The organism is Pseudoalteromonas rubra (genome assembly GCF_001482385.1).
In the GTDB taxonomy this organism is placed as follows: domain Bacteria; phylum Pseudomonadota; class Gammaproteobacteria; order Enterobacterales; family Alteromonadaceae; genus Pseudoalteromonas; species Pseudoalteromonas ardens.
Window position 1 is genome coordinate 3,510,669 of sequence record NZ_CP013611.1, and the last position, 57,671, is coordinate 3,568,339.

The following is a 57,671-nucleotide window of genomic DNA, read 5'->3' on the forward strand; positions in this document are numbered from 1 at the left end:
ACATCACATTGTTGAACAATCTTTACTGCACAGCTGCAAAGTCATCCATGCCTACAGTGGCGAAGAAGGGCTGGAAATGGCAGCACAGCAGCGCCCGGATATTATTTTACTCGATATTGAAATGCCAGGCCCTTCTGGGTTTGAGGTGTGTGAGCGACTCAAAGCCAACCCTCAGTTGTGCGATATCCCGGTGATGTTCTTATCTTCAAAAAGTGCCACCTCTGAGCGCATGCGTGGCTACAACGCCGGTGGCGCCGACTACATTGTCAAACCCTTCGACAGCGATGAAATGCTGGCCCGTATTAAAGTACTCGATGAGTATCGCCGTCAATCACTCAAGTTGAAGCAGGATGTTCAGAAAGCGCAAATCACCGCCGAGATTGCCATGTCGGATTCGGGTGATATGGGCCGCATTATGCGTTACGTAGGCCAGTCCTATCATGCCCATGACCTGAATACGCTGTCTGAGTATTTCTTTGAGTTTTTTGTGCCTTTGCAACTGCAGGTTGCCGTCGCATTTTGGTATCACGACAGTGAAGTTTTTTATTCTCAGGAGGGTGCTATCCAGCCTTTGGAGCAGGAACTGCTTGAGAAACACTGTGGTGGTGACCGGTTTGTCGATTTTGGCCGTCGCACCATTATTAACTACCCCAAAGTCTCACTGCTGATCAAAAACATGCCAACTGATGATGTGGGTTTGTACGGGCGTTACAAAGATCTGTTGCCACATATACTGGAAGCCACCAATGCAAAAATCAAAGATATGGAGGTCAGTGAAGTCGCGCTCACTAAAGTGGAGCAAATTGGTCTGGCATTTGAAGAGCTGAGCGATCAGCTGGGCGAGGTGGCCACAGCATATAATGACAAACTGAGTCAATTTTCTGATTATGTGAGTGACGTACAGGCCAATGGTAAACAAGCTGAAGTAAAGCAGTTGTATGAGCACTTTTCATTGATCAATGATGACTTTTCGATTATCCGCTACAAGTTAGGAGAGATCACAGAAGTACGCCATGAGCTGATCCAGAGCCTCAACCAGATGGCCAAACCCTGGAGCGAGGAAGATGTGCCCGCTCAGACCGATATTGAATTGTTTTAACTTGTTCAGGCACAGACACAAAGATTTCATAACCGGGATGATCCAGATATAATCTCCGCGTTACTATTTGCGGAGCCTGCTGTTGATCATCCACACCCCTTTTGCCGAAAACCGACCTTATCTTGCGCGTATAGAGCAGCAGTTTGCACTGCATGACTGGCAACAGGCCAATCCTAATTTTCGTCTGACTTATGATGAAGCGGGTTTGCAGTTGCTAAAACTGGATGAGCCAAAGCTCGGTGGCATACGGGTAGACTTTGTCACGGGGGCCAGTGCGCACCGTCGTAAGTTTGGCGGTGGTAAAGGGCAGGCTATTGCCAAGGCGGTGGGGCTCAATAAAGGGGCGACCCCTGTGGTACTCGATGCAACCGCAGGGCTGGGACGCGATGCCTTTGTACTGGCTGCGTTGGGTTGCGAAGTGATATTACACGAACGCCACCCGGTGGTGGCCGCCTTGCTGTTTGACGGTCTGGAGCGCGCTTACCAGGATAGTGAAATCGGCAGCTGGATGCAGCAAAATATGCGGATGATCTTTGGTTCCAGCCATGACTTGTTAGCGCAAAGTGCGTTAAATCCGGACGTTGTTTATCTGGATCCTATGTTTCCGCATCGAGAGAAATCCGCTCAGGTTAAAAAAGAAATGCGGGTGTTCCAGTCTCTGGTAGGGGGAGATGCCGACGCCGATGCCTTATTGCCATTCGCATATGCACTGGCCACCAAGCGGGTCGTGGTTAAACGCCCGGATTATGCGCCTTTCCTGAACGAGCAAAAACCCAGTATGCAGATAGAGACCAAAAAGAATCGTTTTGATGTTTATGTTAAAGCTGCGATGAAATAGTGCTATGTGCGCTTAACTTTTTGTGTCTTTCAGTTATCCCACATTGGATGTGGGGACTACTTAACGGTAACACGGAGAGTCAGTCTTTTACTCATTGATTGTACTCGCCTTAGTCATCCCGCACTTGATGTGGGACCTGCTAAAAGGCAACTTGGGAATTAAACCTTTCGCTCATTGATTGCAATCAGCCCTTCAACCCGGGTTTTATCCGAACAATTTTTTGCTTATGTATGGCTAATAAAAAAGCTGAAAATAGAAAAGCCACCACCCTGTTTTGTGCTAAGAAAGGTTTTTATAGCATCGAAAGAGTCTGAAATTGACCATTCTGAGCGGGCTGTCATCTGCATGAAGTAAAGTTCCTGTAAAAGGTAGAGAATTCTCCTACGCCAAAAGTATGTTTTTAAAATCAGCTGGCTATTTTCTGAGCAATCTACATCAAACTGTCATAAAACATTAATAGTCTACGCCCGAATTTGAATCAATATGGCTGTAGTATCTATGCGTGTTTCTACCTTTACCCGGCTGCTTGCCGTGTTACTGGCTTTGGCCAGTATCGTGCTGGCTGCCACTTTGTTTTGGGCCAGTCAGGTCTTTAGTGAATTAGATAAACAAAACAACGCTTATGTTACGCTGAAAAACACCATACTGATCGATTTAGCTGGTACGATCGAAGACTATCTGAGCAGTGGCGATAGCCAGGAGCTCAGTGAAGCCAGCGGACAAATCGCGCAACTTAAACAGCAGCAATTGACAGCGTTGCCTTCAACCCTTGCCAGCGATATGACCAGCCAGCTTGATGCACTCGATGCGGACATCAATGGCAAATATCGCGCGCTGGGCAAGCTGTCTGGCAATGAAATGGCATTACTGGACAACGCCATCAGGCAGATGTCAGGCTCGGCGTCATCACTAATGAGTTACACCGCCAAAGCCCCTGAACATCCGCTGGCACCGCGTTACTATGCACTGGCTTCAGACTATTATGGTGAAGTGACCAACCTGAGCATTTACACCTACCAGCTCGTGATCCACTTTGAACAGCAAACACGTCAGAACCTGATGAACAGTGTGCGTCGTCTTCAGGAGCTGGCGCAACAAATCGATCGCCTTGGCAATCTGGGCGTCATGAGTGAAATTGATGAAGATGAGCTGTTCCTGGGCGCGGAAGCTGAAGATCTGGCTTTAGAGATTAAGGCTGAGCTGAACAGCTGGCCCAAACGCTTTAGCCGCGATCTGGAAAACACCCTGGCCCAGGCCGAGCAGCGCCAGCAGGGTATGGCACAATTAAGAGGTGATATTAAGGACATTTCAGCACTGGTGCTGAGCGCGGAAGTGGCACTGCAAGCTGAGCAGAATTCACTGAAGAAAAACGTATTTACTATTTTTGGTGTGGCGATCGGCTTACTGGTGCTATTGGCCATTGCCGTTTACATCGTCCAGTTTAGCCAAGTACTGACGCCACTGCGCCAATTACGTAATGGCTTTGCGTTCCTGATAGAGAGTAATGAGCTGAAAAACATCGACAGCCAGAATGCCAATACCGAAATCGGTGAAATCGCCAGTTACTTTAACCAACTGATTGAACGTCAGCGCGGTGAAGCCGAGGAGCGAGAGCAAATGCTGGCGGTGATCAATGACTTTATGCAGGATATGAACACCAACCTGGCCAGTATCAGTGAACTTGCTGAGACCACCTCAACACAGGTAGAGCAAAACCAGGACCAGCTGGATGAGATCAAGGCGTTGGGCCTGGAAGCCAGCGAAATCAACCAACAGGTATCTGATAATGCGGGTGAAACCTTCTCTGCGATGAAGCAAAGTGTCGGTTACGCTGAGTCGATGTTAAGCGCAAGTTCCAGCACACAACAACGGGTTGAGCAAGGCTTGTCCAGCCTTAATGAGCTGCTCAATGGCGTTGCCGATGTGGGCAAAGTGATCGAAATGATCCGCACCATTGCAGAACAAACCAATTTGCTGGCACTGAACGCCGCCATTGAATCTGCGCGTGCGGGTGAGCATGGACGTGGGTTTGCTGTGGTGGCCGATGAGGTACGTAAGCTGGCGCAACAAACGCAGGATTCACTCTCTGACATCAATGAACAACTGAATATTCTCAGCGATAACTCAAGCAAAGTGTCTTCACAGATCAGCGCTCTGGCTGATGAAGCGCAGCAACAGACTGAGCATGCTCAGGAGTTAAAGGGGAACTCTGAAGGCGTCGCAGAGCGCGCACAAAGTGCCAGTCAGGTTGCCGAGCATGCCATGGAGCTGGCGCAGCAGCAAAGTACATTGGTCGATAACTTCAGCAGCGCAATGGCCACGATGAAGCTGCAGGTGAATGGCTCTAACCAGCAGGTACGTGATATTCAGCACAGCCTGCAGGAACAAATGGCCAAGATCCGTGAGAGCATCGGAATTCGATAATCGTTGCGGTCACTGAGTTAACTTATCTGCTCGCCTGACGTGTTAAGCGAGCAGAAGCTCTGGCTATTCTTTTCTGGTAAGTCGCCGGATCTTTGTTAATACTTGCCAATGCATGATGGAAAAGTAAGGACAGCACACAATGAATTGGCTAGCCAAAGCGCTGACTGCGGGCGTGCTCGCCGTGAGCGTCGGGTCAGGCTTGATTGCCTGTACTGACAGTACCCAGCTGGGCGACCCTGATTTCACACCCCAGAATACCGAACGGCGTTTCTCAGCAGATAACAGCCCATTGGTATTGTTCGATGAGGCACACCATAACTTTCTGACTATGCATGGCCGCTACCGGGCTTTCACTCAGGTATTGCAAAGCGATGGTTACACCGTGAAAGGCAGCAGTCAGCCTTTTAGCACAACACACTTAAACCAGGCCGATATCCTTGTCATAGCCAATGCGCTGGACCGTCACCGCACAGACTGGAGTCCCCCCTTTGGTAAGGCGTTTACTGCGCAAGAGGTGAGCGCGGTTATCGGCTGGATAGAGCAGGGCGGATCGCTGTTTTTAGTGGCAGATCATACGCCGTTTCCCCGCGTGATCGACAATCTGACGGCAGCACTGGGTGTTGAATTCAGTCATGGTCATGTGGGTGAAGCGCAGTTTAATACCGCTGATAATACTCTCGCACAACATGCGATTACGCTGGCCGTGGTGCCCGCACTGAGAACTTTGCCCGGTGGGATGTCTATGACCGGGTTTGGCGTAACCAGTGCGGTTGGTGGGGCAGTATCTGCCGCAGCAGAGCAATCAACAGGTCAAATCGAGCGGGTGCGCTCTTTTGGCGGATCGGCGTTTAAAGTACCACAAAGTGCAGTCTCATTACTGACGCTTGGCCCAGGTAAGATAGCTGTGACACCAGAGATCCCCTTTCAAATCACAGCCGACATTCCTCGTGTGGATGTTGCTGGCTGGAGCCAGGGCGCCGTATTCGAGTTTGGGAAAGGCCGCGTTGCGGTATTTGCAGAAGGCATGATGTTCTCCTCTCAGGTTGATAGCAAAAGTGGCAAAAAATATGGTCTGGCTTCTCCCGGTGCCGAGCACAACGAGGGGTTTTTACTGAATGTGATGCACTGGCTGGCCCGTGCTGAGTAAACCAGAACATCCTCATGCTTAACTTTGCTGCGCCAATTTGTGTGCTTATTTTGCAGCGACTATCTTTAACTAAGGTGGTCGTATAACACCGTAAACAGTGAATATTGCAAAGCAGGAGCCACAATGAGCGACGGTAACTTAACGGAGAACTTTGAACATAAACTCAATCTGCGTAGCCTGGAGGCAGATGACTATAGAGATCTTAAAGAGGTCATGGCCATTGTTTATCCCGACTTAGGCGGGGCTCCTTCAGAAAAACAATTTAAGGCTCAGCTCTCTAGTTTTCCCGAAGGCCAGATCTGTATTGAGGACCATGGTAAAGTCGTCGCTGCCGCATTCTCATTGATTGTGGATTACGACAAGTTTGGCGATCATCACACCTATGACGAGATCACTGGTGATGCTTATCTGACCACCCACGACCCACTCGGCGACGTGTTGTACGGTGCCGAAGTCTTTGTTCACCCCGATTACCAGGGCATGCGCCTGGGGCGGCGGTTATATGAAGCCAGAAAAGAGCTCTGCCAGAGTCTCAATCTTAAATCGATTGTGGCGGGCGGGCGTATTCCCAACTATCAGCACCATGCCAGTGAGATGTCGCCACAGAAGTATATTGAACTGGTCAAAAAGAAAGAAATTTACGACCCCATTTTGAGCTTTCAACTGTCTAATGATTTTGAGGTCAAACGGGTGCTCAACAAATACCTGCCAGAAGACAAAGAATCAAAAGGCTACGCTACTTTGCTGGAATGGACCAACCTTTACTACGAACGCAATGAAGTGCCGCTGTTTGGTGCAGTGAAGAAGTCGGCCCGTGTCGGCTGTGTGCAATGGCAAATGCGGCCATTGCATTCTGTGGAAGAGCTGACGCAGCATGTGGAGTTTTTTATCGATGCGCTGGCTGATTACCAATGTGATCTGGCGTTGTTACCTGAGCTGTTTAACGCGCCCCTGATGGGTATTGAAGCACATGAAAACTCACTGGATTCAATCAAAGCGTTGGCTGAATTCTCAACTGAAGTGGTGGAGGCTATTTCGCATCTGGCGGTGAGTTATAACATCAATATTATCGCCGGCTCCATTCCGGTGATTGAAGACAAAGCCCTCTACAATGTATCCTATTTCTGCCGTCGCGATGGCACCATTGAATCGCAAACCAAGATCCACCCAACCCCCTATGAAAAAAGTGCCTGGATCATGCAAGGCGGCGACAGTCTGAGCGTGTTTGACACCGATTTTGGCAAAATAGGCATCCTCATCTGTTATGACGTGGAATTCCCTGAACTGGGACGGTTACTCTCAGAGCAGGGCATGCAGATTTTGTTTGTCCCATTCTGGACAGATACTAAAAATGCTTATTTGCGAGTACGCTGTTGTGCTCAAGCCCGCGCCATAGAAAATGAATGCTATGTAGTGACGGCAGGCAGTGTGGGTAACTTACCTAAGGTCGATGGCGCGGATATCCAGTACGCCCAGTCTGCGGTGTTCTCGCCCTCAGATTTTGCGTTTCCCCACGATGCTACTATGGCTGAAACCACCCCCAACACTGAGATGACCCTGATAGTCGATTTGGATCTTGAGAAGTTACACGAGCTGCGTCACGAGGGCTCCGTCAGAAACTATCTGGACAGAAGGCGGGACCTGTATCGAATTAACTGGCTGGGCGAGCAAAAAGTTAAGTGATTGAAATGGGCGCATGTGATGAACATGCGCTGATACTATGGCTGATCAGAAGAGCTACCCAGCACCTGAGTACTGGGTTTGTTTGCCCGTTACTCTGACTCCAGGCCTTCGATATCAATACCAAATTGGGTGCTGGTCACCCCTGCCAGGCCCTCGATATGGGCTTTAAAGGCATTGAGCTCTGTGCCAGGTTGTGCTGCGAAGATGGCACGGTTGGCCCGCACATAGACTAGCTCCAGGTTATGTGCCGTGGCAAATTCCTGTGCATTGATGAGCGGCTCCAGTTCTGCAACCACTTCACCGGTTAAAATGTAGGTGGTACTGGTTTTGGCATCTGTGATTGCCACACCGGTTAGTAGGCGCTCACTGGCAGAGAGATAACTTTTGCCATTGAGTGTCACGCTATGGCTGAGTGTTGTACTGAGCGGTTGCGCTTCATACACTTCGTTGCTGGATGCACTGGCAGTGGAAATTCCGCAGGCAAGTAATGCGGTGGTGATTAAGTGTTTTTTCATGTCAGTACTCCTTATTTACGACCGATGAAGCGAATGTCCCACGACTTCAGCAGGCCATTTTCTGAATTGTTTCTGTGCACCATGTTGATGTTGGGCGCACCCGCTGCACGCGGGTCGAAAACATAGAGTTCGTCCTGAGCTGCCGTATCGATGACACGCAGGGTCCATTCACCTTGTGCCTGCTCACCATAGAAATGGTGGGTCAGCATTTGTGTATTTTCCATGCCGTTTTGTCCCAGGATGGTGCCTGTGCGTGGTGTCATGATCACACTGCGCGTACCTGACGGAGAAATCAGTTCGATGGCCAAATCTCTTGTACTGGTGTGGTCGATGTTAACACGTACCTGAATGGCATCGACGGTCATCGCTTCTGTTGACTGATAAGTGCTTGATACTCCGTTGATATCACCGTCTGGAATAGCACTGTTGGCTGTCACTGTAAAGCGGTCTGTTTGTGTGAACTGACCCAGCTGTTCGTCATAGAAGCGCGCCATGTTTACGGCTGCGTCCACGTCTACCGCACCGAAGCCATAGAAGTTATGGAAGGCATAGCCTGCGGCGTTGGTTTGCCAGGCGTCAATGGCCTGATAGCTGACCGTGTCACCTTGCGCAGTTTCAAACGACAGTGTCACACCGGCGTTATCCGGATCGATTTGTCTGGCTGTGCTGGCCAGAATGTGACGTACATCTTGCCAGCTCAATGCCGGGTTGGCAGACATGATCAGGGCAATGGCACCCGCAGCGCTTGGGGCTGCCGAAGACGTCCCGTTGAAACGCGCGCCGTAATCACAGTTCGGATCCAATGGGTGACCGCCATGCAAGTCATTGCGACCATAAGCCGGGTTGTAACCGGCATCACAACCGGTCAGATCGGTTGTGATCATTGCCGGAGTATAGACACCATATTGACCACCTGTGGCTGATACGAATACTGCTGAGCCAACGGTGGAGTATGAGGACAACTGGCCATCGGCGTTGTAGGCCGACACAACCATATTCCAAAAAGAGGTATCCATTTGCTCCAGGTTGACGTTCTGTAAAGGCAGGCCATGGTTGCTGTTTTCAAAGCGCAGATAGCCAGAGCCAAAACGAGGGTCGGTAAAAGTTTGTCTGGCGTAGCCATTACCCGCTGACTTGACGAACAGGGCGCCACGTCCACCGTGGGTGGTGCGGGTGATCTCTTCTTGCGCATCTTCATAGGTTTTCAGCCAGGGATCGACCGTGTAGTCAAAGCTGTCTGGCGCAGACATAGTCCGGCCATAGCTTTGGTTAAAAATTCTCGGGAAATCAAAAGAGTGTTTATTATAGCCATCTGAGTACATGCCGTGCGACTGTAGCCAGTTCGCGGTGTTGTAGTTGCCTGATGAGATCAGGTTAAAGCCAACAATGCCGGCGCGTGGTGCGATGCCTCGCCCACCAATGCCGTTAAAGGCACTGGCAGCAATGATCCCGGCAACCGACGTGCCGTGACGGTCAGTGGGGCCACCAGGGACCAGGTCCGGTGTATCAGTCGTAAAGTTCCAAGAACCAGGGCGTACGTTGTCACGCAGATCCGGGTGGGTTAGCTCTACGGCGCCATCGATCACCGCCGCTGTTACACCTGTGCCCAGAATGCCCAACGCATGGGTCAGTGACAAGTTCATGTCTTCACCCGCTTTACCGCCTCTGTCAGAGAATGCCACCTGACCTGTATTTTGTAAATGCCACTGATGAGAGACCAGCGGATCGCCCGGCATAAGTGGATAATCGTTAGCCGAGACGGCCACACTGTGAGTAGCAGCAATACAGGCTGCCAGTACTGTGAGCTTAGTTCTTATCATAAATTAGTTTCTTCTTGTTTACATTTGTACCTGCTGTTTCATGTACCCTATATTGTCACATTTGAAAACGCAAGGTTGCACTTTGTTTTCTGTTGGGGTTTTTTATTTGTTTTTTTTGTTACTTTTAACTAAATGGTGTGGCTTTTTACTGCAATCGTAAATGAGCCTGCTGGAACTGCACCAGGTTGATCTAGCCAATGCAAAAGCACCCAGGCTTTATCATCCGTTTTTTTTCGCCTACATTTTTAGCATGAGCACTTCTTTGATTTCAGTATGGCTAAATTACCGGATGTAAATATTTTGGACGGAACACCACAATTAGATGGTGAACCCGCGCAGTTTCCGCCCAGTATGAGTGAAACTGAGTTGCTTCAATTTCTGAAGTTGTCAATGGAGTATGCGACCGATGAAATCTTATGGATCAGCTCTGACTCTGAAATCCTGTATCTCAACAATGCTGCAAGTAAAAAACTGGGTTATGCAAAAGGTGAACTGATTGGATCGCACATTTGGGCGTGTATCCCCAGTTTCACGCCAAAAAGCTGGGCTGAGTTTTGGTTGAGGGTCCAGAGTAACAAGCACATCGATTTCGAAACTCAACATCAGCATAAAACAGGCGCGCGTTTTCCTGTCAGGGTCCGTGGACATTTGGCTGAACACGGCGCGAAGCAGTCTTTGCTGGCATTTGTCTCTGTTCTTGAAGACCGTATACATACATTGGGCGGGGCCAGTATGCAGATTGAAACTTTGCTCGAACAAGAAAGGCAGAAGTTTGCAGAGTTTGTGGATCTTGCACCGATTGGTATCGCAATTAATTATCTGGAAGATGGTCGATTCGATTATATCAACGCAGAATTTAGTCGTTTTACGGGGTACAGTGTTGATGAACTAAATCAGATGGATTACTGGCAACTTACGCCAAAAAAATATGCTGTTCAAGAAGCTAAGCAACTTGCTGACATGGCAGAAACAGGGCGTTATGGGCCATATCAGAAAGAGTATATTCATAAGCTAGGGCACACCTACCCTGTATTGTTATCAGGCATTCTGATAACCGATGTCACTGGACAGGATTTTATCTGGTCCGTCGTTCAGGACATTTCAAAACAAAAAGAAGTCGAAGAACAAATCCGTGCAGCTAAGGAAAAGGCAGATGTCAGTGCATTTAGAATGCAATTAGCGAATGATTCTGCCGGGATAGGTGTATGGGAATGGGATTTGCTGACCAATGCTCTGGTATGGGATGACTGGATGTACAAGTTGTATGGTATCTCGGAAGAGACATTCTCAGGCGCTTATGAAGCCTGGGAGAGCAGTGTACATCCTGACGATATTACCTCAGCTAAAACATTGCTTGAATCGGCAATCGCAGAAACAGGTTACTACGATACTGAGTTTAGAGTGGTCCACCCCGATGGGCGGATAAGAACCATGAAAGCGACAGCTGAGGTGATCCGAAATGAGCAAAATCAGGCTGTTAAAGTCATTGGTGTTAACTATGATATCACTGAAAAAGTAACTGCCATGAAAACCATGATTAAGGCTAAGCAAGAGGCGGAAAACGCAGCCAAAGCTAAAAGTGATTTTCTTGCCAATATGAGTCATGAGATCCGGACGCCGATGAACGCCATATTGGGTGGGCTGCAATTGCTTCATCAAGCCAGGTTGGAACCTGATTTAAAAGTTATTTTGGATAATGCGGCCTTTTCGGCTCAAAGCTTGCTGACTATTATCAATGATATTCTGGATTATTCTAAAATTGAGTCTAATCAGTTAACGCTGGAGCAGGTGCCCTTTTCGCTGATTGATGTGTTGGATTCAGTGAAGTATGACCTGGATAGTATAGTAAGTAAAAAAGGCATTGAATTGATTGTGACCATTGAGCCGTCATTTACAGACGGCTGGCTGGGCGATCTCGTCAGAGTCAAACAGATATTGCTCAACCTTATCTCTAATGCGGTGAAATTTACGGATCAGGGTTGTGTTAAAGTGGTTGTGAGCTGCACAGAGCAGAATAACCAACAGGCGCTATGTATTGATGTGATTGATTCGGGCATAGGGATGAGCTTAGAAGCTCAGCAGCGGATTTTTGAGCGTTTCTCTCAGGCGGATAGTTCAACTACACGAAAATATGGTGGAACAGGTTTAGGGATGTCTATTACGCTAAGCCTTGTTAAGTTAATGAATGGCTCGTTGGATTTAATCAGCAAAGTGGGAGAGGGCACCCAAATTAAGGTTGTATTACCACTGACGAAAACAGCGCTTAAATCGAGTGACCAAAAAAGTGAATCGCTATCGCCACCAGATTTAATGGGGAAACACATTTTAGTTGCCGAGGACAATAAGATTAACCAAATGTTGATTAAGGCAATTTTAAAAAGTACACAGGCAACACTGACAATTGTCGAAAACGGCACTCAGGCTGTTGACGCGGTACTGCATACTCGCTTTGACTTAATACTGATGGATATTCACATGCCAGAAATGGATGGCAACGAAGCGCAGCGTCAAATTAGCAAGAGTCATGCGGACATTCCTGTTATTGCACTGACTGCGAATGTGATGACAGAAGATGTGAAAGGGTATTTGGCACAGGGATTTGTGGCGCATGTTGGCAAGCCGATAGATATCAATAATCTATATCAGGTATTAGCGCGTTTTTCGACCTCTTCAGAGCCGTGAGCCGATATGATTACGTAAGTAGCACTCACTATGGATTGTAAAAAAAGAAGCCGCTAAGCGGCTTCTTTTTTTATACTTAACTCTGAGCCAGATAACTGACTCTGGCTAAAAGCTTACAGGCTTTCGATTTTGGCTTTTTGCTCAAGTAGCTTCGCTTTGGCGTCGCTGTACTCGGCCAGTTTGGCCTTTTCTTTATCGAGTACCGCAGCAGGGGCGTTGTTGACGAACTTCTCGTTTGCCAGCTTTTTCTCAACTTGTGCCAGGCCTTTTTCCGCTTTTTCCAGCTGTTTGGCGATACGGGCCATTTCGGCTTCGACATCAATCAGACCCGCCATAGGGATCATGATCTCAAGGTCGCCAATAAAGGCGGTAGCGGATGCCGGGGCATCGTCTTTGCTTGCCAGTACCTTGATGTCTTCCAGTTTAGCCAGTGAGCTCAGGAACGCCTGGTTGTCGTCAAGACGGCGTTGATCCTGTTCAGACACATTGGCCAACAAAACGCTAAGTGGTTTGCTTGGACTGATGTCCATCTCACCGCGAATGTTACGGATAGCCAGAATGAACTGTTTAACCCACTCTAGATCTTCCATTGCTTGTGTATCTACTTGCTCGGCATCAAACTGCGGGAAGCGCTGCAGCATGATGGTATTTGCTTCGATACCGGCCAGTGGTGCAACACGCTGCCAGATGGTTTCCGTGATGTAAGGCATCAGCGGGTGCATCAGACGCAGCAGGCCTTCCAGAACTGTGATCAGGGTGTGACGTGTGCCACGTTGCTGGGTTTCGTTGCCCTTGAACAGAATTGGCTTAGTCAACTCCAGGTACCAGTCACAGAACTGGTTCCAGGTGAACTCGTAAATGGTGTTCGCGGCCAGGTCAAAGCGGTAGTTGTCCAGGTGCTCAGTGAAGGTTTTCACTGTGTTCTGAAACTGACCCAAAATCCAGCGATCTGCCAGAGAAACCTGCATCTCGCCACCGTTGAAACCACAATCCTGCTCTTCGGTGTTCATCAGTACGTAACGGCTGGCGTTCCACAACTTGTTGCAGAAGTTACGATACCCTTCCAGGCGGTTCATATCCCAGTTGATATCACGACCGGTTGAGGCCATCGCAGCCAGGGTAAAACGCAGCGCATCGGTGCCGTGTGCTTCAATACCATCAGCAAAAGTCTTACGGGTATTCTTCTCAATCTTTGCGGCCAGCTGTGGCTGCATCATGTTGCCGGTACGTTTCTGAACCAGGCTTTCCAGATCGATACCATCGATCATGTCCAGCGGATCCAGTACATTACCTTTTGACTTAGACATCTTGTCGCCATTTTCGTCACGGATCAGACCGGTCACGTAAACGGTTTTAAATGGCACCTGAGGTTTGCCTTGATCGTCTTTCACAAAGTGCAGTGTCATCATGATCATACGGGCAACCCAGAAGAAAATGATGTCGAAACCTGTCACCAGCGTGTCTGACGGGTGGAACATCTTCAGATCGTCAGTATTTTCTGGCCAGCCTTGGGTTGAGAAGGTCCACAGTGCAGAAGAGAACCAGGTATCCAGTACATCATCGTCCTGGCTCAGAACGACGTCGTCTGCGAGGTTGTTGTCGCGGCGTACTTCGGCTTCATCGCGACCAACGTATACGTTGCCTTCGTTGTCGTACCAGGCCGGGATGCGGTGTCCCCACCATAGCTGACGAGAAATACACCAGTCCTGAATATCGCGCATCCAGGAGAAGTACATGTTTTCGTACTGTTTAGGCACGAACTGGATATCACCATCTTCTACGGCTTTGATTGCCGGCTCAGCCAGTGGTGCAACGCGTACATACCATTGGTCAGTCAAAAGTGGCTCGATGACTACACCAGAGCGGTCACCGTAAGGGACAGTCAGGCTGTGGTCGTCGATTTTTTCCAGCAGGCCAGCTTGTTCAAACTCATCAACAATCAGTTTGCGGGCATCGAAACGGTCAAGACCATGAAAGCGCTCAGGCAATGGTGCATCCAGCTCCAGTGGCTTGCCATCAAAGGTGAAGGTTTCGCCTTCACTTAAAATCGCTGCATCTTTGTTGAAGACGTTGATCATGGGCAGCTTATGGCGCTTACCGACTTCGTTATCGTTGAAGTCGTGCGCAGGTGTGATCTTCACACAGCCAGTGCCTTTTTCCATGTCCGCGTGTTCATCGGCAACGATTGGGATACGACGGTTGACGATTGGCAATAAGATCTCTTTGCCGATCAGGTCCTGATAACGCTCATCATCCGGGTTGACTGCTACACCTGTGTCGCCCAGCATGGTTTCGGGACGTGTTGTTGCTACTACAATGTAGTCTTTGCCGTCTTTGGTTTTAACACCATCAGCTAGCGGATAACGCAGGTTCCACATGTGGCCCTGCTTGTCTTTGTTTTCTACTTCCAGATCAGAAATTGCGGTGTGTAGTTTCGGATCCCAGTTAACCAGGCGCTTACCGCGGTAGATCAGGTCATCTTTATATAAACGAACAAAGACTTCTTTCACCGCTTCAGACAGGCCGTCGTCCATAGTAAAGCGCTCACGATCCCAGTCTACCGATGCCCCCAGGCGACGAAGCTGCTTGGTGATGGTGCCACCTGACTCGTTTTTCCACTGCCAGATACGGTTGATAAACTCTTCGCGGCCCAGGTCGTGACGGGTTTTGCTTTCTTCAGCGGCCAGCTTACGCTCAACAACCATTTGGGTTGCGATACCTGCGTGGTCTGTTCCCACCTGCCATAAAGTATTTTTGCCCTGCATACGCTGGTAGCGGATCAGGGTGTCCATGATGGTGTCCTGGAAGGCGTGGCCCATGTGTAGGCTACCCGTGACATTCGGTGGTGGGATCATGATCGAATAGGCATCGCCCTGACCTGATGGCTTAAAGTAGCCATTCTCTTCCCAGCCTTGGTACAAAGACTGTTCGATATCTTGCGGATTATAGGTTTTATCCATTACACAGAACCTTAAAAAATACTTTAGTTGTCAATTTCTTTGGTTGAAATTTCAGCGCCGAGCTGACGCAGTTGCATGAACCGCTGGCGTGCCGCGTGTTTGGCATTGCTTTCAACCGGCACAAAATCGTAGATCTTGTCGAATCGGCGCACAAAATCCGGCAGCTGTTGTGCCAGATTAATCAAAATGGTGCGTCTGCCAACAGGTGGCATCTGGCCGATCTCGACCGGTGCGCCCCCTTTGGGGCCTTCGCCTTGCAGGTTGTGAGGCACAAAGCTGTCGGCCTCAAAACACCACAAGTGCTCGTCAACCGCATGGGCATCTTCAACGCTGTCTACGTAAATAAAGACACGTTGTCCGGCGCGGTACAGCTTTGCGGCGCTGCGTGCGGCGAGATCAAAATGAGCCGGCACTGGTTTGCCCGGCTCATTGTCCTGCTTTAATACAAAAAAGCGTGCGTTGATGGTCATGACATGTGGTTTTCTAGCTAGCGAAACGCCTTGCCATAAAGGGAAAGCCTTTAAATGGCACAGCGTTCAAAATAAAGCCGCATTCTGACACAGAATACGGCTATCATCAATCAACGTGGTACGTGACATCGGCTGTCACAGCATGAATTAGTCCTGAGGTTGCTCAGTCACGTCTACGCGGTTAAGCAGGTATTGCATTAACATAGGGACCGGACGACCAGTTGCACCTTTGTTGGCACCACTGCGCCAAGCTGTCCCTGCGATGTCCAGGTGTGCCCAGTTGTACTTCTTGGTGAATTTAGACAAGAAGCAGGCGGCGGTAATCGTCCCGGCAGGGCGGCCACCCAGGTTGGTGAAGTCGGCAAACGGGCTCTTCAGTTGTTCCTGATAGTCATCCCACAAAGGGAGTTGCCATGCGCGGTCACCACTTTGCTCAGACGCTTTAAGTAAGTCATGCGCCAGAGGGTTGTGGTTCGACAACAAACCGGTTGCATGATGGCCCAGGGCGATAATACACGCACCCGTCAGGGTTGCCACGTCGACGACTACTTCTGGCTCAAACGCTTCAACATAGGTTAATGCATCACACAGGACCAGTCTGCCTTCTGCGTCGGTATTGAGTACTTCAACCGTCTGACCAGACATAGTGGTCAGGATGTCACCCGGGCGATAAGCATTGCTACTTGGCATGTTTTCACAGCCAGCCAGCACGCCGATGACGTTCAGCGGCAGCTGCATTTGCACGACGGCGCGCATCAGGCCCAGTACGCCGGCGGCGCCACCCATGTCGTATTTCATCTCGTCCATGCCTTCGCCTGGCTTGATAGAAATACCGCCCGAATCAAATGTCAGACCTTTACCGACGAACACGGTAGGCGCTTGCTTTTGCGGGGCACCGTTATAGTGGATCACCGACATCACGGATTCATTGTCACTACCGCGACCAACTGCCAGATATGAGTGCATACCCAGCTCTTCCATTTCTTTCTCGCCAACCAGGTTAACCGTGACGTTGTCGAATTCATCGGCTAATGCCTGAGCCTGCTCACCTAAGTAGCGTGGATTGCAGATATTTGGTGGCATGTTTGCCACGTCTTTACACAAAGTAGCACCGGCTGCGATGGCCAGTCCATGTTCGATGGCGCTCTCGCCAATCGGCAATTCACGGCGTGTTGGTACGTTGAAAACAATTTTACGTAGTGGACGACGAGCTTCGCTCTTTTTGCTTTTCAGTTGGTTAAAGGTGTATAGGCTGTCCTGAGTGGTTTCTACTGCCTGGCGAACTTTCCAGTAAGTATCGCGTCCTTTAACGTGTTGCTCAGTCAGGAAGCAAACGGCTTCCATTGAACCTGTGTCATTTAAGGTGCTGATGGTTTTGGCGATGATCTGTTTGTATTGTTTGTCGTCTAGCTCACGCTCTTTACCACAGCCCACAAGTAGCACACGTTCACTCAATACGTTTGGTACATGGTGAAGTAAAAGCACCTGGCCTGGTTTACCTTCTAGGTCTCCGCGGCGCAGCAGGTTAGAAATATACCCTTCGCTGATTTTATCCAGCTGCTCCCCGACGGGTGAAAGGCGGCGTGGTTCGTATACGCCGACAACAATACACGCACTGCGTTGTTTTTCTGGGCTACCACTTTTTACGCTGAATTCCATTGCGACTCCTGAGTCAATGTGCTGTCTTTTTTGAACTTTTTATGCCTCAGCCACTCCATTTCTAGGTGCTGAACTAAAAAACGGCTAATTGACGCGTGCATTTGGCGCTTTAGCCTGTTGCTTTAGTAGGATATTTGGATCCGATGGCATATAATAAAGTGATTAAAATAACCAGTTTACTCAAAATTTCCTACTATTCCAGTGAAATGAGACGTTTTATAGGGGCGGACATTGCTTATTTTTCGATATCTGACTGCTGAGATATTAAAATCTCAGGTCGCCGTTTTTATGACCCTTATGACCATCTTCATCTCGCAGAAGTTTGTCCGGATCCTGGCTGAGGCCTCAGGTGGCAGCATTCCGGGAAAACTTGTTATGTCTTTTCTGGCCCTAAACTTACCTAAACTGGCGGTGTATATCCTGCCATTAAGCTTATTTTTGGGCATTATCCTCGCTTATAGTCGGGTCTATGCTGACAGTGAAATGACGGTACTGAAGGCGTGCGGCGTTAGTGAGTGGTATGTCGTGCGCGTGACTTTGGTCTCCAGTTTTGTGATTGCTTTGATGGCCGCGGTGCTGAGCTTATATCTGGCGCCCTGGGCAGGTGAAAAAGAAAATCAGCTTCGCGAACAAGCTAATGCAGAATCCGGGCTCAGCCAGATCCGGGCCGGGCGGTTCCAGCAAACGGGCAATGAAAAGGCGGTGGTGTTTGTCCACAACACCAGTGATCAGGGCAAAGAGCTAAATCGTGTGTTTGTTGCTCAGTTACCCGATCGCGATTCAAATCAGGCTGCACGTATCGTGTTTGCTCAGAATGGTCGGGTCGTTGAAGAAGGAACCGGTGAGCAACAGCTGGTGCTCAGTGAGGGGAAACGATTCGAAACTGACGGTTTCAGTCAGGCGCTGAACAAAACTGAGTTTAGCAGCTATCAGGTGCAGATCCGTGAGCAGGAAATTGAACAGCGACGTCGTAAGCTTGAAGACTTGCCTTCGTCCAGCCTGCTGCAAATGGGCACACCTGAAGCCATTGCCCAGTTCCAGCTACGTTTATCTGTGCCAATTTCTATTATTTTGCTGACCTTACTGGCAGTTCCACTGAGTGTCGTGAATCCCAGACAGGGTAAGTTTGCCAAACTGGTTCCGGCGATTTGTATCTATCTGGGTTACTTTATCATGCTCAATGCGGGTAAATATCTGGTTGCCGAAGGTAAGGTACCGACCTCGGTTGGCTTATGGTGGATCCACTTGTGTGTGTTATTTATTGGTGCTTACCTGATAGCCAAAGGCCGGCCTTTTGGTGTCTGGGTGCGCGCTATGTTGTTAAAACGGGAGCCACAGCAATGATGAAAACCCTGGATTGGTATCTCGGGCGCAGCATTTTACAAACCACGGGCTTTGCCTTATTGGTGTTTGTGGGCATCAATACCTTAATCAAATTTATTGAGCAGTTACGCTCTGTGGGTCGTGGTACCTATGACGTTATGGATGCGTTGTTGTTCACGCTGTACAGCATGCCCAGTGATATTGTGGTGTTCTTTCCAATGGCGGCGCTGATTGGTGGCCTGACCGGGCTCGGGGCTTTGGCTTCGAGCAGTGAACTGGTGGTGATGCAGGCTGCGGGGATGTCTCGATTACAGATCATCGGGTCGGTGATGAAATCGGCAATTGTATTGGCGCTATGCATGATGGCATTGGGCGAGTGGGGCGCGCCACAGGCAGAACAAACGGCCAAACAACTGCGTAATCAGGCAATTAATGGTGGTGAGGTGTTTGAGGCGCAGCAGGGCGTGTGGGCCAAAGATGGCAGTAATTTCATTAATATTGCCAACATCGAAAAGTCCGGCAATCTGCAAAATATCAATATTTATCACTTCGATGATGATCTCAATTTGCTGAAAATCACCCGTGCTAAGTCTGGTACTGCGACTGATGACGGTTGGCAGCTTAAAGCCATCGAGGAAGTGATCATTGAAGAGCAACAGATCAGTACGCAATACGCTCAGACACTCAATTATGCATCACAGCTGACGCTGGACCGACTGGACGTGGCTTCGGTAGAACCAGACGCATTGTCTTTCTCTGGCTTGTGGTCGTATTTACAGTATCTGAAGCAAAATGAGCAGGACACCAGTAACTATGAACTGGCGCTGTGGCGTAAAGTGATGCAACCGGTGACGATTGCGGTGATGTTGCTGGTAGCCTTGTCTTTTATCTTTGGGCCACTGCGTTCAGTGAGTATGGGTGCGCGTATAATTATGGGGGTGATCACCGGGCTTATCTTCCACCTGAGTAACGAGATTTTCGGTCCAATCGTTATGGTGTATCAGATCCCGCCGGTCGTAGGGGCTGTGATGCCCAGCGTCTTATTTACCGCAACAGCGTTTTATCTTCTTAACCGTCAACGCGGGTAAGATAGAAGATGAAAACAAAAAAGCCTGACGGAGTCAGGCTTTTTTGTTGCAATGCAACGACCTTTTTAATCCAGGCTGTCATAAATGCGTTTGTTCTCTTCTTTGCTCAACACCACCACTTCAGTGCCACAAATCATATCTTGTAGTGCGCGTTTGTGTTTAAAGTCGATAAGTACCAGCAGATTGCCCAGCCCAAGTAACGCACATAAGGCCCGTGCACTGGCTCTTGGCCAGCTGAGCAACTTGCCATCTGGCGTTTGTACTTTTAGCCGCCAGGCGCGCATGCCGATGGTCTGACCGCTTTTAACCCAAAAGTAAGCAAAAAACAGCACTGATACGACAATTAATACAAATCCGCGGAAAAATGACAACAGGGGAGTGGCCTGGATCAGCGCTGACACGTCTTCATGGTTTCCTTGAGAGATCCAGCCCAAAGAGATAAAGCCTTCAACTATCAATAAAAAAACCACCATAGAAAGCATTGCAAATGCAATCACGACCAGACCATCATAGATCAGAGATGCAAGACGACGGGTTAAGCCCGCACGGGGAAACGAAGCCATTTAGTTCACTCATTAAAGCTGAAATATGACTTATTCTACCTGATTTTTAATCTAACACTAAAAAACCCGACTAGTTTTAAGCGACTGTTCATTTACCAAGCACTTAAACGACGTTTTGTAAAAAATGCTTGCTACCCTCCCGCCAATTTGTATAATGCTGGGCATAGAGACGAAGGCATATAAAACAAAGCCTAAGCTCAAAGTGGTTTTTCTTTATTTTCTCTTGGTTAGAAGATGAAAGAAAAATTATGCCAGTGTGATGGAATTGGTAGACATGACGGATTCAAAATCCGTTGCCTTCGGGCGTGGCGGTTCAAGTCCGCCCACTGGTACCACTTTTTATAACCCTGACCGAATAGGTCGGGGTTTTTTTATGCCTGAAATTCAAGGTAACATACGGAAGCAATGTGGTGTCGGACTTGAGCCCCACGCCGGGCGTGGCGCTGATGTAAGTTAAGAGTCCGCCCACTGGACCCACTTTTTATAACCCAGCTTTTTAGCTGGGTTTTTTTATTCCTAAATTTTAATATTTAATGGTGTGGAGTCGGACTTGAGCCCCACGCCGGGCGTGGCACTGATGCAAGGTAAGAGTCCGCCCACTGGTACCACTTTTTATAACCCTGACCGAATAGGTCGGGGTTTTTTTATGCCTGAAATTCAAGGTAACATACGGAAGCAATGTGGTGTCGGACTTGAGCCCCACGCCGGGCGTGGCGCTGATGTAAGTTAAGAGTCCGCCCACTGGACCCACTTTTTATAACCCTGACCGAATAGGTCGGGGTTTTTTTATGCCTGAAATTCAAGGTAACATACGGAAGCAATGTGGTGTCGGACTTGAGCCCCACGCCGGGCGTGGCGCTGATGTAAGTTAAGAGTCCGCCCACTGGACCCACTTTTTATAACCCTGACCGAATAGGTCGGGTTTTTTTATGCCTGAAATTCAAGGTAACATACGGAAGCAATGTGGTGTCGGACTTGAGCCCCACGCCGGGCGTGGCGCTGATGTAAGTTAAGAGTCCGCCCACTGGACCCACTTTTTATAACCCTGACCGAATAGGTCGGGGTTTTTTTATGCCTGAAATTCAAGGTAACATACGGAAGCAATGTGGTGTCGGACTTGAGCCCCACGCCGGGCGTGGCGCTGATGTAAGTTAAGAGTCCGCCCACTGGACCCACTTTTTATAACCCAGCTTTTTAGCTGGGTTTTTTTATTCCTAAATTTTAATATTTAATGGTGTGGAGTCGGACTTGAGCCCCACGCCGGGCGTGGCACTGATGCAAGGTAAGAGTCCGCCCACTGGACCCACTTTTTATAACCCAGTTTGATAACTTGGTTTTTTATGGCTATTTTCAGTAGAACATTTCATTATTAGATTGTGTGGTGTGGAACCGAGTCGCACGCATAGTTTGGTATTGATTTCAATTTTCAGTTCACCCACTGGACTCTCTTTTATTAGTTTAGATAGTGTTGATTTCTAGTTGAACAATGCTTTAGGTGGGCTTGATATTTTTTATACATTATTTTTGTTCTTTTTATTTGGGGACAGGTTGTAAGGAATCAATTATGGCAATGTGGCACAGGTTTAAACCATTACGCCTCGAAGTTGGAGGGAACAGGTTGAAATTATCAAAGACTCTGACTTGATTGCATATTACCCTAAAGGTAAGCATCTGCTTTTTAAGATCAAGTACTTTACAGGTGATAAAAAATCATTTTTTGGAATTCCTATAAAAGAGAAAATAAAATTGGAAATTACTGTGCAGTCAAACGAATATGAAGTTGATACACTGGTATAGGGAGATGAGCAAACTAAACAGGTGAAAAACCTGGGAGGTGGTGCATTGTTAGGAGCTGTAATAGCTGGGCCTGTAGGGGCGGCTGCAGGAGCTTATATTGGATCAAAACGATTCAATAATCGTGATTCCTAGTATAGACGTGAAAGTTGAAGCTCTAGCGCCTATAGGCTTTCTAAAAGAGCAAGCAAAGAGTGAATTTTTCAGTAAAGAGTAGGTAATGAGGAAGCGGGTTATATCGTTGAAATTTCATTGGCTATCGATAGAAAAAACAGGTGAGTAGAAACTGAAGGGCTCACTGAGTGACGAGTCCATCTATTTTGGTAGATGGACTTATAGGGTTGTGAATTTAGGATGTTTTAGATTCTCGAAATTGAGCGTCTTTTGTTGAGCAGATCATCATTGTGATTAGTGCACCACAACAGAGTGCCCATGAGATATAAATTAACCCTTCAAAGTTGTCATAAATAATTGTCCATGACTTCATGTTAAAGTAAGACCAGGCAACATTTTCAATTAAACCAAGTAAATAAATTATAGAAGTGTACATGTATAGCCAATGGAATAATCCATCGAAAAGAGTTAGTTCAATGTTTTTTGAGTTAGAGAGTAGTCTTGATATCTGAACTCTGAAGATTAAGACCAGAACTGTTATTATCCCAGATAATAATTGGAATCCATAAATGAGAGTTCCTTGCAACAGCTTATTGTCAGAAGGTGTTACGTAATTTATCAACCCAACTTTAAAAATGGCATAAGTAGTACCGTTTAGAATAAAAATAAACCCGGAAATATGGACCATATTAATGTCTTTTAGATAAACACCGTATAATGAACATAATAGAAGAAGTGATAAGTACAAGGGTGTTACCAGACTTTCATCCCACAACTGGATGTAGAAAAATGCCATCGAGGCAATACTGAGCAAAACCAAGTTTGAGAGTTTCATTATTTTTCCTTTTCAGCTTTAGCTCTTAAGAATGCAGTTTCCTCGGTCTCAATATTGGTACGTGCGGCTCTGGGGGGTTTAATTGCCGTTCCTCCAAATACGCACTCTAATTGGGTAGAAGATAACGATTTTATGTTAACATCAAGAGATCCTGCGCTTCGGCCATTCTGAGTGATTGGGGGTGCAGTCTTGCTTAAAAGTTTGGTTAAGAGTACCTTTTTCATTTTTCGTCATCCTGTAACTTTGACTCATTAGTGCTATTCATGTTGCTACTAATCAGTCGGATCTGATTGAGTAAAGTTCTAGTATCTATTTTACAGTGCATAAACCACAGAAAAAGTTGCTTTGACTTGATATCGCTTACACCCAGTTCATAGTTACTAATTGTTTTACGATCACACTCTAACTTCCGCGCCATTAGCTCTTGAGATATTCCTGCATTTTTCCTCATTGCTTTCAAATCATCGCCATTTATCACGTCCTTTTTTCCTTTTCAAATTGCAATGCGGAGATTTTTCCACATTTTATGAGTAAAATCTTAACAAAATTTACGCAGTATTAAAGTGGAATGTGAGCGTGCCAAGCTTACTATTGTTAGAAGGTGTCGTTATCACAGCCGTGCAGGGCAGTGATATACACGATATTTCTAAATATTTTAAAGGTCAACAGGTTGTTTACATAAAGAGGGCTATTTTATCTTAATTTTAAAAACTGGGAGTTAGTGAGCGTTATGCTAAGCTTGTCGGTCAGCTAAGTGATGGCAGTTAGGAGCTTCACGAGAGCTTTTGGGCCCAATAATCACGACATCCATCAAATATAGCTGTACATAATAAGCACTAGAGCTCGGTTCAGATCATAATTTGGTTATATAGACATGCTATATAACACGTGCAAACTGGTATGCGGGACTGTATGTTCCATGCTCTCTTTATTGGAGAGTACAGATACCCATTTTGTATGCGAGATGTGACCACTCGCGCTGAACGAACGAGAACATTCGTATTGGCAAGTTAGTAAAGGACTATTAAATGGATCATGAGCCAGGTTATACAGCTTACTCTTTAGAAGAGCTGATTGACGTTTACAATCACATTGACAGGGCGCGCTTTCCGTATCGATTTATCAAGATCTTGCGACTGCTAAAGAAAGATCTGAGAGCATACTTTACTGCGGGAGAGATAAATAAGTATGCCCCAGAGAGTTTGCTTCCTGAGCAAGCCCATGTAAGAAGAGCTGAGCATATCAGCAATTATTTTGAGTCCTTTCATGTCGAGGATTCGGGCTCTGACTCATCTGATGCCGGGAGTTCGGGCTCTGATTCATCTGATAGCGGTGCTGGTTTCTGATCGTTACACATTCGTTCAAGTTGAATTTCAGGCACACTGGACTCTTTGAACCGACCTCATCATATGGGTGTGCGCAATACAGCTAGATCCTCACTGAACATTTTTCTCAGCAAATGATAAATTTTTTCCAGTATTGAACGTCTAGTAAGATCAGAGCAAAGCGGTTTTTGGTTTGTGATGCTTTAATTATCGCAAAACGCGCTGGCTATCAGGTGCAATCCGACAACTGTTAAAGTGGCTTAGAGGTTGTTAAAATACGCCTCTGGCTGCCGGTTTTATCAGTACCCAACAATTAAAAACCGCCCTATTGACCCTTATATTTCAACAATAGAGAGATAAAATGAGAACTTTAATTGTATTACTAATGGCTGCTGTTCTTTCAACAACGGTACAAGCCAGTGATGAATCAGGCGAAAAATCTATTCAACACCTTAAAGTTGCAGACGTGACTTCCATCGAAGATGCAAGAAAGATTTTCATTGAAAAAACCTCAGAAATTAGAAGTAAACGAGATCTGGATGAGGCTGAACTACAGCAGATCCACGTGATCACGTATACGCTTGAGAAAAGCGTTGAATTTTTCACATTCAACCTCATCGGCGACAACAAAAAGCTCGCAGATGATCTTGCGGTTGTGGTTGAAAACATCCACCTTAATTCAGAAAGAAACCGTAAAGAGCAGACTAAAAAGCACCTTAATCAATATTTTGTGTTAGCAGACAGACTGATTGCGAGTTTTTAATTTAACACGCTGAGCACGCCTTTCTATACTAACGTGGCCGGGTGAACCTGGCCTCGTTGTCCTCCCAACAGCCTCCACAACGTATTTGCATCAAGCCCAGGCCTTCGGATTGGGCCAACAGCAGTATATGGCGTAAATTCTATTTCAAGTGGGTGATTAGCCCGTTTTGAGTTAAATCTGTGGGCTCGTCATCTGGTCCTTTGCGTACTGCTTAGCGGTTAAGCCAAACTGCTTTTTAAAACAAGCACTGAAATAGGAAGGTGAATTAAAGCCACATTGTTCTGCTGTTTGTGTCACATTGATGCCGCTGCGTAATAGTACCAGTGCACGGTATAAGCGATATTGGCGCATGTATTCATTGGCTCCAATAGAAGTGACGGATGTGAGCTTGCGATGTAACTGGCGTTCACTCAGCGCCATTTCTTTCGCTAATTGGGCCACCGAAAGCGCGGGATCACCGTAATATTTCGACAGCACCGACTCAAGTTTATCGACAAAGGCCGAAGTAGCTGGGTTGTCTGCAAATTGATCTTTAGGCGTCAGGGGCTCAAGTGTTTGCGCAAGGTGAGGAGATTTAACACTTTGGTTATGCTGATGAAGCTGTTGTTTGAGCTTTGTCTGGGTTGCTTCGATGAGAGCAAAGGTGTTGCTGATCTTGAGTTTGAAAGCGGTCAGATTGAACGGTTTGGTCAGGTAGTCATCGGCCTGCAGATTCAGGCCCCTCATGTATTTCTCTTCACTCAGGTTCGCTGTAATTAGTATCAGGGGGATGTGTGCAGTGAGCGGATCGCGTTTAAGCTGTTGTGTCAGTTCGAGGCCGTCCATTATTGGCATCATCACGTCAGATATCACCATATCTGGCAGCTCAGCCCGAGCCAGAGCCAGCCCGGTTTTACCGTTGTTTGCTGTGAGCAACTGATAGTCGGGCGTCAGTATGTCGTGCAAAAATGCCAGCATATCAGGGGTGTCATCAATCAGCAGAATACTTGGTGCTTTATCCTGGTGTTCCTGCCGAGCTGCTACTGTTGCTGCCACACTGTTTGAATTCACGGTCTGCTGCGTAAATGGCAGTGACACGGTAAAGCAGGTGCCCTTGTCAGGCAAGGATGTGAGCTGGAGCTGGCCGTTGAGCTGAGTCACAATTTCTTTGACCCGACTCAGGCCAAGGCCCTGACCTGAAGCAAATTGATGCCCAGTCTCGGTGCGGAACTCAGCGTCGAATATGCGTTCGTGATGATCTGGAACAATGCCAATCCCCTGATCTGATATGCTCAGTGTGGCGTGCTGAGCAATTCTATCGGTTGTCAGGGCAATATTCATTTCGCCGCCTTCATAACTGTACTTAATTGCATTGCTAAGCAGATTACTGATGAGCTGCGGCAGTTGATCCGGCTGCGCATTGACCATGACTTCGGCATCAAGGTGTGTGTGACAGACGATGGATTTGTCATTCATCAGCGGCCCGAACACATCTATTTGTTCATTTAATACGGCCGCCAGGTCATGTGCACCCCACGTATTTGATGAGTGTGGTGCTATGGCCTCGTTGTTCGATGAGAGCTGCATTAAATGCTCAATCAATACTTTTAACCGTTTGGTGTTACTAATCACCAGGTTGGTCATTTGGGTTCGCTGTGTTTCACAGCGACTATTGCGTAGCTGCTCTGCGGGTCCCTGGATCAGGGTAACGGGCGTCATTAGCTCATGAGATAGCGTTTTGAGCAGGGCAGTGCGTTGCTTTTGGGCTGCCTCAAGCTGACTGTTCTGTTCTTGCATTATCTGTGTATGGCTGCGTATGGTTGCCTTAAGTTGTTGCTGTCTGTGCTCCAGCGTTCTGATCCTGAGCCGATAGGCTAAATACAACACCGCCATGGCTAACAAGATGTAGCTCGTTCTGGCAAACGTGGTGGCATACCAGGGCGTGCGCACGGTAAAGTGTATTTTTGAAGCTTGCTCAGACCAGTTGCCCTGATTATCTGTGGCTTTCAGCGTCAGTGTGTAATCGCCCCACGGGAGACGCGGGATCATCAGGGTATGTTCATTACCCAACTCAACCCAGGTATCTGCGACGCCGGATAATTGATAGCGAAACTGTTGCTTGGTGCTATTGAACAGGTCACCATTGGCCAGACGAAAGCGCAGGCTGGCCCAGGCTGTCTGGCGTCAGTCGTGTCACCCCTTCAGTGGAGGCAAACCAAATGTGCGATTCTGACCGGGTTGCTACATTTTCAAGATATCCACGTCTGAATAGCCCGTCTCCATAGTTATAGAATGCCACGGCATTGTTATCCGCTTGCCAATGCCATATCCCTTGTCCTGTGGCGATCCAAACCGTATTTCTGTGGTCAAATGTCAGACTGGTCGTATTTAGTCGAACCAGTGGCTCGGGTAAATCAAGCCAGCTTTGCCTGGCAGGATCGTAGCAACGCAAACCCCGATCGGTTTGCACCCATACTTTGCCATCCGGCGCGGGTGTGACTGTGTATACTGCGATGAATGGCCGGTTGCCGGGACTGGGAATGGTTGCAAATTGCGCTCGTTCAGGAGAGTAAGTTTGTAGCCCTGCGGAGGTTGCCAGCCAAAGCGTATTCTGAGTTTTCGCCAGGTGATGAACCTGATCACTGAGCAATTGGCTGTTTTCACTGGTGAGGTGCGTTATGGCGTGTGTTTTTGGATTAAAACGACTGATGCCGTCAAAGCTGTGGGCCAGCCAGAGTGTGTCGTTTGTGGTGGGCAGCAGAGTATTGATTGCTGCCGGAATTTGGTAGTCAGCGAGTTTGTATCGTGCTTTTACCTGCGTTGTATCCGGCTCGACCAGGATCAGCTCGTGATACATGGCTGCCCACAGGCTGCCGTTAGTTGCTGGTGCTAGTGCCTGTGCTGAGTGACTCTCTGATGATATGCAACGTTCAAACTCGCCATCAGTGGTATACCGGCATAAGCCTGAAAGCTGATCTGCGACCCATAGGTGCTCACCTACCCGGGTAAGTTGATTTACTTCATACTTGCCGGTCTCGCTGGGATGAGTAAAGCGCACATTACTTACTGCGCTGTGATTGCCGGATTCTACAATGACCCCTTCACTGTAAGTACCGTACATGCGCAGGCTGTTATCTCTGAACAGAGACAGCAATGGGGGGTAGGAGTGTGTGGTTGTCACCGTTCCCGCTGTCAGAGAAAGAAGTCCGGTATTGAGTGAGGCTGCGCGGATTTCATTATTCTCTTTATATAAGTCAAATACATAGCCGACAGTATCAAATTCATTGGGATCCTGATAAATGAGCTGAACAGTATCCGTATCGACATCATATACACCCAGCCCGAGCCCATGCATGGCAATCCAGATCTGGCCGTCATCCAGTGTCCAAAGTTTATCAGCCATTACCGGTTGTGCGGTATCCAATGAGATTGGACGTGTGTTGTTGCTGGCAGGATCGAAGACAAACAGGCCACGTGTAGTCGCGAGTAGTAACAGGTTGTCTTGCGTGTGTGTTATCGACAGGATTTTGAAATTAACGGGGGCACCGTCAAGATGTGTTAAGACGGGCTTCAGTGCCTCTGCACGCTGCCCGGCTGAGGGAGAGTGTGGATTGGGCTCTAATACATATAAGCCATCTGCGGCGCCGACCCAGAGTTTTTGGTTTGCTGCTTTGAATAGGCTGTAGATATTCAGTGGTGCTGTTCGGCCAGGTACTGCGATGGGCTGAAAGGCTTCTGAATGTGGCCGGAGCACTTCCAGGCCTTGCTTACCAGCGCTCCAAAGTTGTTGATACTCGTCGAACAGAATGTCTCTTACCCAAAGTGACTGGCTGAGCCCGGGAGTGTGGTAACGAGAGAAGGCCTGAATATGCGCGCCATCATAGCGTGCCAGTCCTTTATCTGTGGCAAACCAGGCGAAGCCTCGGTGATCCCGAGCTATGTCAAAGACCCGGTTACTGGGCAAGCCATCGGCGACGGTCAATGTCCTGTAGGTGCTGGCAACTGTGGCAAAGCTCAATTGCAGCATCAAAATTAAAGCGACCTTAATCAGGCGCAAAAAAAGGGAGTGTGAATTAGGCTCCATGGGCTCCAAAGTGTTGTTAATGTTAGTTTTATTTTTGTTTTGCGAAGTTTTTGTTGCATTCAAGTCAGCGTATCATAGCCTGTGAGCAAGCAAAAAAAAACCGCATATTTCGCTAAAATGGCCGATCTTTTTAGAAATTTGTCTAATTTCGGATATTGGGTTTGACTCTGTACAAGGTACACTTTGGGCCACATTAAGTCTGAAGCAGATACTAAAAGTGGTTTTGTGTATTTGTGGCAGGCAGTACAGAGGAAACAAGACTATGAACAACAATCAAATCGGTCAGCTCAGTGCACTGGCTATCTGTTTGAGCGCACTCACAGGGTGTGGCGGTGGGTCGGATAACAACCTTAATCAAGCTGTAGCGGCTAATGCATCAGAAGACTCCGGACAAGTTAAGGCATCAGGCACGGGTAACACAGATGGGGCTCAACAAGGACAAGGAAGCGGATCAGGGAACGAGACAGAAAGCGATAACAATAATTCAGTGGATGATGAGCAGACGAAGTACAGTCAGCGTGGACGCGTTATCGATGGATATGTATCCGGAGCAACGGTCTGGCTGGACTTGAATAACAATGGTCAGCACGATAGCAATGAGCCCAGTGCCCAGTCGTTGGACAAGGGAAGTTATATACTTGAACTTACCGAATCTCAAAGACAGTGTAGTGTGTATGTACCAACTTACGTCGATGTGCCTGTGGGTGCCATTGACGAAGATCTAGGTGAAGTCACTGAGGCCTATCAGCTCGTATTGCCACCGTCTTTGACGGCCATCGACGATGACCGAATGGCTGCGCATGTGACACCCTTAACCACGGTGCTATGGCAATCATTGAGTGAATTCGACACATTCAAAGGAAAAAGCTGTGCCGAACTTCAGCAAAACTCCGGAACGTTGAGTGAACTACTGAGTATTCTGCGCCAGACAACGAATGAAGTGGTTGCTCATTATAATATCTCCGAGCAACAGTTGTTCAGTGATTACATTGCTAATCAGGACGAGCAGGTAAAGCAGCTTGCTGAGCGCATTGTTTTTGGCCTGAAGGCCAGTCTGAAAAAACGCCTCGCATTGGCTGAGCAGTATCCTGAAGCGCTTGAAATCCGCGTGGTGCACTATCAGAAAAACACTGAGTCAGAGCTACGTTGGTATCGGGATATCGCAGTGTTTGGTAAGGGTGACCGCACTTTTTTCAGTGAAACGGCACAAATGGATGATGCCCTGGAAAATGTTGTGTTTGTTGAGTACCTTCGTAACACCTTAAATCAGCCCTGGGGCAGCCTGGGTCAGTACAGCGAGGAAGTCGACTTGGTCAAAGAAAATGCCAGTGATATAGGGCGCTGTGTATACAGAGAGGGGATTGCAGTGACACTGGATGGGATCACCTATACGTTATCAAACACTTTAGAACGCACGCCAGAGAGTGAGTCGCAAAGTTGTGACTGGCTGCAAGATTTTAGTGCGCGAGATGCGCGTTTGCTCTCCATTACCTATGGTAGTAAGTTGGTTAAAAAGTATACGCATCTGGAACGGCGTGATGGCATGCTTGGCGCGCTGAGTGAGTGGCATTCTTTGGCTGATAAACACACGGTACTTGATCCAGCTGAGCTGGCAAATTACTTCGATCAAAGTGGTTATGAGTTAGAGCAGATGCTAAATTTGCCTGCGTTTAGCTGGTATAAGCGCTCAACGGATGACAGTGGTGATAATCGGGTGGAGGTGGAACGTTTTGCAGATCACGAGTGGCGCAAGACGACGTATAACTCGGATGGCACATACACCAGACTCTGTAGTGAGGATGGGGCATCCTGGCAGTCGTGTCCGGCTAACTAACGTTTATATTATTGATACATATAAGGTGTTCAGGCCAGCCCTTTTGTTCCATTAATTTGCTTTGCGCAATAACTGCGCTCGACTATGCTTATCTTCAGGGTGAACAAGGGGGTTTCCATGGCCTTGATAGAGCTTATTTATGTCAGCACTGTAACGGCACCTCTGTCTGATGATCAGTTGATTGACTTAAATCGTTTTTGTAAATCGACTAATCAACTCAATGGCATTTCCGGCATGTTACTTTATGATGGACATCACTTCATGCAAGTGATTGAAGGTGAAAGAGATCATGTTGAGCGTTTGTATAAGAATATTCAACAAGATCCAAGGCATACCGAAGTGGTCGCGTTGATCATTAACGACCTGTCAAAGCGGAATTTTTCGCGTTGGTCCATGGGCGTAATTGATCTCTCCAAACATCCGAGTTATCGCAAGGTAAAAACGACACGGCCACATCGACGGCTTCCGCTCAGTTATAAGTTGCTTAAGTCATTTCGCGATCATGAAATGGAGTTTGAAGAGCGAGTCAGAAAATCTTTTGGCTGATCTCTTAATTGGTGTGACAACAGAGCGACCATGGGATGGTCGCTCTGTTGTCACACCAATTAAGCGTTATGCGGCTGGTTTTGGGTGAGGCAGCACTAGGTTAAGCACAATGCCAAGAATGGCGCAAAGGCTCACCCCTTGCAGGCTAAATTCCGTGCTGCCCAGTTGCATTCCACCAATACCAAATACCAATATCAATGCAATGATACTGAGGTTACGGGGGGTACTGAGGTCGGTTTCTGATTTCACTAAAGTGTTTAAACCGACGACCGCGATTGAGCCAAACAACAGGGTCATGATCCCACCCATCACAGGCGTTGGAATGGTTTGCAAGCCAGCGCCCATCTTACCGACAAATGCCAGCACGATGGCAATCACCGCTGTCCAGGTCATTACCTGAGGGTTGAAGTTACGGGTCAGCATAACGGCGCCGGTTACTTCTGAGTAGGTGGTATTGGGTGGGCCACCAAACAAAGAAGCCGTTGAGGTAGCCAGGCCATCTCCCAGCAAAGTGCGGTGCAAGCCGGGTTTTTTGAGGTAATCTTTGCCTGTCACGTTACTGATCGCCATCATATCGCCGATATGTTCAATCGCCGGGGCAATGGCCACAGGTACCATAAACAGAATGGCCGGCCAGTAAAACTCTGGCCAGACAAAGGCTGGGACGGCCAGCCAGTTGGCATTGTGCACCGCGTCAAATTGAACGATACCAAATGCCAGAGATAAGCCGTAACCTGTGATGATACCCGCAAGAATCGGGATCAGGCGGAAAATCCCTTTGGCTGTGACTGCCACGATTAAGGTGACTATCAGTGAGGACAGTGAAATGATCAATGCCTGATCGTAAGCAACCAGCTGAGCACTGCCGTCACCACTTTTACCCATGGCCATGTTCACCGCAACAGGCGCAAGGGCCAGTCCGATGACCATAATGACCGGGCCAACCACCACGGGGGGCAAGATCTTATGCAGAATATCGGCACCTTTAAAGCGTACCAGCAAGCTTAGCAGGATATAGGCAAACCCGGCTGCCATAAGCCCACCCATAGTGGCGGGGATCCCCCACACCTGCACGCTGGCAATGATCGGGGCGATAAACGCAAAGGAAGAAGCCAGAAAGACCGGCACTTGTCCGCGGGTGACAAACTGAAACACCAAAGTACCGAGGCCAGCGGTAAACAATGCGACATTGGGGTCCAGGCCGGTCAGCAGAGGCACCAGCACGAGTGCTCCAAAGGCAACAAAGAGCATCTGAGCACCGCTCAGTATGGTTTTGAGCGATGTCAGAGAATTAAGGGGGGTGTTGGACATTCAGGGCGTCCTACACAGTGCCAAAAATTTTGTCACCGGCGTCGCCCAGTCCAGGCACTATGTAACCTTTTTCATTCAGATGACTGTCCAACGAGGCGGTGAAGATCTCGACATCAGGGTGCGCTGCCAGGGTTTTTTCCACGCCTTCAGGCGCGGCGACCAGCACAATCACTTTGATCTCTTTACAGCCCGCTTTCTTTAACATGTCGATTGTGGCAATCATTGAGCCACCGGTGGCTAGCATAGGATCAATCACCAGGCCCATGCGCTCTTCAATGTTACCAACTAGCTTTTCAAAGTAGGGCACAGGCTCGAGTGTTTCTTCGTTGCGTTGCAGCCCGACCACACTGACCTTAGCGCTTGGGATTAACTGCATCACGCCTTCCATCATCCCCAGCCCTGCGCGCAGGATAGGCACAACGGTGATTTTCTTGCCTTTGATGTGCTGCACGGTGAGGTCATCACCCTGCCAGCCTTTGATGGTAATATCTTCCAATGGGATGTCTTTGGTTGCCTCATAGGTCAGCAAAGTGCCCACTTCCTGGCATAGCTCGCGAAAGCTTTTTGTGCTGATCCCATGCTCGCGCATCAGACCAAGTTTATGCTGTACAAGTGGGTGTTTGATTACATGAATACTCATTGAAAAGATACTCCAAATAAAATTTAACGCTATTTTAGCTTAGCTATTCGAGAATTACCCTGAGATAACGCAAATAATTTATTCAATGAGTTAGGTGTAGTTTACAGTACGCATTCTTGGCGAGTTTAAAAGTTTAGTGTGCTGGCGGGGGCTGCTGTACGGCCTTATCAGCAGCGGGGAGCGCGAGGTGAATAACACGCCGTTCCGACAACCGGTGGCGTTGTTGCAAGTAACCAAAATGTTTGCGCATCAGGCGGGTTTGCAAACCATTTCTTTGCGCACGTTCCAATGCTCGGGTGAGAATGGAAATGTGGGCTTTGTTTTGCGGGTGCAGATAAAAATGGAAGTCCAGCGGGTAGCTGAGTACCAGATTGGGCTCGATGATCAAACCATCACTCAGTGGGTAATCATCTATTTCATTGATGCCCCGTGAGAAGTAATCAAACCCCCGATTGCCGCCTGTGAGCATACGCACTATCGTGCCGTGGTCGCTGGTATTCTCGATGTAAGGCAGCTGATTGGCTTGCCAGATCTGCGTGTCATACCAGCCGGGCGCAAAGACCCCGACTAATTTACTGTCCCGAAAGGATTCCAGTGATTGCACGGCATCAAAGCGTGTCTGGGTACGCTGATGGATCAATAGCAGCCTTTTGCCAATCAAGCTTTGTGTCAGTGGCACATTAATTTTGTGAAATGTGGCATCGCGTTGTGGTGTTGCCAGCCGCATTATCATGGTGATTTGGCCACTGTTTAGCAATCTGGATTCACGTTTATACAAAGGGTTAGGGGTCATGGTGAGTGTCAGGTTATAACCAAGGTCTGCCAGCGAGACATGCAGCAGCTCACTGATGTACTTTTGCAGCTTAACCTGGCGGACAGGGAGTGTGATATGAAGTTCCGGGGGCGTCGCGTCTTGGCTGATTTGCTGTGCCCTGACGGGTGAGAAAAGCTGCACAACGACAAGTAAAAAAAGAAGGCTTTGTACTATCCACACAAACTGACTACCCAACCACACAAACTGACTACCCAAAAACCATTGCCACAACCAGTATAGGCAATTTATCGCCATTATTATGCGTATGCTTTCCTTTTTTTGTTGTTTATGTGAGAATCTGACTCGTTACCCCGAGGGCATTATGAATAAATTCACCGCAACATTACTGATGATACTCGCTTTGTTTGCCTTTGTTGTGCAAGGCATGGCGAATGCTGTGATGGCGTGTGAAGCACATATGCAGGGCCACGACATGCCAGGGACCATGATGACACATCAGCATGCGTCAATGGACAATCACCTCATGTCGCACAGTGAGCCAAACATGATGAGCCATTCGCAGCACGCAATGGACTGCTGTGACGATGATAGTGAATGCGTGTGCCTGACCCATGCCTGTGGTAGCGCTCAGCTGTTGCCTGTGGCTGAATTCTCTCTGGCGACAGACCTAAGTTATACGGCTGCTTTATGGCAGGAAAACCAACCCCCGGTTGTTGTCGCTCGATCTCTTTATCGTCCCCCCATTTTTGCCTGAACCAGGTGAAGTGCGTCTGAAATTCGGCATCTGAGCCTGTTTATCCAACTTCTTTTGATGATTTCACTGCATTTTGCAGTGTGATGTTTACATTGATTCTGACCCGTACATGCCATATCGAGCTGCTGTGGGCCAGAAGGAGACGGAGGCAAGTGTGTCTTTTACTACCAATAAATATTTTCTATTTCTGAGTGCCTGTTTGTTTTGGTTACTGAGCCTGAGTAGTTACGCTCAGAGCAGCCCGGAGCAGGCTTTAACTGTGTATAAAACGCCGACCTGTGGGTGTTGTAAAAAATGGCTGTCGCACCTGCTTGAGCGAGGTATAAACGCACAAGGGCAGGAACTGGCATCGCTCAGTGCAATTAAGTCACGGTATGGGATAGTTGCGCGTTATCGTTCATGCCACACCGCTGTCAGTCACGATGGCTGGGTATTTGAAGGGCATGTCCCCGCCAGGTTTATTCAACAATTTTTAGCTAACCCCCAGAAAGACGCCATCGGTCTTGCTGTGCCAGCCATGCCGCTGGGATCGCCGGGCATGGAAGTGGACGGCCGCTTCATGCCGTATCAGGTTTTACTTTTGATGAAAGACGGCAGCCACCAGATCTATGCGCAGGTGAATGCTTATAAGGAGCAGTTTTGATGCAACCTCTTATTATCCGGATAGTCAGTTTGACACTATTAAGCGCACTGACACTGAGTGTCACTGCCGCACAGGCGTCAGAACGACTGTCATTGCAAAAAGCAATTGAGCTGGCAACGAAACAGGATCCGGTATTACAAAAGCAGCATTACCAGCAGCGCGCAACACAAGCGCAAAGCATTGCGGCCGGTACATTGCCGGATCCCAAAGTGGCCTTATCTATGATGAATTTGCCTGTGGATGGCTGGCAGCATGACCGTGAAGCGATGACGCAGCTCAAAGTGGGCGTGAGTCAGCAGTTTGGTCGTGGCGACGAGTTAGCACTGAAACGACAGCAGCTGATGATTGCCAGTAGTGAATATGCCTTGCTGCGAGCCGACCGCACTGCGCAGATCCGCGCTCAGGTGAGTCAACTATGGCTCGATACGTACCTGGCAGAACGCACCATCGCTTTGATTGAGCAGGACAAAGCACTTTTTGAGCAACTGGTTGATGTAAGTAAGGCCAGCTATGCCAATGCCGTGGGGCGTACCCGTCAGCAGGATGTGATCCGTGCTCAGCTGGAGCTGGTGCAGCTGGATGACCGTCTCAATGTCGAATATCAAAAACGCGACGCCACACGTGCTCAGCTGATGTCCTGGCTACAAAGCGGCCAGATACAAACGGCCTGGTCGGATACCCGGTTAGCAGAGGGGCTTCCATCACTTCAGGTTGCGGTTCCAACGTTGTTTGTACAAGGCAAGCCGGATACGCAGCGGTTGCTAAACCGGCTTACCAGCCATCCTGTGGTGCTGGCGCAGGACGTGCGTATTGAGGTCGCCGCCAAAGGCGTCGCGATTGCCCGTCAGCAATATAAACCGCAGTGGGGCGTGAATGCCAGTTATGGTCATCGCAGTGATATGCCCGATGGCAGCAGTCGGGCAGACTTTTTCTCTGTTGGAGTGAGCGTTGATGTGCCTTTGTTTACTGCTAATCGTCAGGACCAATGGCTGAGTGCCTCACAGGCTGATCAGGAAGCGATCAAAACGGACAAGCTGTTGCTGCTCAGAGATTTGTCAGGTCAGGTTGAAAAAGAAGCGAGTCAGCTGAGGCGCCTGTCTGAGCGTCAGATTTTGTACCGGGAGCAATTGTTACAGCAAACCTACGAACAGGCCGAAGCTGCACTGACTGCTTACACCAATGACAGCGGCGACTTTGCTGAAGTGGTGCGTGCTCGAATTGCTCAGTTGAATGCCAGAGTGGCTGCAAAACAAATTGACGTAGATGCGCTGAAAGCCGTTGCTCGATTGAATTATTACCTCACGACTTACCAGCCAGGAGCTGCACATGAATAACACACTTAAACTCTTGCTGGCTGGGTTATCAGGGGGCGCACTGAGCTATATTGTGATGACAACAGGCACAGTCCAGTCTGACACGCCGCAAGGCGAGGACAACAGCAAGCAACCACTCTATTGGGTCGCACCGATGGACAGCAATTACCGTCGTGATAAGCCCGGTAAATCGCCGATGGGCATGGATTTGGTACCTGTGTATGCAGAGAGTGAGGCGCAAGAGGCCGGGGCGGTCACTATTTCACCTGAAGTGGTGAATAACCTGGGGGTGAGAACGGCTATCGTGGAGACAGGCCCGCTGCACAGCATGATCTCGACAGTCGGTTACATACAATATGATGAAGATAAGCTGGTGCACATTCACCCACGCGTTGATGGTTGGGTAGAAACCTTATACATCAAAGCGGCCGGAGAGCCGGTTGAGCAGGGACAGCCTCTGTATTCGCTGTATTCACCACAGCTGGTAAATGCTCAGGAGGAGTTTCTGATCGCCCTGAAGCGCAATAATGCCGCACTGATCAAAGCAGCACGGGAGCGTTTGATGGCATTGCAATTGTCGGCTGATTTTATTCGCAGCTTAGAAGCGCAGCGTCTGGTACGCCAGACCATTACTTTTTATGCCCGCCAGAGCGGTGTAGTCGCCGAACTGAAGATCCGTGAAGGTTTTTACGTCAATCCGGGCAATACCCTGATGAGCATTGCTCAGCTGGATCAGGTTTGGGTGGAAGCCGAAGTGTTCGAGCGGGATACTGCGCTGGTTGAGGCAGGCCAGCCGGTAGTAATGACATTGGATTATTTGCCCGGTAAGCGTTGGCAGGGCAGCGTAGACTATGTTTACCCGACGTTGAATGAAACGACCCGGACGCTGCGGGTTCGGCTTAAGTTCGACAATGCTGCGGGGGAGCTGAAACCCAATATGTTTGCTCAGGTGCAGATCCTGGCGGGCAGTAAAGCAGACACCATGCTGGTGCCGAGCGAGGCGGTGATCCGCACCGGTAAGCAGGATAGGGTGGTTGTTGCGCTAGGCGAGGGACGTTTTAAGTCCGTCGCAGTGACCTTGGGCCGGGTCGGTCTCGAACAGACTGAGATCCTGGAGGGGCTGCAACAGGATGACCGGGTCGTTACATCGGCTCAGTTTCTGATTGATTCAGAATCCAGTAAAAGCTCCGACTTTAAGCGTATGAGTGCTGATGCAAAACCGACTCAGGTCTGGATGGCCGGTACGGTGAATCACTATGAGGCGCAGTCAAGTGTGATTAACATTACCCATGATGCCGTGCCTGAGTGGGAATGGCCAGAAATGACCATGGACTTTCAGCTGGCCGATAAGCTTGACAGCAGTGCGCTTAAAATCGGACAGTCGCTACATTTTGAGGTCACTAAAACGGATGCAGGGTATGAAATCACCACCATTCATATTATGTCTGAACCGACCTTACCAATGGCGACCGTTGGGGGCAACATCAAAGCAATAGACATCGCGTCTCGCATCGCTACTATCCATCGCGGCGCGATTGAAAAATGGGGTCGTGCCGCCGCCACGATGGACTTTGTCATAGCCGACGATATCGACTTGAATGCGTTTAACGTTGGCGATCAGGTAACCTTTACCTTTGAGGTGGGGGATGACTTTGTTGTGACCGAGATGCAGCACGGTGAGCAAGCCCCCGCTATGTCTGATCATGCACACCATTAAGCCAGGAGAACAATCATGATAGCAGCAGTCATAACCTGGTCTTTACACAATCGTGTGCTGGTCCTGCTGAGTACACTGATGCTGGTGGTAGGCGGTTTATTTGCCGTTAAGCAAACGCCGGTTGATGCCATTCCGGATCTGTCAGATGTGCAGGTGATCGTAAAAACCAGTTATCCGGGTCAATCGCCACAGGTGGTTCAGGATCAGGTGACTTTTCCGCTCACCACCGCCATGTTGTCGGTGCCCGGCGCAACCACTGTGCGGGGTTACTCCTTTTATGGTGATTCCTATGTCTATGTTATTTTCGATGACGACACCGATCTCTACTGGGCGCGCAGTCGGGTACTGGAATACCTTAGTCAGGCAGCCAACTTATTGCCATCAACTGCCAAGCCACAACTTGGGCCGGACGCGACCGGCGTAGGCTGGGTGTATATTTACGCCCTGACCGACCGCTCGGGTCAGCATGACATCAGTCAGCTGCGCAGCCTTCAGGACTGGTTTTTGAAATACGAGTTACAAACGGTGCCAGGGGTATCCGAAGTGGCGTCAGTGGGCGGGATGGTTAAGCAATATCAGGTGCAGGTTGACCCGGATAAATTGCGTGCTTATGGGTTGCCTTTGAGCCATATTCAGCAGGCATTGCAACGGGGCAATCAGGAAACCGGGGCGTCTGTGATTGAGATGGCGGAAGCCGAATATATGGTCACGGCTACCGGATATATTCGCTCCGTGACGGATATTGCTCAGATCCCCCTTGGCCTGAATGCACAGGGGACCGCACTGACCATGGGTGATGTGGCACAAATCACGCTTGGCCCGCAAATGCGCCGGGGCATTGCCGAACTCAATGGCGAAGGCGAAGTAGTCGGTGGCGTCGTGGTAATGCGCTTTGGCGAAAATGCCCAGCAAACCATTGCTGGTGTAAAGGCCCGGCTGGCTGAGTTGCAAGCCTCTTTACCTGAGGGCATAGAGGTCGTTACTGTGTATGACCGTAGTCAGCTGATTGAACGGGCAGTGGATAATTTATGGCAAAAACTGCTTGAAGAGTTGCTGGTCGTGGCTGTGATTTGTGTGGCCTTCCTGTTCCATCTACGCTCTTCGCTGGTGGCCGTGATCACCTTGCCGCTGGGGATATTGGTGGCCTTTATCGTGATGTACTTCCAGGGTATCAACGCAAATATCATGTCGCTTGGCGGGATTGCTATTGCCATTGGTGCGATGACGGATGGCGCCATTGTGATGATAGAAAATCTCCATAAGCACATGGAAAAGACTCCGTTAACCGATGACAATCGCTGGCAAATAGTGGCAAAAGCGGCGACTGAAGTCGGGCCTGCCTTGTTTTTCAGTTTGCTGATCATCACAGTGTCGTTCTTGCCGGTGTTTATTCTTGAGGCGCAGGAGGGGCGCATGTTTGCACCTTTGGCGTATACCAAAACCTATGCCATGGCAGCTGCGGCCGGACTGGCCATTACCCTGGTGCCGGTGCTGATGGGTTATTTCATCCGCGGGAAAGTCACGCCTGAGCGCAAAAACCCACTTAACCGCTTGTTGATTGCTGCGTATATGCCGTTGCTTCGTCAGGTTATGCGTTTTCCTAAAACAACATTGTTAGCGGCAGTGGCGCTGACCGTGGCAGGGTTTTACCCGCTGAATAAAATCGGTAGCGAGTTTATTCCGCCGCTGGATGAGGGCGACCTCATGTATATGCCAACTACGTACCCGGGGATTTCTATCGGCAAAGCGCGTGAGCTGTTGCAGCAAACAGATAAGCTCATTGCTACGGTGCCGGAAGTGGAGAATGTGTTTGGTAAAGTCGGGCGTGCTGAGTCGGCCACCGATCCGGCACCATTGACTATGATTGAGACCTTTATTCAGCTTAAGCCTCGCAGCGAATGGCGAGCGGGGATGACGACCGACAAGCTAAAAGCAGAGCTGGACCGCCTGGTAAAATTGCCTGGTGTCAGCAATGCCTGGGTGATGCCAATCAAAACCCGTATCGACATGTTAGCAACGGGGATCAAAACACCGGTAGGGGTTAAGATTGCAGGTCCAGAACTGGCTGTAATTGAATCACTGGGCCAGCGTCTTGAGAGCATTCTTAAAACCGTGCCTGGCACCGCTTCGGTGTATTCAGAGCGAGTTGCTGGTGGGCGCTATATCAAAGTTGATATTCGTCGTGAGCAGGCTAGCCGCTTTGGACTCAATATTGCGGATGTACAGCAGGTTGTGGCCACGGCAATTGGTGGCATGAATGTCACGCAGACCGTGGAGGGACAGGAACGATATCCGGTTAACCTGCGCTATCCACAGGATTACCGTAGTTCGCCTGAGCAGCTGGCTCGTTTGCCTATCGTGACGCCCACAGGCCAGCGGATCGCCCTTGGTGATGTCGCGGATGTGTACGTAGAAAGCGGTGCGCCGGGGATTAAAAGTGAAAATGCCAGGATTAATGGCTGGACCTTTGTTGATATCGATGGGGTCGATCTGGGCAGTTATGTTGAACGAGCACGCAGTGTGGTCGCCGAGGAGCTGGATTTACCTGCTGGATATTCACTGAACTGGGCTGGCCAGTATGAGTATATGATCCGCGCACAGGAAAAGCTCAGCTATGTACTGCCGCTGACATTAGCGATCATTATGTTGCTCTTGTATCTGAATTTCCGTCGTTTTGGAGAGGTGGCGTTGATCCTGTTGACTTTGCCCATGGCCACCATCGGGGGCTTGTGGTTAATGTATTTGCAAGGCTTTAACTTCTCCGTTGCCGTTGGTGTCGGCTTTATCGCGCTGGCTGGTGTCGCGGTTGAAATAGGGGTGATCATGCTGGTATATCTGGAGCAAGCTTTTAAAGACTTGCAAAGTGAGGCGCAATCACGCCAGGCGCCTGTTAGTGAGTCGCAGTATATCGACGCTTTGCTGCAAGGGGCTGCGCTGCGAGTTCGTCCTGTGATGATGACCGTATCGACGATCATTATCGGCTTGCTGCCTATCTTATATGGTACGGGCACGGGGTCTGAAATTATGAGCCGGATTGCCGCACCTATGGTGGGTGGCATGTTGAGTGCGTTGGTGTTAGCGCTATTGGTATTACCAGTGTGCTATAGCCTGATGAAAAAGCCGGCATTGCGACAGTTCAATGAACACATGCAGCAGCATCGTTAATCACATTAAGTTGGGAAAGTCAGACCATTGTTGACCTGAGTGGCTGCCACAAAGGCATCAAAGGTACTGGCTTTCCCCAACAGTGCCACCTTAGTGGCGTACCACTCTCGGCGTTGATAACCACCAATATCCTGCCAGGCGGCCACCTCATCGGCACTGGGGTAATAGATGGTCGCACCATTTTTGAGTAAGCCACGCTGGCAGTAAAGCTCTGCCTGGTGGGCCATTGGAAGATGCTGAACAAAAGTTTTCTGCGCACCTTCCCAAACGGCGATACGCAGTTTTCGTGGCAACGATGTAAGCCACTGCTGGTTGACCACCGAAACCCAACCGTCCTGCACTGAGTTGATCAAAGACACACCACCAATGTGGCGGTTTAACCCGTTTGGACCGTTATATAGGCCGGTCACGGATGGGTCCAGCGCATCGAAGCGTTTACTTTCCGCCAGCATGGCTGCTTTTTTCCAGGCCACTTGAACAGGTGTAGTGCCACAAAGCTTGTAGAACTGCCTGAGCACCCGGCTGGCGGGCACGCGAAAGATCACATCAGCGATATCACTGGGGGTTTTTAGCAGTTTGCCGTAATGACGTGTGGAGGTCAGGGTCCTGGCACCGGGCAGATGGTATAGCAAAATCGCAACCTTGCTCTGAGTACGGATTTGATCGCTGACCTGTTGCTGCCATAATTTTGAAGTGATGAGATTCAGATAGGACTGAGGCTGTGCCGCCCAAAAGGGAATATTGAGAATATCGACCTTAGGTACAATGGGTGACAGGTTAGACACACTGAGCAGTGCGCCCTGAATTGTGCCCCGGGACACCTGTACAGCTAGCTCGTGGCCAACACCTTGCTTGCCCTTGTCGCGGATCTCTACGCAGATTTTCCCATTAGAAAAGTCTTCAATATTGTGTTTTAGCTGTTGGTGCATATGAGGAGATGAGAGCCATAAATCGCTATCATAAGGAGACGCAAAGGTCATTCGATACCGCGCATCAGGGCAGCTTTGCTGTTGAGCAGAGAAAGAGGGTAAGCATGCGCCCAATAAAGGCAACAAGGCTATACTTTGACGTAAAAAAGCGCGTCGCTCAGAGAAGCTGGGGTCGTTACTCAGTTGATTCTTCATCTTATTGCATGTTGCGTCAGGCCGCTCAGACTTTGAACTGGGCCAAATCATCAGCCAGTTGTCTGGCATGTTGTGTAACGAGCTCAATCTGGCGCACAATGTTTTCAACTTCTTTGACTGTATCGCTGCTGACTGTGCTTAAGGAGACAACATTACGATCCATTTCCTCCGCGACAGTGGATTGCTGTTCCATAGCCGCGGCTATATTGTCAACGGCCTGAAGGACATTTTCGCTGCTCACTAGTGCGGCGGAGATCTGACAATCAACTTCCCGTATATTCGACTGGACCTGTTCGGATAATGTGTAGTTACTTTGCACCTGATCACAGGACAACTGCGCTTGATGCTGCAGCCCTTCTACAATGGACTGGATTTCATTAATGGATTCTTGGGTACGGTGGGCCAGTGCCCTGACTTCATCGGCAACAACAGCAAACCCCCGGCCTTGCTCTCCTGCTCTGGCTGCTTCAATGGCGGCATTCAATGCTAACAAGTTGGTTTGCTCGGCAATGGATTTGATCACATCGAGTACCCCCCCGATTTGATCGCTATTATCTTTAAGGCTCACAATCATTTCGCCTGTGCCAGTCATCTTAGCATCCAGCTGGGCAATTTTATCAACCGACTGTAGCACTTGTTGTGTGGAATGCTGCAATTTTTGTCTGGCATCATGAGTAAATTGTACGGCCCGATTTGCATTGTCGGCAATTTCTTTTATGCTGGCGGTGAGTTGGTTAATTGCTGTAGCTATTAGCTCGGTTTGCTGATCCTGGCCATGTAAACGATCAGAAATAGAATCTGCTGAGGCATTAACTTCACTGGAACCACTCTTAACTTCTGACGCTGTTTTAATTACCCGACTGACCAGCTGACGAAAGCTGGCTAAAAAGCTATTAAAATGTCGGGTGATTAAGCCTATTTCATCCTTAGCTCCTTCATCAATGTCTTGAGTAAGATCGCCATTGCCTGATGCCAGTTCAGCGAAGGCCTGCTGAAGTTGTTCGCTGCGCTGTAAGACGATATTTTTAAACAGCCACGTGAGTGTCAATGCTAACAGTAAGGCAACCACTAGGGTGGCCAATATGATAGTGAGGCGCAGGCGAGTAGATTGTGCATAGATCCCTTCAAGAGGTTTGGTGACCTCCAGCACACCACGGACATCGCCCAGCTGCCAGCCGGTTTTTGGGGTCAGTGGATGGCTATTATGGCAGTCTACACAGCCCTGAGCCTGCATCGTATCAGCCACGGCCACACGCATAAAGGGCTTACCATTGATCTCTTGTGTGTCTATGTAGGTTGAACTGGGATCCTTATTCAATGCTTGCCAGGCCTCACGTTGAAAATCATCTAGCTGGCGCGATGCTCTATTTGGGAAAGGGTAAGGGCTGAATAACGACAGCTGGGTGCCCTGACTTTCCAGCTCCTGACTCAATTCGTGAATCATAGTTGCAGGTAATGGCAGTCGCTGTGGTTCGCTATGTTCGTAATGAGGTTGCATGCCAAATGCTTTCGCTTTACTGATTACGTTGCGGGTGTAGTAGCTACGCAGTGTTTTAAACTGCTGAGCGGTCAGCTGAGCATCAACAACGCCTGACTCTATCATGGCCTTTTCACTAAACGAAGGTAAGAGTATGGCCACGCTGAGCGTGAGTAACACCAGAAGTAATAGAATGGGTAACAAAAATTTTTTCAACATAGGAATTCTCCTGTTTTCTGGATATATTCCTTTTGTAAACAATGTGCAGTAAAGAGCAGTTTAGCTATCACTTAGGCATAGACTCAAAGTGGCAGAATTGACAGCAATATTTGGCCGTAATTTAATCTATTTTGTTAAACAGTTGGGTTGGATTGGATGGTATATGCCATCTACATATTTTGCGTCGAAAAGTGTTGTTGAATTTTCGCCTAATAGTCACATTGTGGCTAAGCTTATGATCATATGTAAAGTTTCAAAGGAACTTATTTGTGCAGCTAAAACAGTCACTTTTGTTATTTAAAGTGGCCGCAGTTGGGGCGGCGGTGATCATTGCGACGGTGAGCTGGTTTCTTTATCGGGAGCTGGACCACAGTAAGCAGCTCAATGATCATTTGTTCAAATTACAAACCCAGATCCAGCGCTTGTTGGATCAGGAAGAGCGGTTTGTGATTGAAAGACAAAAAGCCTCACTGCTGTCTATTGATGATTATCGCTATGCATACCGCGATAGCTTTAACGAGTTAGCTGCGTTATTGGTCACCGATCATCAGCATCTTGAGCTGATGTTTAAACTGGACGAGCAGGTTAACCGCTTTGCTGAGTTGTATGAACAGTTGGCCTCCATGCAGGCATTATTGGGTTATGACAAAGACGATGGCGTTTATGGCGAGTTCCGCAGTAAAGCGCATGCCCTGCAGGCACTGGCCAAAGAAGCACAAGATCCGCAATTAGAAATTTTGCTGCTGGAGTTGAGGCGGCGGGAAAAAGACTTTTTACTGAGGCTGGACAGAAGCTACCTTAGTCTGCATGGTGATTTGATCCAGCAAGCCAAAAACCGCATCCGAGCGCAATTTCCGGCGCGTGCCGACGCCTATTTAATGACGCTCGAGCACTATCAGAATGGTTTTATTGTTTATACCAATGTGTTGCAAAAGCAGGGGCTGGACCACAACCAGGGAGTGCGTGGTGAGCTGGGTGAGTTGAAGTTGGCTATCCGGGGCCACTTTACCATAGTGGCCAAGCAGCTCTTCAGCGCTTATCAGGAAGAGCAGCAACAGCTGATCCTGATTAGCTTATTATCGATCGTGTTAAGCAGTGGTTTTAGCTTGTTACTGCTGTACTATCTCAATAGCCGGGTGTCCGAGCAAGTGATGGCGATCGGTCGGGTGCTGGTCAGAGTGGCTAAGCATGAAGACTTTTCTTTGCGGGTTAATCTCAACAGCGAAGACGAAATTGCCCAAATTGGTCACCACCTGGATGAGCTACTGGACTTTATTGAGACACTGATGGCACGACTCAGTGCGGCTCAGCAGCGGCTGATCGAAGAGGCTAAAATGGCCAGCCTGAGTAATATGGTGAGTGGCTTTGCCCATGAGCTGAATACACCGCTGGGTATTGCCATTACCAGTCAGTCGCATCTCAAAGAGCAGGTTGAGAGCATGCGCCGTGACTTGGATAGTGGGCAGCTGAAAAAGCACACCCTGACCAACCTCATTGGAGAGGCAGAATCGGCGTTGTTTTTGCTCGAAAATAACTTACATCGTACGGCATCCCTGATTGATGACTTCAAAAAAGTATCGGCTCAGCAGCATTACGATACGGAAATGGAGTTTGATCTGAAAACCCTGGTAGAAGGCGTGTTTGATTGCTATCGCAGTGATTTATCGGAGGATGAATACAAAATTGAGGTCGAGATACCGGATAATCTGATCCTCAGTAGTTACCCCAATGTGTTTAATCAGATTATCAGTTACAGTCTGAATAACAGTATTTTGCATGGTAAATATCCGGACAGACCGTTGACCATCATAGTCTCGGCTCACATAGTAAATGACTATGTGCATTTTTATTTTAAAGATGACGGGCAGGGCATAGACAAAGAACTGCTGCCTGTGATCTTTGAGCCCTTTGTGACGTCGAAACGACATTCGGGCGGGACGGGGCTGGGTCTCAGTATTATTTATAACCTGGTGACGCAAAAGCTGGGTGGGGAGATTAAAATACAAAGCCCCGCACATGGCGGGGCTTGTTTACACATCATTCTGGCGAACACACAATTTAAGCTGGTGTCGCCAGAGTAAAGGGTCATCGGAACAGGTTACGCTTTTTTGCTAGCAACCCACTCGTTGACGAACTGCTCCAGTACGTTCAGAGGTACCGGGCCGTTTTTCAGTACTACGTCGTGGAACTGACGGATATCGAACTTATCGCCCAGCTCTTTTCTGGCCGCTTCACGAAGTTCAACAATTCTCAGCATACCAATCTTATAGGCCGTTGCCTGAGATGGGATCACGATGTGACGTTCTACCATTTTAACCGCGTCTGATTTCGCGTTTGGCGTGTTGTTCACGTAGTAATCAATCCCTTCTTGGCGAGTCCACTTCATTGCGTGGATACCTGTGTCTACCACTAGGCGGCAGGCACGCCATAGTTCCATGGCCAGTCGACCGAAGTCAGAATACGGGTCTTCATACAGGCCCATTTCTTTTGGTACCAGTTCAGAGTATAGTCCCCAGCCTTCAGTGTAAGCCGTGTAGCGACCGAACTTACGAAACTTAGGCATGTTCTCCAGCTCCATCGCAATGGCGATTTGCATGTGGTGACCAGGTACACCTTCGTGGTAAGCCAGGGCTTCCATCTGGTAGGTTGGCATGGCTTCCATGTCATACAAGTTTGCGTAGTAGATACCCGGGCGTGAACCGTCCGGAGAAGGCTGCTGATAGAAAGCTTTACCCGCTGATTTTTCACGGAAGGCTTCAACGCGTTTAACGATCATGTCGGCCTTAGGCTTCACGATGAATAGTTCGTCCAGGCGATCTTTCATGTTGTCGATCATCGCCGTGGCGTCAGCCAGGTACTTGGCTTTCCCTTCTTCGCTATTTGGCAGATAGAACTGCTTGTCGGTGCGCATGAATTCCATAAAGGCTTTCAGATCGCCCTTAAAGCCAACTTTTTCTTTGATTTCACGCATTTCATCATGGATACGTGCAACCTCAGACAAGCCGATTTTGTGGATCTCAGCGGCAGTTAAATCTGTGGTGGTGGTACGTGCCAGTGCATTGTTGAAGTACTTTTCACCATCAGGGAACTTCCAGGCACCGTCACGGGTGTCAGCGCGTTTTTCAAGTTGTTGCAGGTAACTGATCAGTTTGCTGTAAGCTGGCTTCACGGCTGCTTTCAGTGCGTCAGTTGCTTCAGCGATCAGCGCTTGCTTTTCGTTGTCTGCAATCTCCAGCTTTTCTACTTTTCGTTTAAAGTCAGCCAGTAAGGTTGAATCTTCACCGTCAACAAACGGGGCACCCTTAATGATGTTTTTGCTTGAATCAATGACGTGTGGGAAAACAAACTTAGGTGCGATGATCCCTTTGTCAGCGCGAACTTCAAGGTTTACGATCAGCTGCTCAAAGACAGCTGGAATGCCGTTCAGACGTGAGATATACGCTTTGGCGTCTTTTACGTCTGTGATCTGGTGCTGGTTGATCAAAAATGCTGGCAGCATCGAGTGCGTACCATACATCTGGTTAACCGGGTAGCTATGGAAACGCCATTGGAAGTCGGCGATTTCATTTTCAAGGTTTTGCTTGAACAGGTCATAGCTGACCTGAGTTTGGCCATCTAGTTTGCTACGGTCAATGGCTTGCAAGGCAACCAGATCTTTTTTCGTTAGCTCAAGATCTTCGAGTCGACGTGCTTCTGAGTCATCGTCCCATTTGTCATAGTCTTGTTTGATGCCCAGGTAAGTTTGATAAACCGGGCTGCGCATTACGCTGCGCATAAAAACTTCATCAAAAAAGGCATTGGCCTTTTCGACTTCGCTTTGAACGACTTGTTGTGTTGTTGCCGCTTTAGCGGTGTTGGTTGGTTGCTCTGCTGTTTGCTGACAACCGGATAGAAGCGCTGCTGCCACGGCTGCGGCAAGGAGTGTCATTTTACGCATGGGTTACCTTTTTTATTTTATTCCATTGGACTCGGGTGTTGGTGCAATGTTACCAACAAAACTGTATCGCGATAGATGTCTTTTATCTACAGGGCGAATTCACCTGTTCAATCTTATCCTATGAGCAGGTATCAGACGAACAATTCTAGCAGGTCATTCAGATATCTGTGGCCCTTAATTGTTACCAACCATGAATCGCCCTGGTCAATCAACAACTCTTGTTCAAGTGCCCGGTTAATCGCAGGCTCGATATCGCTGAGTGATAAGCCGGTATAATCGCAAAAATCCTGTTTAGCACAGGGAGCGTGTAAGCGAAAACAATTCATAAAGAACTCAAATGGCCGATCGGCTGGTTCCACCTGCCAGCTGTCGTATAAATACGACTTACTGAGATCCATATAGCCTCGAGGGTGCTTAACTTTTACGGTGCGCAGTATCTGGTTACTTTCGGGTTGAGTGATTTTACCATGTGCGCCACAGCCAATCCCCAGATAGTCGCCGAATTGCCAGTAATTCAGGTTGTGCTTACATTGATAGCCAGCTTTAGCATAACCTGAAATTTCGTATTGCTGATAGCCATGTTTGGCCAACAAGGCTTGTCCTTGCTCCTGGATATCCCACAAAACTTCGTCCTGAGGCAGCTTAGGCGGCTTAGACGCAAACTGTGTGTTTGGCTCAATCGTGAGTTGATACCAGGATAAATGTGGAGGGTTGAGGTCAATGACTTGCTGCAGGTCGCTCAATGCGTCAGCAACGGATTGATCTGGCAAGCCGTGCATCAGGTCCATGTTGAAGCTATTAAGGCCTGCGTCGTGCGCTTCTAAGGCGGCGTGACGGGCTTCCTGCTCGCCATGAATGCGCCCTAGTGTTTTGAGCTTATCCGCCTGCAGGCTTTGCACGCCGATGGAGATACGGTTGATGCCGGCTGCAACATAGTGTTTAAAGCGATCGGTTTCCACCGTTCCGGGGTTGGCTTCAAGTGTGATCTCTATGTCATCACTAAAGCCAATCAGCGCTTCTATCTCGCCTAACAGGTGGGTGTAAGCTTCGCCACTGAGCAGGCTGGGCGTGCCCCCACCAATAAAAATACTATGCAGCGGGCGCCCCTGCACAAGGTGCAGATCGGCACGTAAATCTGCTAGCAAATGCTGAATATATTCCTGCTCAGGGATCTCGCCTTTCTGACCATGACTGTTAAAGTCGCAATAAGGGCATTTTTGCACGCACCACGGAACGTGAATGTATAAACTTAACGGGGGGAGATTCACAGCTGGCCTTCAAAGTGTGCCAGCAGCTGCTGCAAGGCCTGACCGCGATGGCTGAGGGCATTTTTCTGCGCTTTGCTCAGCTGTGCGGATGTGCACTGAGTAGCTTCAACCCAGAATACGGGGTCGTAGCCAAAGCCTTGTAAACCTCGTTGATCTTCAGTGATGCGACCTTCCCAGCTAGCCTGGCAAATAACAGGGGTAGGATCATCGGCATGGCGCATATAGACGAGTACGCACCAGAAACGGGCGGTGCGCAGTGTTTCGCCGCTCATCGTTGCCAGCAATTTGTCGATGTTATCCTGATCGTTGGCATCCGCACCGGCATAACGGGCAGAATACACACCCGGTGCCCCTTGCAGGGCATCGACTTCCAGACCCGAGTCATCAGCAATGGCGGGTAATCCTGTGACTTTAGCGGCGTGACGCGCTTTGATAATGGCATTTTCTACAAAAGTAGTGCCCGTTTCTGCCACTTCGCTCACGTTGAACTGGCTTTGTGGCAGGATTTCGATATTCAGGTCTTTGAGCATGCTGCCGAGTTCGGCTACTTTGCCCTGATTGCCGGTGGCAAGAACAATTTGTCTGGTCATATTAATCTACATAAAACTTTTGCTGAAATTTAAGCACGTGTCGGGAGTTCCCTTGACGGATCGTGACTTCAAAGCGATAGGTGTCTTGGTGGTCGACATCCATCTGCGCCAGATAATAAACCGCGTCACCTTCCACCACTTCTTTGAAAGTTAAAGTGGTTTTGTTGCCGATCAGGTTGCGCGCCTGGCCCGTTAAGGTAGCGCGTTGTGCGGTGTTGTTGGCATCATTAGCCAGCACTGAAATGTTTATAATGGCCTTGCTGTTGCTACGGGTTAAACCGTAAGCACTGGCAATGTTAGGCTGAATAAAGGTCGACGGAAAGGCGATGTAATGGACCTGCCAGTCACCCAGTTGTTTATATTGCCCACCTTGTTCATTGTTGGCATGCGCTGGTTGTGCAATAAGCAGCACGGCCAGTATTGAAATCAGGGTTAATAAGGTTTTCATTGTGACGACTCCGAGTGCTTAACGTAGCAGATCCATCATTAAGATCTGTAAGAACTGCATACCAATCAGAACGACCAGGATCGACAAATCCAGACCACCCAGTGGCGGAATAATTTTACGAACTGGGCGCAACATAGGTTCAGTGAGCTGATCAAAGACTGCGGCGATTGGGTTGTAGCCCTGGGCCACCCAGCTGAGGATAGCGCGGATAACTAACACCCAGAACACCAGAGAAAAGGCTTCTTTAGCTACGGTTAACGCACCGTCAATCGCCGCTCCCATTGGATCCCAGTAACCGCCCAGCATGAGCATCAGCACGGATACTTTGGCAAAACCAACCAACAGCGCCACGACCAAAGACGCCAGATCCAAACCGCCCAGTCCGGGAATAAGCTTACGCAGTGGATTCACGGCAAACGATGTTGCTTTAATCACGGCCTGGCTCAGTGGGTTATAAAAATCTGCTTTGACCAATTGCAGCCAAAAACGCAACAGTACGACCATCAAAAACAGGTCAAAAATAATCCCTACCAAAAAATGCATGGCGTTCATTGTATGTCCTCTAGATTTGTTGTTCCATTTCCTCTGCCCGCGCAATGCAGGCATCCATGGCGTCGGCCACGGTTTGCGGTAACTGGTTTGCTTTTAAATGTTCAACGGCTGCGTGTGTGGTGCCGCCTTTGGAGGTGACGTTAGCACGCAACTGCGCAATACTGATGTCTTGCTGAGATAAGGCCATTTCTGCGGCGCCGAGTGCGGTTTGTTGCACCAGTGCGCGTGCCTGCTCTGGTGAAAAACCCAGTGCAATGGCTTTTTCTTCAATGGCTTCCATAAACAGGAAAAAATAGGCTGGCGAGGAGCCCGTTACGGCAATGACATCATTGATTTGTGATTCTTGTTTCAGCCAGATGGCGATGCCCGTGGATGAAAAGACCTGTTCGATATAGGTTTTTTCCTCATCACTGATATCTGCGGCAAACAGACCCGAGACACCACGCCCCAGTAAGGACGGCGTATTTGGCATACAACGCACCAGTTTGACATCTTCTGCTAGCATTTCGCGCAGGCGTTTAACGGTGATCCCTGCTGCGACAGACACAAATAGCTTGTTGCTGAGATCTAATCCGGCATCAACAAAAGTCTGGCATAGCTCGGCCATCATTTGTGGCTTCACAGATAACACCACGACATCTGCTTCCTCAACCGCTTTGAGATTATCCTGTTCGGTACGCACCCCAAAATCGGCATGGGCCTTAGCCAGCTTCTCAGCGTTGCGATTGGTTGCAATGATACTCTGTGGGGCAAATCCGTTTTTGATCATGCCACCTATGATGGCATAGCTCATATTACCTGTGCCGATAAATGAAATCGTTTTATTAGCCATTAGGAGTGTGTCACCTTATTGTCGTTTGCCAAAAATATCCGTGCCGATACGCACCATGGTTGCGCCGCCCTGAATGGCCATTTCCAGATCGCCACTCATACCCATCGACAAGGTATCCAGCTGTTGATATTGAGCCTTTAGTTTATCAAAGCAAGCCTTCATTTGGCGAAAATATTGCAATTGCTGTTGTGTGTCATCGGTTTGCGCTGTAATTGTCATCAACCCGCGCAGTTCCAGCTGGCGTGCGCCATCAATATAGGCGGCGAGTTCGTCCAGTTCACTCAGCGCGCATCCGGATTTTTGTTCGTCGTTACTGATGTTCACCTGGATCAGCACTTTGAGCGGCATCAGGTTGGTGGGCCTTTGTTCATTCAGACGACGCGCAATCTTCAGACGGTCGACACTTTGCACCCAAGAGAAATGTTCGGCAATCTGGCGCGACTTATTAGATTGAATGGGACCGATAAAATGCCATTCAATGTCTTTTTGCTGCTGAAAGTGGCGGACTTTATCGACGGCTTCCTGAACATAGGATTCACCAAATAAGCGCTGACCTGCCGCATAGGCTTGTTCAATGAGTTCGACAGGTTTGGTTTTTGATACGGCCAGTAATTCGACCTCGTGGTCTGTGGCACACTTTTGCTGTGCTTTTGCTATGCGATCATAGGCGTTGTTCAGCCGTTCTGCTATTGTAACCATATTATTATTTGCTCGTTGTGGAGTCTGAGATGGATATTACTGAATTATTGGCCTTTAGTGTGCAACACAAAGCATCGGATTTACACCTTTCATCGGGAGTTTCACCGATGATCCGGGTTGATGGCGATGTGCGCCGGGTAAACATTCCTGCACTGGAAGCGAAGGACGTTAACAGCCTCGTTTACGATATTATGAATGATAACCAGCGTAAGGACTATGAGCAAAATCTTGAGGTAGATTTCTCATTTGAAGTGCCTAACCTGGCACGTTTTCGTGTCAATGCATTTAACGCCAGTCGTGGTCCGGCGGCGGTGTTCAGGACCATTCCCAGCTCAGTGCTGACGCTGGAAGATCTGGGTGCGCCGGAGATTTTCCGCAAAATTTCTGATTGTCCGCGTGGTTTAGTGCTGGTCACAGGCCCAACCGGGTCGGGTAAATCCACTACGCTGGCAGCCATGGTGGATTACATCAACAGTAACAAGCATCACCACATTCTGACCATTGAAGACCCCATTGAATTTGTTCACGACAATAAATTAAGCCTGATCAACCAGCGTGAAGTACATCGTGACACGCACAGTTTCAATGCCGCGCTGCGCAGTGCGCTGCGTGAAGACCCGGATGTCATCCTGGTTGGTGAATTACGTGATTTGGAAACCATCCGACTTGCGATGACGGCTGCCGAAACCGGTCACCTGGTGTTTGGTACTTTGCACACCACCTCTGCGCCTAAAACCATTGACCGTATTATTGACGTTTTCCCGGGTGAGGAAAAAGACATGGTACGTTCTATGTTATCTGAGTCCCTGCAAGCCGTTATTTCACAAACACTGGTGAAAAAAGTGGGCGGTGGTCGGGTTGCTGCACATGAGATCATGATGGGGATCCCGGCTATTCGTAACCTCATTCGCGAAGATAAAATTGCGCAAATGTACTCGTCAATACAAACCGGTGCGATGCATGGCATGCAGACTATGGACCAGTGTCTGACTAATCTGGTGAACCGTGGCCTGATCACTAATCAGGATGCCCAGCCGAAAGCCCATGATAAGAGCCAGTTTGGCACCACTTATTAATCCCGGGAGGTTATGATGGAGCTTGTACATTATCTGCAAACGATGAAAGACAAAGGTGCATCGGATTTGTTTGTATCTGCCGGTTTGCCCGTGAGTGCCAAAATCGACGGTGAGCTGCGTGCACTGGATGATGACCAATTGGATGCTGAGGCGGCATTGGCCATGGTCGAATCAGCCATGAGCGAGAAACAAAAACAGCAGTTTCATGGTGAGAAAGAATGTAACTTTGCGGTGGCCAATGAGATAGGCCGTTTCCGGGTTTCGGCTTTTTGGCAACGCGACTGCGCCGGTATGGTGATCCGGCGTATTGTCACGGATATCCCTGAGGTGACTGACTTAGGTCTGCCGTCGGTGCTGACTGATGTGATCATGTCTAAGCGTGGTCTGGTGTTATTTGTCGGTGGGACCGGCACCGGTAAGTCGACTTCTCTGGCAGCCTTACTGGGCTATCGTAATCGTAATCAACGCGGTCATATACTGACCATCGAAGATCCGATTGAGTTTGTGCATCAACATCGCAAGAGCATTATTACACAGCGTGAAGTGGGGCTGGATACGGAGAGCTTTGAGTCGGCACTGAAAAGCTCACTGCGTCAGGCGCCGGATGTGATCCTGATTGGTGAGATCCGCTCTCGTGAGACCATGGAATATGCATTAAGTTTTGCTGAAACCGGCCATCTGTGTGTTGCAACGTTACACGCCAACAATGCCAATCAGGCCATCGACCGTATCATGCATCTGGTACCAAAAGAGAAGCATGACAAGCTGAAGTACGACCTAGCGTTAAACCTCAGGGCCATTGTCGCGCAACAATTGGTGCCATCGGCCAAAGGGGAAGGGCGTGTGGCGGCCATTGAGGTGTTGCTCAATTCACCTATGGTGGCTGAGCTGATTAAGAAAGGTGACATTGGCTCAATTAAAGAGACCATGTCGAAGTCGAAGGAAATGGGGATGCAAACCTTTGACCAGGCGCTGTTCGAATTGTATAAGCAGCAAAGGATCAACTACGCGGATGCCCTGCATCATGCTGATTCACCGAATGACCTGCGTCTGATGATTAAACTGCAAAACAATGAGCAAAAAGGAGCGGGCTTCTTGCAAGGGGTGACCGTTGACGGCCTGGACGATAAAAAGCGCTGATTGGGCCAGATACGGGGCCACATTGGTCCTGTGTTGCTTAACCGCCTTATCCCTGGCAACGGCGAATGAGCTTGTTGCTGAGCAATCGGCCGATCACAATGTGGTGGATATGTATATCCGCGATGACGTGTATGCCGATTACCTGCGCTTTTTGAATGGTCGAGCCCCACTCGAAGTGTCGCAGTTTTCGGGTGACTATGTACGTAGAGACGTCGTTGATATGGTGTTGGTGCAACAGGCGCTGGCACTGGGCGGATTCAAAAAATCATTCACTTACCGGCCGGGTAACGTCAGCTTTCGCCATTCGAATTTGCTGGAGCAGGGCAAGCTGTTGCTCAGCTTTGACAGTTACTGGCTGGATGATGCGAAGGCGAAAGCGGATAAACTGTTTATCAGTGATGCGGTGATCCGCCGGGGGGAATATTTTGCCGGGATTTTTTATGCCCCCGAAAACCTGGCGGTGGCACGGATCACTCAGTTAACTGAATTGCGTGAGTTGAGTGCCGTCTCCACCAGTCGCTGGCGCACTGACTGGCAAACCTTGAACGACCTGGGTCTTAAGCATTTGATGAATGAACCTGTCTGGGCCTCACAAGCACAAATGGTTAATCGCCAATGGGTTGATTTTATGCTGATGCCGTTAATGCCAAGCCTGAATAATGAGTTCAGACTGAATGATATTCATTTGGTGGCCCACCCTAATTTAGTGGTGCAGTTTGATGGTAGCCGCCACTTTGTGGTGTCGCGGCTTCATCCTGACGGAGAGCGTGCGTTTAAGGCGCTGCAAAATGGCTTGAGGCAACTCAGAGCACAAGGTCGGGTCCGTCAGGCCTATCAGCAGGCTGGATTTATCCCTGATCTGCAACGCTATCGGGTGCTTAACCCCATTGCGCCTCAAAAAAACTCTCCAGAATGATAATGGCTGACATGCCATCAATCTTATCTTTAGCCAGTGAGCGGTAACCCCCTTGTTCAAACAGTCGGGCTTTGGCATCTGCCGTGGTCAGACGCTCATCCTGAGTCTCGACAGGTAAGCGAAACTGGTTGTGCAGCCGGTTGGCAAACTTTTTAGCGCGGAAGGTCAGATCCTGATTCGTACCATCCATATTTAATGGCAGACCAACAACCAGCAGGTCGGGTTTCCACTGTTCGATATACGGGGCGATATCCTGCCAGTCGGGAATACCGTCACGGGCTTTGACGGCCCCCAGACTGCTGGCGGTGCCTGTTATCTCCTGACCGACGGCCAGGCCGATGCTCCGGGTACCAAAATCAAAGCCTATGACCGTACGCTGGCCGGGTGCTGTTTTATCGTTATTACTCATGGTGTATTCTCAAGTGCACACAGATTGTCGCCAACTGGTGTAACGGCGACAGGCTGTTAACTGGGGTGGTCTGGCTCAGGCGTGTCCCGCCTCGGTGCTCAGTTGCCCGGCATCGATACCGAGCATTTCGACTGCTTTTTCCCAGCGTTTTTCTGGGGGCGTATTAAAAATAATGGCCGGATCCGCTTCAATGATCAGCCAGGAGTTTTCCAGGATTTCTTTTTCCAGCTGTCCCTGTTCCCACCCTGAATAGCCCAGAGTAATGATAAAGGCATCCGGACAGTTATGTGAGGTCAGTGACGCCAGTACATCTTTAGAAGTGGTGATCATCATGTCTGAGCTAAGTTCACGGCTGGACGCATAACCGGGCTTGGGCGTGTGTAACACAAAGCCACGGTCAGTATGTACTGGTCCACCGGCAAACACTGACTGGCTTGCCGCGTTACTGGATTTATCGTTATCAATTTCTATCTGATCAAGCAGTTCACCGACAGTCACGTTAATGGGGTGATTGACGACCAGGCCCATTGCGCCTTCTTCGTTGTGCTCACAAATATAGGTGACTGTGTGCTTAAAGAAGGGATCTTGCAAATTTGGCATAGCGACCAAAAAATGATTTGCGAGTGATTGCATAGCGAGACCCCCTTTTAATTATCCTTTAGTATGGTCGAGTTTTGCTGCAATGGCATCAAAAAACTTATCCATAATCGAAATATCATACGCCGCCTCAATTTCTTTCACACAGGTTGGCGCAGTGACATTAATCTCGGTGAGCTTGTCGCCGATGATGTCCAGACCGACAAAAATCAGCCCTTTTTCTTTCAGGACAGGGGCAACCGCTTCCGCAATTTTTCGGTCGCTATCACTGATAGGACGTGCTTCACCACGACCGCCTGCGGCCAGGTTACCGCGCGTTTCGCCACCTTGTGGGATGCGGGCTAGACAGTAGGGCATGACTTCACCGTCGACCACCAGGACGCGTTTGTCGCCGTCTTTAATTGCTGGTACGTAATTTTGCGCCATCGCAAAGCGGCTACCATGTTCGGTGAGGGTTTCACAGATCACGCCTATGTTCGGATCATCCTGACGTACCCGGAAAATAGAGGCACCACCCATGCCAT

The 57,671-nt window shown here is 48.9% G+C and carries 47 protein-coding genes and 1 tRNA gene (2 of these 48 cut by a window edge); 22 read left to right on the top strand and 26 right to left on the bottom strand.

From position 1 onward, the window contains the following. From AT705_RS15210 to AT705_RS15230, 5 genes are all read left to right on the top strand, one after another. On the top strand, positions 1–1,099 hold the 3' portion of the coding sequence (locus tag AT705_RS15210) for a response regulator (RefSeq protein WP_058797222.1). Its footprint begins 41 nt before the window's first position; the window shows 1,099 of its 1,140 coding nt (coding positions 42–1,140); its start codon lies off the left edge, out of view; it ends in the stop codon at positions 1,097–1,099. A gap of 82 nt (positions 1,100–1,181) precedes the next feature. Further along, entirely contained in the window at positions 1,182–1,937 is a 756-nt protein-coding gene (locus tag AT705_RS15215) for a class I SAM-dependent methyltransferase (protein WP_049863611.1), read from the top strand. 498 nt (positions 1,938–2,435) lie between these two features. Continuing rightward, on the top strand, positions 2,436–4,361 hold the full coding sequence (locus AT705_RS15220; protein WP_058798020.1) for a methyl-accepting chemotaxis protein: 1,926 nt from the start codon (positions 2,436–2,438) through the stop codon (positions 4,359–4,361). A gap of 139 nt (positions 4,362–4,500) precedes the next feature. Continuing rightward, the gene (locus AT705_RS15225; protein WP_058797223.1) at positions 4,501–5,508 is read left to right on the top strand and encodes a DUF4350 domain-containing protein; all 1,008 of its coding nucleotides are present in this window, start codon (positions 4,501–4,503) and stop codon (positions 5,506–5,508) included. A 123-nt stretch (positions 5,509–5,631) separates the two neighbouring features. After that, entirely contained in the window at positions 5,632–7,191 is a 1,560-nt protein-coding gene (locus tag AT705_RS15230) for a bifunctional GNAT family N-acetyltransferase/carbon-nitrogen hydrolase family protein (protein ID WP_058797224.1), read from the top strand. A gap of 89 nt (positions 7,192–7,280) precedes the next feature. Here the strand turns inward: AT705_RS15230 and AT705_RS15235 are convergent, their stop codons facing one another. Both AT705_RS15235 and AT705_RS15240 read right to left on the bottom strand, forming a co-directional pair. Further along, a complete protein-coding gene (locus AT705_RS15235) occupies positions 7,281–7,706 on the bottom strand; it encodes a hypothetical protein (protein ID WP_058797225.1) in 426 nt (141 codons plus the stop codon). 11 nt (positions 7,707–7,717) lie between these two features. Continuing rightward, the gene (locus AT705_RS15240; RefSeq protein WP_058797226.1) at positions 7,718–9,526 is read right to left on the bottom strand and encodes a S8 family peptidase; all 1,809 of its coding nucleotides are present in this window, start codon (positions 9,524–9,526) and stop codon (positions 7,718–7,720) included. A gap of 273 nt (positions 9,527–9,799) precedes the next feature. Between AT705_RS15240 and AT705_RS24975 the strand changes: the two genes are divergently transcribed. Then, positions 9,800–12,208 carry a PAS domain-containing hybrid sensor histidine kinase/response regulator gene (locus AT705_RS24975; protein WP_082669010.1) on the top strand — a complete coding sequence of 803 codons (2,409 nt, stop codon included), beginning with the start codon at positions 9,800–9,802 and terminating at the stop codon, positions 12,206–12,208. Between the two features lie 113 nt (positions 12,209–12,321). Here AT705_RS24975 and AT705_RS15250 read toward each other — a convergent pair whose 3' ends face one another. The 3 genes from AT705_RS15250 to pepA form a co-directional block, all read right to left on the bottom strand. Further along, positions 12,322–15,168 (bottom strand): valine--tRNA ligase, encoded by a 2,847-nt coding sequence (locus tag AT705_RS15250; protein ID WP_058797227.1) that lies wholly within the window; start codon positions 15,166–15,168, stop codon positions 12,322–12,324. A 23-nt stretch (positions 15,169–15,191) separates the two neighbouring features. Next, on the bottom strand, positions 15,192–15,638 hold the full coding sequence (locus tag AT705_RS15255) for a DNA polymerase III subunit chi (RefSeq protein WP_046004999.1): 447 nt from the start codon (positions 15,636–15,638) through the stop codon (positions 15,192–15,194). A 147-nt stretch (positions 15,639–15,785) separates the two neighbouring features. Continuing rightward, positions 15,786–17,297 (bottom strand): leucyl aminopeptidase, encoded by a 1,512-nt coding sequence (pepA, locus tag AT705_RS15260; RefSeq protein WP_058797228.1) that lies wholly within the window; start codon positions 17,295–17,297, stop codon positions 15,786–15,788. Positions 17,298–17,528: 231 nt separating this feature from the next. On the opposite strand from pepA, the gene lptF reads away from it, so the two are divergent. Continuing rightward, the gene (gene lptF, locus AT705_RS15265) at positions 17,529–18,641 is read left to right on the top strand and encodes an LPS export ABC transporter permease LptF (protein ID WP_040645066.1); all 1,113 of its coding nucleotides are present in this window, start codon (positions 17,529–17,531) and stop codon (positions 18,639–18,641) included. Beyond that, positions 18,638–19,708, top strand: coding sequence for an LPS export ABC transporter permease LptG (lptG, locus tag AT705_RS15270; RefSeq protein WP_058797229.1), 1,071 nt, complete (start codon positions 18,638–18,640; stop codon positions 19,706–19,708). The genes lptF and lptG overlap by 4 nt, the downstream gene beginning before the upstream one ends. Positions 19,709–19,773: 65 nt before the next feature. Here lptG and AT705_RS15275 read toward each other — a convergent pair whose 3' ends face one another. Continuing rightward, positions 19,774–20,271, bottom strand: a complete 498-nt coding sequence (locus AT705_RS15275; RefSeq protein WP_058797230.1) for an RDD family protein — start codon at positions 20,269–20,271, stop codon at positions 19,774–19,776. A 250-nt stretch (positions 20,272–20,521) separates the two neighbouring features. Between AT705_RS15275 and AT705_RS15280 the strand changes: the two genes are divergently transcribed. Continuing rightward, positions 20,522–20,606 (top strand) — tRNA-Leu (locus AT705_RS15280). A 1,808-nt stretch (positions 20,607–22,414) separates the two neighbouring features. On the opposite strand, the gene AT705_RS25495 is transcribed toward AT705_RS15280, so the two are convergent. Genes AT705_RS25495 through AT705_RS15295 form a run of 3 tightly spaced genes read right to left on the bottom strand, consistent with a single transcriptional unit; the run spans position 22,415 to position 23,465 of the window. Next, on the bottom strand, positions 22,415–23,014 hold the full coding sequence (locus AT705_RS25495) for a hypothetical protein (RefSeq protein ID WP_058797231.1): 600 nt from the start codon (positions 23,012–23,014) through the stop codon (positions 22,415–22,417). Continuing rightward, complete coding sequence (locus AT705_RS15290) at positions 23,014–23,238, bottom strand: hypothetical protein (protein ID WP_058797232.1); 225 nt, start codon at positions 23,236–23,238, stop codon at positions 23,014–23,016. The genes AT705_RS25495 and AT705_RS15290 overlap by 1 nt, the downstream gene beginning before the upstream one ends. Further along, entirely contained in the window at positions 23,235–23,465 is a 231-nt protein-coding gene (locus AT705_RS15295; protein ID WP_335339072.1) for a helix-turn-helix domain-containing protein, read from the bottom strand. Before AT705_RS15295 ends, AT705_RS15290 begins: the two co-directional genes overlap by 4 nt. A 577-nt stretch (positions 23,466–24,042) precedes the next feature. Here AT705_RS15295 and AT705_RS15300 point away from each other — a divergent pair. Together AT705_RS15300 and AT705_RS15305 are read left to right on the top strand one after the other, a co-directional pair. After that, a complete protein-coding gene (locus AT705_RS15300; protein ID WP_058797234.1) occupies positions 24,043–24,360 on the top strand; it encodes a hypothetical protein in 318 nt (105 codons plus the stop codon). 340 nt (positions 24,361–24,700) lie between these two features. After that, a complete protein-coding gene (locus AT705_RS15305) occupies positions 24,701–25,102 on the top strand; it encodes a DUF6746 family protein (protein ID WP_049863596.1) in 402 nt (133 codons plus the stop codon). Between the two features lie 171 nt (positions 25,103–25,273). Here the strand turns inward: AT705_RS15305 and AT705_RS15310 are convergent, their stop codons facing one another. Both AT705_RS15310 and AT705_RS15315 read right to left on the bottom strand, forming a co-directional pair. Continuing rightward, positions 25,274–27,244 (bottom strand): ATP-binding protein, encoded by a 1,971-nt coding sequence (locus tag AT705_RS15310; RefSeq protein WP_335339073.1) that lies wholly within the window; start codon positions 27,242–27,244, stop codon positions 25,274–25,276. Next, complete coding sequence (locus AT705_RS15315) at positions 27,219–29,108, bottom strand: two-component regulator propeller domain-containing protein (protein ID WP_420492122.1); 1,890 nt, start codon at positions 29,106–29,108, stop codon at positions 27,219–27,221. The genes AT705_RS15310 and AT705_RS15315 overlap by 26 nt, the downstream gene beginning before the upstream one ends. Positions 29,109–29,427: 319 nt before the next feature. On the opposite strand from AT705_RS15315, the gene AT705_RS15320 reads away from it, so the two are divergent. Together AT705_RS15320 and AT705_RS15325 are read left to right on the top strand one after the other, a co-directional pair. After that, a complete protein-coding gene (locus tag AT705_RS15320) occupies positions 29,428–30,999 on the top strand; it encodes a hypothetical protein (protein WP_058797237.1) in 1,572 nt (523 codons plus the stop codon). A gap of 117 nt (positions 31,000–31,116) precedes the next feature. Next, complete coding sequence (locus AT705_RS15325; RefSeq protein WP_058797238.1) at positions 31,117–31,545, top strand: BLUF domain-containing protein; 429 nt, start codon at positions 31,117–31,119, stop codon at positions 31,543–31,545. A gap of 66 nt (positions 31,546–31,611) precedes the next feature. Here AT705_RS15325 and AT705_RS15330 read toward each other — a convergent pair whose 3' ends face one another. The 3 genes from AT705_RS15330 to AT705_RS15340 form a co-directional block, all read right to left on the bottom strand. After that, entirely contained in the window at positions 31,612–32,856 is a 1,245-nt protein-coding gene (locus AT705_RS15330) for a uracil-xanthine permease family protein (protein ID WP_058797239.1), read from the bottom strand. Positions 32,857–32,866: 10 nt separating this feature from the next. Beyond that, positions 32,867–33,496 (bottom strand): uracil phosphoribosyltransferase, encoded by a 630-nt coding sequence (upp, locus tag AT705_RS15335; RefSeq protein ID WP_010383109.1) that lies wholly within the window; start codon positions 33,494–33,496, stop codon positions 32,867–32,869. A gap of 133 nt (positions 33,497–33,629) precedes the next feature. Continuing rightward, the gene (locus AT705_RS15340) at positions 33,630–34,565 is read right to left on the bottom strand and encodes a hypothetical protein (protein WP_058797240.1); all 936 of its coding nucleotides are present in this window, start codon (positions 34,563–34,565) and stop codon (positions 33,630–33,632) included. 67 nt (positions 34,566–34,632) lie between these two features. Between AT705_RS15340 and AT705_RS15345 the strand changes: the two genes are divergently transcribed. The 5 genes from AT705_RS15345 to AT705_RS15365 all read left to right on the top strand — a co-directional run bounded on the left by AT705_RS15345 (position 34,633) and on the right by AT705_RS15365 (position 41,863). Beyond that, positions 34,633–35,025, top strand: coding sequence for a hypothetical protein (locus tag AT705_RS15345; RefSeq protein WP_058797241.1), 393 nt, complete (start codon positions 34,633–34,635; stop codon positions 35,023–35,025). A gap of 154 nt (positions 35,026–35,179) precedes the next feature. Then, the gene (locus AT705_RS15350; protein WP_058797242.1) at positions 35,180–35,668 is read left to right on the top strand and encodes a DUF411 domain-containing protein; all 489 of its coding nucleotides are present in this window, start codon (positions 35,180–35,182) and stop codon (positions 35,666–35,668) included. Continuing rightward, positions 35,668–37,002 (top strand): TolC family protein, encoded by a 1,335-nt coding sequence (locus AT705_RS15355; protein ID WP_058797243.1) that lies wholly within the window; start codon positions 35,668–35,670, stop codon positions 37,000–37,002. The genes AT705_RS15350 and AT705_RS15355 overlap by 1 nt, the downstream gene beginning before the upstream one ends. Next, a complete protein-coding gene (locus AT705_RS15360; protein WP_058797244.1) occupies positions 36,995–38,698 on the top strand; it encodes an efflux RND transporter periplasmic adaptor subunit in 1,704 nt (567 codons plus the stop codon). The genes AT705_RS15355 and AT705_RS15360 overlap by 8 nt, the downstream gene beginning before the upstream one ends. 15 nt (positions 38,699–38,713) lie before the next feature. Beyond that, positions 38,714–41,863, top strand: coding sequence for an efflux RND transporter permease subunit (locus AT705_RS15365; RefSeq protein ID WP_058797245.1), 3,150 nt, complete (start codon positions 38,714–38,716; stop codon positions 41,861–41,863). Between the two features lie 5 nt (positions 41,864–41,868). On the opposite strand, the gene AT705_RS15370 is transcribed toward AT705_RS15365, so the two are convergent. Continuing rightward, on the bottom strand, positions 41,869–42,987 hold the full coding sequence (locus AT705_RS15370) for a TRAP transporter substrate-binding protein (RefSeq protein ID WP_058797246.1): 1,119 nt from the start codon (positions 42,985–42,987) through the stop codon (positions 41,869–41,871). 25 nt (positions 42,988–43,012) lie between these two features. Next, entirely contained in the window at positions 43,013–44,683 is a 1,671-nt protein-coding gene (locus tag AT705_RS15375; RefSeq protein ID WP_058797247.1) for a methyl-accepting chemotaxis protein, read from the bottom strand. A 269-nt stretch (positions 44,684–44,952) separates the two neighbouring features. On the opposite strand from AT705_RS15375, the gene AT705_RS15380 reads away from it, so the two are divergent. Beyond that, positions 44,953–46,764, top strand: coding sequence for a sensor histidine kinase (locus AT705_RS15380; protein ID WP_058797248.1), 1,812 nt, complete (start codon positions 44,953–44,955; stop codon positions 46,762–46,764). A 17-nt stretch (positions 46,765–46,781) separates the two neighbouring features. Here the strand turns inward: AT705_RS15380 and AT705_RS15385 are convergent, their stop codons facing one another. From AT705_RS15385 to AT705_RS15415, 7 genes are all read right to left on the bottom strand, one after another. Beyond that, positions 46,782–48,620, bottom strand: coding sequence for a DUF885 domain-containing protein (locus tag AT705_RS15385; RefSeq protein WP_058797249.1), 1,839 nt, complete (start codon positions 48,618–48,620; stop codon positions 46,782–46,784). A gap of 131 nt (positions 48,621–48,751) precedes the next feature. Next, complete coding sequence (gene hemW / locus AT705_RS15390; RefSeq protein WP_058797250.1) at positions 48,752–49,888, bottom strand: radical SAM family heme chaperone HemW; 1,137 nt, start codon at positions 49,886–49,888, stop codon at positions 48,752–48,754. Continuing rightward, complete coding sequence (gene rdgB, locus AT705_RS15395; protein WP_058797251.1) at positions 49,885–50,478, bottom strand: RdgB/HAM1 family non-canonical purine NTP pyrophosphatase; 594 nt, start codon at positions 50,476–50,478, stop codon at positions 49,885–49,887. The genes hemW and rdgB overlap by 4 nt, the downstream gene beginning before the upstream one ends. 1 nt (position 50,479) lies before the next feature. Continuing rightward, on the bottom strand, positions 50,480–50,926 hold the full coding sequence (locus tag AT705_RS15400; protein ID WP_058797252.1) for a DUF4426 domain-containing protein: 447 nt from the start codon (positions 50,924–50,926) through the stop codon (positions 50,480–50,482). An 18-nt stretch (positions 50,927–50,944) separates the two neighbouring features. Next, positions 50,945–51,478 (bottom strand): YggT family protein, encoded by a 534-nt coding sequence (locus AT705_RS15405; RefSeq protein ID WP_058797253.1) that lies wholly within the window; start codon positions 51,476–51,478, stop codon positions 50,945–50,947. A gap of 10 nt (positions 51,479–51,488) precedes the next feature. Continuing rightward, positions 51,489–52,310 (bottom strand): pyrroline-5-carboxylate reductase, encoded by an 822-nt coding sequence (gene proC, locus AT705_RS15410; RefSeq protein WP_058797254.1) that lies wholly within the window; start codon positions 52,308–52,310, stop codon positions 51,489–51,491. A 15-nt stretch (positions 52,311–52,325) separates the two neighbouring features. Beyond that, a complete protein-coding gene (locus tag AT705_RS15415) occupies positions 52,326–53,009 on the bottom strand; it encodes a YggS family pyridoxal phosphate-dependent enzyme (protein WP_058797255.1) in 684 nt (227 codons plus the stop codon). Positions 53,010–53,038: 29 nt separating this feature from the next. On the opposite strand from AT705_RS15415, the gene AT705_RS15420 reads away from it, so the two are divergent. Genes AT705_RS15420 through AT705_RS15430 form a run of 3 tightly spaced genes read left to right on the top strand, consistent with a single transcriptional unit; the run spans position 53,039 to position 56,141 of the window. Continuing rightward, complete coding sequence (locus AT705_RS15420; protein WP_058797256.1) at positions 53,039–54,085, top strand: type IV pilus twitching motility protein PilT; 1,047 nt, start codon at positions 53,039–53,041, stop codon at positions 54,083–54,085. Between the two features lie 15 nt (positions 54,086–54,100). After that, positions 54,101–55,225, top strand: coding sequence for a PilT/PilU family type 4a pilus ATPase (locus AT705_RS15425; RefSeq protein ID WP_049863822.1), 1,125 nt, complete (start codon positions 54,101–54,103; stop codon positions 55,223–55,225). Then, positions 55,197–56,141 (top strand): hypothetical protein, encoded by a 945-nt coding sequence (locus tag AT705_RS15430; RefSeq protein ID WP_237113741.1) that lies wholly within the window; start codon positions 55,197–55,199, stop codon positions 56,139–56,141. Before AT705_RS15425 ends, AT705_RS15430 begins: the two co-directional genes overlap by 29 nt. Here AT705_RS15430 and ruvX read toward each other — a convergent pair. From ruvX to gshB, 3 genes are all read right to left on the bottom strand, one after another. Next, positions 56,104–56,550: a Holliday junction resolvase RuvX gene (gene ruvX / locus AT705_RS15435; RefSeq protein ID WP_010383082.1), complete on the bottom strand. Its 447-nt coding sequence runs from the start codon at positions 56,548–56,550 to the stop codon at positions 56,104–56,106. The genes AT705_RS15430 and ruvX overlap by 38 nt on opposite strands. Before the next feature lie 75 nt (positions 56,551–56,625). Next, a complete protein-coding gene (locus tag AT705_RS15440; protein ID WP_010383081.1) occupies positions 56,626–57,183 on the bottom strand; it encodes a YqgE/AlgH family protein in 558 nt (185 codons plus the stop codon). Positions 57,184–57,201: 18 nt separating this feature from the next. Next, a protein-coding gene (gshB, locus tag AT705_RS15445; protein WP_049863824.1) for a glutathione synthase crosses the window boundary here: on the bottom strand, positions 57,202–57,671 show its final stretch. It continues 490 nt past the right edge of the window; 470 of the gene's 960 nt are visible here — the last part of the coding sequence; its start codon lies off the right edge, out of view; it ends in the stop codon at positions 57,202–57,204.

What these genes read in the sequence shown, in the direction of transcription:
- AT705_RS15330 (WP_058797239.1), bottom strand. Translation starts at nt 32,856, where the DNA reads ATGTCCAACACCCCCCTTAATTCTCTGACATCGCTCAAAACCATACTG.
- AT705_RS15375 (WP_058797247.1), bottom strand. Translation starts at nt 44,683, where the DNA reads ATGTTGAAAAAATTTTTGTTACCCATTCTATTACTTCTGGTGTTACTC.
- AT705_RS15250 (WP_058797227.1), bottom strand. Translation starts at nt 15,168, where the DNA reads ATGGATAAAACCTATAATCCGCAAGATATCGAACAGTCTTTGTACCAA.
- AT705_RS15240 (WP_058797226.1), bottom strand. Translation starts at nt 9,526, where the DNA reads ATGATAAGAACTAAGCTCACAGTACTGGCAGCCTGTATTGCTGCTACT.
- upp (WP_010383109.1), bottom strand. Translation starts at nt 33,496, where the DNA reads ATGAGTATTCATGTAATCAAACACCCACTTGTACAGCATAAACTTGGT.
- AT705_RS15425 (WP_049863822.1), top strand. Translation starts at nt 54,101, where the DNA reads ATGGAGCTTGTACATTATCTGCAAACGATGAAAGACAAAGGTGCATCG.
- AT705_RS15295 (WP_335339072.1), bottom strand. Translation starts at nt 23,465, where the DNA reads ATGAGGAAAAATGCAGGAATATCTCAAGAGCTAATGGCGCGGAAGTTA.
- AT705_RS15225 (WP_058797223.1), top strand. Translation starts at nt 4,501, where the DNA reads ATGAATTGGCTAGCCAAAGCGCTGACTGCGGGCGTGCTCGCCGTGAGC.
- AT705_RS15415 (WP_058797255.1), bottom strand. Translation starts at nt 53,009, where the DNA reads ATGGTTACAATAGCAGAACGGCTGAACAACGCCTATGATCGCATAGCA.
- AT705_RS25495 (WP_058797231.1), bottom strand. Translation starts at nt 23,014, where the DNA reads ATGAAACTCTCAAACTTGGTTTTGCTCAGTATTGCCTCGATGGCATTT.
- AT705_RS15300 (WP_058797234.1), top strand. Translation starts at nt 24,043, where the DNA reads ATGGATCATGAGCCAGGTTATACAGCTTACTCTTTAGAAGAGCTGATT.
- AT705_RS15400 (WP_058797252.1), bottom strand. Translation starts at nt 50,926, where the DNA reads ATGAAAACCTTATTAACCCTGATTTCAATACTGGCCGTGCTGCTTATT.
- AT705_RS15440 (WP_010383081.1), bottom strand. Translation starts at nt 57,183, where the DNA reads ATGCAATCACTCGCAAATCATTTTTTGGTCGCTATGCCAAATTTGCAA.
- proC (WP_058797254.1), bottom strand. Translation starts at nt 52,310, where the DNA reads ATGGCTAATAAAACGATTTCATTTATCGGCACAGGTAATATGAGCTAT.
- AT705_RS15255 (WP_046004999.1), bottom strand. Translation starts at nt 15,638, where the DNA reads ATGACCATCAACGCACGCTTTTTTGTATTAAAGCAGGACAATGAGCCG.
- AT705_RS15275 (WP_058797230.1), bottom strand. Translation starts at nt 20,271, where the DNA reads ATGGCTTCGTTTCCCCGTGCGGGCTTAACCCGTCGTCTTGCATCTCTG.
- ruvX (WP_010383082.1), bottom strand. Translation starts at nt 56,550, where the DNA reads ATGAGTAATAACGATAAAACAGCACCCGGCCAGCGTACGGTCATAGGC.
- AT705_RS15230 (WP_058797224.1), top strand. Translation starts at nt 5,632, where the DNA reads ATGAGCGACGGTAACTTAACGGAGAACTTTGAACATAAACTCAATCTG.
- AT705_RS15290 (WP_058797232.1), bottom strand. Translation starts at nt 23,238, where the DNA reads ATGAAAAAGGTACTCTTAACCAAACTTTTAAGCAAGACTGCACCCCCA.
- AT705_RS15385 (WP_058797249.1), bottom strand. Translation starts at nt 48,620, where the DNA reads ATGCGTAAAATGACACTCCTTGCCGCAGCCGTGGCAGCAGCGCTTCTA.
- AT705_RS15320 (WP_058797237.1), top strand. Translation starts at nt 29,428, where the DNA reads ATGAACAACAATCAAATCGGTCAGCTCAGTGCACTGGCTATCTGTTTG.
- AT705_RS15420 (WP_058797256.1), top strand. Translation starts at nt 53,039, where the DNA reads ATGGATATTACTGAATTATTGGCCTTTAGTGTGCAACACAAAGCATCG.
- AT705_RS15325 (WP_058797238.1), top strand. Translation starts at nt 31,117, where the DNA reads ATGGCCTTGATAGAGCTTATTTATGTCAGCACTGTAACGGCACCTCTG.
- AT705_RS15355 (WP_058797243.1), top strand. Translation starts at nt 35,668, where the DNA reads ATGCAACCTCTTATTATCCGGATAGTCAGTTTGACACTATTAAGCGCA.
- AT705_RS15360 (WP_058797244.1), top strand. Translation starts at nt 36,995, where the DNA reads ATGAATAACACACTTAAACTCTTGCTGGCTGGGTTATCAGGGGGCGCA.
- lptG (WP_058797229.1), top strand. Translation starts at nt 18,638, where the DNA reads ATGATGAAAACCCTGGATTGGTATCTCGGGCGCAGCATTTTACAAACC.
- AT705_RS15315 (WP_420492122.1), bottom strand. Translation starts at nt 29,108, where the DNA reads ATGCTGCAATTGAGCTTTGCCACAGTTGCCAGCACCTACAGGACATTG.
- AT705_RS15220 (WP_058798020.1), top strand. Translation starts at nt 2,436, where the DNA reads ATGCGTGTTTCTACCTTTACCCGGCTGCTTGCCGTGTTACTGGCTTTG.
- pepA (WP_058797228.1), bottom strand. Translation starts at nt 17,297, where the DNA reads ATGGAATTCAGCGTAAAAAGTGGTAGCCCAGAAAAACAACGCAGTGCG.
- AT705_RS15370 (WP_058797246.1), bottom strand. Translation starts at nt 42,987, where the DNA reads ATGAAGAATCAACTGAGTAACGACCCCAGCTTCTCTGAGCGACGCGCT.
- AT705_RS15405 (WP_058797253.1), bottom strand. Translation starts at nt 51,478, where the DNA reads ATGAACGCCATGCATTTTTTGGTAGGGATTATTTTTGACCTGTTTTTG.
- AT705_RS15340 (WP_058797240.1), bottom strand. Translation starts at nt 34,565, where the DNA reads ATGGCGATAAATTGCCTATACTGGTTGTGGCAATGGTTTTTGGGTAGT.
- AT705_RS15305 (WP_049863596.1), top strand. Translation starts at nt 24,701, where the DNA reads ATGAGAACTTTAATTGTATTACTAATGGCTGCTGTTCTTTCAACAACG.
- AT705_RS15365 (WP_058797245.1), top strand. Translation starts at nt 38,714, where the DNA reads ATGATAGCAGCAGTCATAACCTGGTCTTTACACAATCGTGTGCTGGTC.
- rdgB (WP_058797251.1), bottom strand. Translation starts at nt 50,478, where the DNA reads ATGACCAGACAAATTGTTCTTGCCACCGGCAATCAGGGCAAAGTAGCC.
- AT705_RS15235 (WP_058797225.1), bottom strand. Translation starts at nt 7,706, where the DNA reads ATGAAAAAACACTTAATCACCACCGCATTACTTGCCTGCGGAATTTCC.
- AT705_RS15345 (WP_058797241.1), top strand. Translation starts at nt 34,633, where the DNA reads ATGAATAAATTCACCGCAACATTACTGATGATACTCGCTTTGTTTGCC.
- AT705_RS24975 (WP_082669010.1), top strand. Translation starts at nt 9,800, where the DNA reads ATGGCTAAATTACCGGATGTAAATATTTTGGACGGAACACCACAATTA.